The 54,693-nt window shown below is 65.8% G+C and carries 54 protein-coding genes and 1 tRNA gene (2 of these 55 only partly in view); 36 read left to right on the top strand and 19 right to left on the bottom strand.

Annotation, left to right across the window (positions count from 1 at the left end; all coding sequences use genetic code 11):
• The 5 genes from C1O66_RS07005 to C1O66_RS06985 all read right to left on the bottom strand — a co-directional run.
• Positions 1-83: the 5' end (the start) of an ABC transporter permease gene (locus C1O66_RS07005; protein ID WP_102767223.1), read on the bottom strand. Its footprint begins 1,162 nt before the window's first position; only the first 83 of its 1,245 coding nucleotides appear in the window; it begins with the start codon at positions 81-83; its stop codon lies off the left edge, out of view.
• Between the two features lie 11 nt (positions 84-94).
• Entirely contained in the window at positions 95-1,408 is a 1,314-nt protein-coding gene (locus tag C1O66_RS07000) for an ABC transporter permease (RefSeq protein WP_207795914.1), read from the bottom strand.
• Positions 1,405-2,751 (bottom strand): TolC family outer membrane protein, encoded by a 1,347-nt coding sequence (locus C1O66_RS06995; protein WP_102767222.1) that lies wholly within the window; start codon positions 2,749-2,751, stop codon positions 1,405-1,407. Before C1O66_RS06995 ends, C1O66_RS07000 begins: the two co-directional genes overlap by 4 nt.
• Positions 2,748-3,476 carry an ABC transporter ATP-binding protein gene (locus C1O66_RS06990; RefSeq protein WP_102767221.1) on the bottom strand — a complete coding sequence of 243 codons (729 nt, stop codon included), beginning with the start codon at positions 3,474-3,476 and terminating at the stop codon, positions 2,748-2,750. Before C1O66_RS06990 ends, C1O66_RS06995 begins: the two co-directional genes overlap by 4 nt.
• Positions 3,477-3,657: 181 nt before the next feature.
• Positions 3,658-4,938 (bottom strand): efflux RND transporter periplasmic adaptor subunit, encoded by a 1,281-nt coding sequence (locus tag C1O66_RS06985; RefSeq protein WP_102767220.1) that lies wholly within the window; start codon positions 4,936-4,938, stop codon positions 3,658-3,660.
• A 248-nt stretch (positions 4,939-5,186) separates the two neighbouring features.
• Between C1O66_RS06985 and ispD the strand changes: the two genes are divergently transcribed.
• Both ispD and C1O66_RS06975 read left to right on the top strand, forming a co-directional pair.
• Positions 5,187-5,897, top strand: a complete 711-nt coding sequence (gene ispD / locus C1O66_RS06980; protein WP_102767219.1) for a 2-C-methyl-D-erythritol 4-phosphate cytidylyltransferase — start codon at positions 5,187-5,189, stop codon at positions 5,895-5,897.
• A gap of 156 nt (positions 5,898-6,053) precedes the next feature.
• On the top strand, positions 6,054-6,800 hold the full coding sequence (locus C1O66_RS06975) for a helix-turn-helix domain-containing protein (RefSeq protein WP_102767218.1): 747 nt from the start codon (positions 6,054-6,056) through the stop codon (positions 6,798-6,800).
• Positions 6,801-6,839: 39 nt separating this feature from the next.
• On the opposite strand, the gene C1O66_RS06970 is transcribed toward C1O66_RS06975, so the two are convergent.
• A complete protein-coding gene (locus C1O66_RS06970) occupies positions 6,840-9,095 on the bottom strand; it encodes a patatin-like phospholipase family protein (protein WP_102767217.1) in 2,256 nt (751 codons plus the stop codon).
• Between the two features lie 164 nt (positions 9,096-9,259).
• On the opposite strand from C1O66_RS06970, the gene ispF reads away from it, so the two are divergent.
• Positions 9,260-9,787 (top strand): 2-C-methyl-D-erythritol 2,4-cyclodiphosphate synthase, encoded by a 528-nt coding sequence (gene ispF / locus C1O66_RS06965; protein ID WP_102767216.1) that lies wholly within the window; start codon positions 9,260-9,262, stop codon positions 9,785-9,787.
• 7 nt (positions 9,788-9,794) lie between these two features.
• On the opposite strand, the gene C1O66_RS06960 is transcribed toward ispF, so the two are convergent.
• Both C1O66_RS06960 and ompR read right to left on the bottom strand, forming a co-directional pair.
• Complete coding sequence (locus C1O66_RS06960) at positions 9,795-11,117, bottom strand: ATP-binding protein (RefSeq protein WP_102767215.1); 1,323 nt, start codon at positions 11,115-11,117, stop codon at positions 9,795-9,797.
• A gap of 36 nt (positions 11,118-11,153) precedes the next feature.
• Positions 11,154-11,888, bottom strand: a complete 735-nt coding sequence (gene ompR / locus C1O66_RS06955; protein ID WP_102767214.1) for an osmolarity response regulator transcription factor OmpR — start codon at positions 11,886-11,888, stop codon at positions 11,154-11,156.
• A 203-nt stretch (positions 11,889-12,091) separates the two neighbouring features.
• Between ompR and C1O66_RS06950 the strand changes: the two genes are divergently transcribed.
• Positions 12,092-12,829 (top strand): SIMPL domain-containing protein, encoded by a 738-nt coding sequence (locus tag C1O66_RS06950; RefSeq protein ID WP_102767213.1) that lies wholly within the window; start codon positions 12,092-12,094, stop codon positions 12,827-12,829.
• 33 nt (positions 12,830-12,862) lie between these two features.
• Here C1O66_RS06950 and C1O66_RS06945 read toward each other — a convergent pair whose 3' ends face one another.
• On the bottom strand, positions 12,863-13,645 hold the full coding sequence (locus C1O66_RS06945; protein ID WP_102767212.1) for a 3-hydroxybutyrate dehydrogenase: 783 nt from the start codon (positions 13,643-13,645) through the stop codon (positions 12,863-12,865).
• Positions 13,646-13,695: 50 nt separating this feature from the next.
• On the opposite strand from C1O66_RS06945, the gene C1O66_RS06940 reads away from it, so the two are divergent.
• From C1O66_RS06940 to C1O66_RS06910, 7 genes are all read left to right on the top strand, one after another.
• Positions 13,696-14,580, top strand: coding sequence for an alpha/beta fold hydrolase (locus C1O66_RS06940; protein WP_102767211.1), 885 nt, complete (start codon positions 13,696-13,698; stop codon positions 14,578-14,580).
• On the top strand, positions 14,577-16,859 hold the full coding sequence (locus C1O66_RS06935) for a RelA/SpoT family protein (protein ID WP_102767210.1): 2,283 nt from the start codon (positions 14,577-14,579) through the stop codon (positions 16,857-16,859). The genes C1O66_RS06940 and C1O66_RS06935 overlap by 4 nt, the downstream gene beginning before the upstream one ends.
• Before the next feature lie 63 nt (positions 16,860-16,922).
• Positions 16,923-16,999 (top strand) — tRNA-Val (locus tag C1O66_RS06930).
• 230 nt (positions 17,000-17,229) lie between these two features.
• Positions 17,230-18,330, top strand: coding sequence for an adenylate/guanylate cyclase domain-containing protein (locus C1O66_RS06925; RefSeq protein WP_102767209.1), 1,101 nt, complete (start codon positions 17,230-17,232; stop codon positions 18,328-18,330).
• Between the two features lie 51 nt (positions 18,331-18,381).
• Entirely contained in the window at positions 18,382-18,996 is a 615-nt protein-coding gene (gene phaR, locus C1O66_RS06920) for a polyhydroxyalkanoate synthesis repressor PhaR (protein ID WP_102767208.1), read from the top strand.
• A 54-nt stretch (positions 18,997-19,050) separates the two neighbouring features.
• Positions 19,051-20,472 (top strand): 30S ribosomal protein S12 methylthiotransferase RimO, encoded by a 1,422-nt coding sequence (gene rimO / locus C1O66_RS06915; protein WP_102767207.1) that lies wholly within the window; start codon positions 19,051-19,053, stop codon positions 20,470-20,472.
• A 78-nt stretch (positions 20,473-20,550) separates the two neighbouring features.
• Positions 20,551-21,771 (top strand): PLP-dependent transferase, encoded by a 1,221-nt coding sequence (locus tag C1O66_RS06910; RefSeq protein WP_102767206.1) that lies wholly within the window; start codon positions 20,551-20,553, stop codon positions 21,769-21,771.
• Positions 21,772-21,856: 85 nt separating this feature from the next.
• Here the strand turns inward: C1O66_RS06910 and smpB are convergent, their stop codons facing one another.
• The gene (smpB, locus tag C1O66_RS06905; protein WP_102767205.1) at positions 21,857-22,387 is read right to left on the bottom strand and encodes an SsrA-binding protein SmpB; all 531 of its coding nucleotides are present in this window, start codon (positions 22,385-22,387) and stop codon (positions 21,857-21,859) included.
• Between the two features lie 83 nt (positions 22,388-22,470).
• On the opposite strand from smpB, the gene C1O66_RS06900 reads away from it, so the two are divergent.
• Entirely contained in the window at positions 22,471-22,932 is a 462-nt protein-coding gene (locus C1O66_RS06900; protein WP_102767204.1) for a type II toxin-antitoxin system RatA family toxin, read from the top strand.
• On the top strand, positions 22,919-23,278 hold the full coding sequence (locus tag C1O66_RS06895) for an RnfH family protein (protein ID WP_102767203.1): 360 nt from the start codon (positions 22,919-22,921) through the stop codon (positions 23,276-23,278). The genes C1O66_RS06900 and C1O66_RS06895 overlap by 14 nt, the downstream gene beginning before the upstream one ends.
• A gap of 37 nt (positions 23,279-23,315) precedes the next feature.
• On the opposite strand, the gene C1O66_RS06890 is transcribed toward C1O66_RS06895, so the two are convergent.
• Positions 23,316-23,918, bottom strand: coding sequence for a DUF4124 domain-containing protein (locus C1O66_RS06890; protein ID WP_102767202.1), 603 nt, complete (start codon positions 23,916-23,918; stop codon positions 23,316-23,318).
• A gap of 142 nt (positions 23,919-24,060) precedes the next feature.
• Here C1O66_RS06890 and guaB point away from each other — a divergent pair, with 142 nt between their 5' ends.
• The 3 genes from guaB (at position 24,061) to guaA (ending at position 28,611) form a co-directional block, all read left to right on the top strand.
• Complete coding sequence (gene guaB / locus C1O66_RS06885) at positions 24,061-25,530, top strand: IMP dehydrogenase (RefSeq protein WP_102767201.1); 1,470 nt, start codon at positions 24,061-24,063, stop codon at positions 25,528-25,530.
• 158 nt (positions 25,531-25,688) lie between these two features.
• Positions 25,689-26,972, top strand: coding sequence for an MFS transporter (locus tag C1O66_RS06880; RefSeq protein WP_207795913.1), 1,284 nt, complete (start codon positions 25,689-25,691; stop codon positions 26,970-26,972).
• Between the two features lie 34 nt (positions 26,973-27,006).
• Entirely contained in the window at positions 27,007-28,611 is a 1,605-nt protein-coding gene (gene guaA / locus C1O66_RS06875; protein ID WP_102769510.1) for a glutamine-hydrolyzing GMP synthase, read from the top strand.
• Between the two features lie 98 nt (positions 28,612-28,709).
• On the opposite strand, the gene exaC is transcribed toward guaA, so the two are convergent.
• Positions 28,710-30,230: an acetaldehyde dehydrogenase ExaC gene (exaC, locus tag C1O66_RS06870; RefSeq protein WP_102767200.1), complete on the bottom strand. Its 1,521-nt coding sequence runs from the start codon at positions 30,228-30,230 to the stop codon at positions 28,710-28,712.
• Positions 30,231-30,648: 418 nt separating this feature from the next.
• On the opposite strand from exaC, the gene C1O66_RS06865 reads away from it, so the two are divergent.
• From C1O66_RS06865 to C1O66_RS06825, 9 genes are all read left to right on the top strand, one after another.
• The gene (locus C1O66_RS06865; protein ID WP_102767199.1) at positions 30,649-32,712 is read left to right on the top strand and encodes a sigma-54-dependent Fis family transcriptional regulator; all 2,064 of its coding nucleotides are present in this window, start codon (positions 30,649-30,651) and stop codon (positions 32,710-32,712) included.
• A 47-nt stretch (positions 32,713-32,759) separates the two neighbouring features.
• Entirely contained in the window at positions 32,760-33,008 is a 249-nt protein-coding gene (locus C1O66_RS06860; protein WP_102767198.1) for a hypothetical protein, read from the top strand.
• Between the two features lie 79 nt (positions 33,009-33,087).
• A complete protein-coding gene (gene tadA, locus C1O66_RS06855) occupies positions 33,088-33,717 on the top strand; it encodes a tRNA adenosine(34) deaminase TadA (protein ID WP_102767197.1) in 630 nt (209 codons plus the stop codon).
• Entirely contained in the window at positions 33,714-34,673 is a 960-nt protein-coding gene (locus C1O66_RS06850) for an LD-carboxypeptidase (protein ID WP_102767196.1), read from the top strand. The genes tadA and C1O66_RS06850 overlap by 4 nt, the downstream gene beginning before the upstream one ends.
• Before the next feature lie 716 nt (positions 34,674-35,389).
• Positions 35,390-36,040: a hypothetical protein gene (locus tag C1O66_RS24570; protein WP_102767195.1), complete on the top strand. Its 651-nt coding sequence runs from the start codon at positions 35,390-35,392 to the stop codon at positions 36,038-36,040.
• 105 nt (positions 36,041-36,145) lie between these two features.
• Positions 36,146-36,979, top strand: a complete 834-nt coding sequence (locus C1O66_RS06840) for a MotA/TolQ/ExbB proton channel family protein (RefSeq protein ID WP_102767194.1) — start codon at positions 36,146-36,148, stop codon at positions 36,977-36,979.
• A 25-nt stretch (positions 36,980-37,004) separates the two neighbouring features.
• Positions 37,005-37,433 (top strand): ExbD/TolR family protein, encoded by a 429-nt coding sequence (locus C1O66_RS06835; protein WP_102767193.1) that lies wholly within the window; start codon positions 37,005-37,007, stop codon positions 37,431-37,433.
• A gap of 17 nt (positions 37,434-37,450) precedes the next feature.
• Entirely contained in the window at positions 37,451-37,885 is a 435-nt protein-coding gene (locus C1O66_RS06830) for an ExbD/TolR family protein (protein ID WP_207795912.1), read from the top strand.
• A gap of 91 nt (positions 37,886-37,976) precedes the next feature.
• Positions 37,977-39,230: a hypothetical protein gene (locus tag C1O66_RS06825; protein WP_133155121.1), complete on the top strand. Its 1,254-nt coding sequence runs from the start codon at positions 37,977-37,979 to the stop codon at positions 39,228-39,230.
• A 152-nt stretch (positions 39,231-39,382) separates the two neighbouring features.
• Here the strand turns inward: C1O66_RS06825 and C1O66_RS06820 are convergent, their stop codons facing one another.
• The 7 genes from C1O66_RS06820 to C1O66_RS06790 all read right to left on the bottom strand — a co-directional run bounded on the left by C1O66_RS06820 (position 39,383) and on the right by C1O66_RS06790 (position 44,284).
• The gene (locus C1O66_RS06820; RefSeq protein WP_102767190.1) at positions 39,383-40,141 is read right to left on the bottom strand and encodes a 3-hydroxyacyl-CoA dehydrogenase; all 759 of its coding nucleotides are present in this window, start codon (positions 40,139-40,141) and stop codon (positions 39,383-39,385) included.
• A 103-nt stretch (positions 40,142-40,244) separates the two neighbouring features.
• Positions 40,245-40,898: an adenylate kinase gene (gene adk / locus C1O66_RS06815; RefSeq protein ID WP_102767189.1), complete on the bottom strand. Its 654-nt coding sequence runs from the start codon at positions 40,896-40,898 to the stop codon at positions 40,245-40,247.
• A gap of 154 nt (positions 40,899-41,052) precedes the next feature.
• Positions 41,053-41,832, bottom strand: a complete 780-nt coding sequence (gene kdsB, locus C1O66_RS06810; RefSeq protein WP_102767188.1) for a 3-deoxy-manno-octulosonate cytidylyltransferase — start codon at positions 41,830-41,832, stop codon at positions 41,053-41,055.
• Entirely contained in the window at positions 41,829-42,035 is a 207-nt protein-coding gene (locus C1O66_RS06805) for a Trm112 family protein (protein ID WP_102769509.1), read from the bottom strand. Before C1O66_RS06805 ends, kdsB begins: the two co-directional genes overlap by 4 nt.
• A gap of 60 nt (positions 42,036-42,095) precedes the next feature.
• A complete protein-coding gene (gene lpxK, locus C1O66_RS06800) occupies positions 42,096-43,229 on the bottom strand; it encodes a tetraacyldisaccharide 4'-kinase (RefSeq protein ID WP_102767187.1) in 1,134 nt (377 codons plus the stop codon).
• Entirely contained in the window at positions 43,229-43,645 is a 417-nt protein-coding gene (locus tag C1O66_RS06795) for an ExbD/TolR family protein (protein ID WP_102767186.1), read from the bottom strand. The genes lpxK and C1O66_RS06795 overlap by 1 nt, the downstream gene beginning before the upstream one ends.
• Before the next feature lie 21 nt (positions 43,646-43,666).
• A complete protein-coding gene (locus C1O66_RS06790; protein ID WP_102767185.1) occupies positions 43,667-44,284 on the bottom strand; it encodes a MotA/TolQ/ExbB proton channel family protein in 618 nt (205 codons plus the stop codon).
• A 411-nt stretch (positions 44,285-44,695) separates the two neighbouring features.
• On the opposite strand from C1O66_RS06790, the gene xseA reads away from it, so the two are divergent.
• The 11 genes from xseA to C1O66_RS06735 form a co-directional block, all read left to right on the top strand.
• Entirely contained in the window at positions 44,696-46,015 is a 1,320-nt protein-coding gene (gene xseA, locus C1O66_RS06785; protein WP_102767184.1) for an exodeoxyribonuclease VII large subunit, read from the top strand.
• A 119-nt stretch (positions 46,016-46,134) separates the two neighbouring features.
• The gene (locus C1O66_RS06780; RefSeq protein ID WP_102767183.1) at positions 46,135-46,716 is read left to right on the top strand and encodes a superoxide dismutase; all 582 of its coding nucleotides are present in this window, start codon (positions 46,135-46,137) and stop codon (positions 46,714-46,716) included.
• A gap of 280 nt (positions 46,717-46,996) precedes the next feature.
• Positions 46,997-49,258 carry a heavy metal translocating P-type ATPase gene (locus C1O66_RS06775; RefSeq protein WP_243392729.1) on the top strand — a complete coding sequence of 754 codons (2,262 nt, stop codon included), beginning with the start codon at positions 46,997-46,999 and terminating at the stop codon, positions 49,256-49,258.
• Between the two features lie 2 nt (positions 49,259-49,260).
• Complete coding sequence (gene ccoS / locus C1O66_RS06770; RefSeq protein ID WP_102767181.1) at positions 49,261-49,461, top strand: cbb3-type cytochrome oxidase assembly protein CcoS; 201 nt, start codon at positions 49,261-49,263, stop codon at positions 49,459-49,461.
• A 22-nt stretch (positions 49,462-49,483) separates the two neighbouring features.
• Positions 49,484-50,929, top strand: a complete 1,446-nt coding sequence (gene ccoN / locus C1O66_RS06765; RefSeq protein ID WP_102767180.1) for a cytochrome-c oxidase, cbb3-type subunit I — start codon at positions 49,484-49,486, stop codon at positions 50,927-50,929.
• Positions 50,930-50,963: 34 nt separating this feature from the next.
• Complete coding sequence (ccoO, locus tag C1O66_RS06760) at positions 50,964-51,587, top strand: cytochrome-c oxidase, cbb3-type subunit II (RefSeq protein WP_102767179.1); 624 nt, start codon at positions 50,964-50,966, stop codon at positions 51,585-51,587.
• A gap of 20 nt (positions 51,588-51,607) precedes the next feature.
• On the top strand, positions 51,608-51,763 hold the full coding sequence (locus tag C1O66_RS06755) for a cbb3-type cytochrome oxidase subunit 3 (RefSeq protein WP_102767178.1): 156 nt from the start codon (positions 51,608-51,610) through the stop codon (positions 51,761-51,763).
• Entirely contained in the window at positions 51,760-52,677 is a 918-nt protein-coding gene (ccoP, locus tag C1O66_RS06750) for a cytochrome-c oxidase, cbb3-type subunit III (protein ID WP_102767177.1), read from the top strand. The genes C1O66_RS06755 and ccoP overlap by 4 nt, the downstream gene beginning before the upstream one ends.
• Positions 52,678-52,687: 10 nt before the next feature.
• A complete protein-coding gene (ccoG, locus tag C1O66_RS06745) occupies positions 52,688-54,202 on the top strand; it encodes a cytochrome c oxidase accessory protein CcoG (protein ID WP_102767176.1) in 1,515 nt (504 codons plus the stop codon).
• A gap of 36 nt (positions 54,203-54,238) precedes the next feature.
• Positions 54,239-54,493 carry a hypothetical protein gene (locus C1O66_RS06740; protein WP_102767175.1) on the top strand — a complete coding sequence of 85 codons (255 nt, stop codon included), beginning with the start codon at positions 54,239-54,241 and terminating at the stop codon, positions 54,491-54,493.
• A gap of 59 nt (positions 54,494-54,552) precedes the next feature.
• Positions 54,553-54,693 carry the 5' portion of a hypothetical protein gene (locus C1O66_RS06735; RefSeq protein WP_243392728.1) on the top strand. Its footprint extends 105 nt past the window's final position, so 141 of the gene's 246 nt are visible here — the first part of the coding sequence; it begins with the start codon at positions 54,553-54,555; its stop codon lies beyond the right edge, outside the window.

The following is a 54,693-nucleotide window of genomic DNA, read 5'->3' as shown; positions in this document are numbered from 1 at the left end:
CAGGTGAGCGCGACCTCGAGCACGATCAGGCCCGCCGCGGTCTTGTGGCGGCGCAGGGTGGAGAGGATGGGCATAAGTTCCATGGATTGAATCCTCACTGGGTTTTCAGTTGACGGGCCGGGCTGATGCCGGCGGCATGCCAGGCCGGCAGCAGGCCGGCGGCGAGGCTGGCCAGCAGGGCCAGGGCCAGGGTCAGGGCCAGCATGGGCCAGTCCATCTCGGCCAGGCGGGCATAGGGCGCCGGGCTCAGGCGCACCAGCCACAGGCCCAGGGCCGCCAGCGCCAGGCCCAGCAAGCCGCCGATCAGGCCGAGCACGCCGGCCTCGACCAGGAATTGCTGAAAGATGGCGCGACGCGTGGCCCCCAGGGCCCGGCGCACCCCGATCTCGGCCGAGCGGCGCAGGCTCTTGGCCAGCAGCAGACCCACCGTGTTGGTCAGGCAGACCAGCAGGAAGGCAAAAGCCAGCCAGACCTGCAGGCGCACATCGCTGGGCAGCACTTGTTGATGATCCAGCCACGCCATCACCGGGCGCAGGCGCACATTGGCCGGCCGCTCAAAGCGCCCGGCGCGGCCTTGCTCCTCGGAGTACTGCTGCAGGTAATTGCGGTACTCAGCGGCTTGAGCGGCCGAGTCCAGCTCGACCCAGTACTGCAGCCAGGCGCAAGGCACGTTCAAGTCGCGAGGGTGCTTGCCATCCAGGTTGCCCCAGCAGTTCATATTGCCGGAGCTGCCCAAGTTCAGCCGGAACGAGGTGGATATCGGCGCATACACCTCGGCGGGCTGGGTGTAGGCGCCCTGGGTCAGGTCGAAGTAATGGGGCACCGGCCGCCAGGGCTTGAGCACGCCGACGACGCGGAAGCCCTGCTCGCGCAGGCGGATCTCGCGCCCGACGCTGTTGGCACCGCCGAACAGCTTTTCATTCAGGCTGTGCGAGATCACCACCACGCGCGCGTCGGCCTGATCGGCGGCCGCATCCCAGCCGCTGCCGTAGGCAAATGGGGCCTCGAACATGGTGAAGAAGTCGGCGCTCGTCCAGCGCGCCGTGGTGACGAAAGGTTTGAGCGCAGGGTCGTCCGGCAAGACCGTGGCCTGGGCGCCGGTCATCATGACCTGGCGCCGACCCTTCTTGGCTTGCAGCAAGGCCTCGGCATCGAAGCGGGTCAGCTGCCGCACGGGCTCGTCGCCGGGCTTGAAGCTGGGGTTGGCCGCTTCGGCGTCCAACTGCACATTGAACAGGCGCTCGCTCTTGCCCGGGATGGGGTCGCCGCCCAGCACGTGGAAGACCGTCAGCGTGGTCATGCAGGCGCCGATGCCCAGGCCCAGGGCCAGGATCATCAGCAGGCTCAGGCCCTTGGCCGCGCGGAAGCTGCGCAGGGCCAGATCGAAGTAGTAGTTCAGCATGCTCATGGGGAACCCTCGGCTGCGCCCGCGCGGGGCTGCAGCAATTGATTGACTTGGGCCAGGCTGGCCTCGTTCAGCTGGCCGGCCGCCTGTTGCAGCAGCACGGTGGCCAGCACATGGCGGTGGCGCGCTTGTTCATGCGCGCCCTGTGCGGCGGTCTGCGACTGAATCGCCAGCAGCAGGTCGGTCATGCTGCGCGTGCCCAGGGCCTGGCCGGCGCGGGTGGCGGCCAGAGCCTCGTTGGCGGCCTGCACGGCCGCGGCGGTGCTCTCCAGCAGCTGGGCGCTGAGCAGCACGGCCTGGTACTGGGCCTGGGTTTCGCGTTGCAGGGCGCGGCGCGCCTGCTCCAGCTGTTCACGCTGGGCATCGCGCTGGTGCACGGCACGGCGGCTTTGCGCCTGCGTCGCGCCGCCGGCCAGCAAGGGGATGTTCAGGCGCAGGGCCACGGTGTGCTCGTTGCGCCCAGCCAGTGCTGCGGGCACGGCCGCGCCCTGCAGGCGCTGGCTGTCCAGGCCCAGGCTCAGGCTGGGCAGGTGGGCCGCGCGGCTGGCGGCCATGCGGTCTTCGCTGGCCTGCAGGCGCAAGGCTTCGGCGCGCAGGGCCGGGTTCTGGCGCAGGGCTTGCTCGACCCAGGCCTCACGCGAGGCGGGCTGCGGCGGCTGGGCTTGCAGCGCGGGGCTCAGGCCTTGCAGATCGGCGGGCGCCTGGCCGGTGATTTCGGCCAGGGCTGCGCGGGCATCTTCCAGGGCCTCCTGCGCCTGCAAGCTGCTGCCGCGCGAGAGCTGGTGGTAGGTGCGTGCCTGCTCGACATCGACGGCGGCCGACAAGCCGGCTTCGAAGCGCTTTTGCGCCTGCCCCACCTGGGCCGCAAACGCTGCCTCATTGGCCTGCGCATTGCGCAGCGCGGCTTGGGCCGAAAGCACGCCGAAATAGGCGCTGGCCACGCGAGCGCAGAGGGCTTGTTCGGCCGCCTGCAGCTGCGCGTCTTCAGCTGAAAGCAGGCGGCTCTCGGCATCCCATTCGCGCAGACGGCTGAGGTCGAACAGCGCCTGGCTGATGCGGCTGCTCAGCTGCTGCTGGTGGGCGCCGCCGGGCTGGCGGCTGGCGGCCAGCTCCAGGTTCCACTGCGGCAGCAGGGCAGCGCGGGCCTGGGCCGCGCTTTCCTGCTGTACGCCGCGCAAGGCCTGGGCCTGGGCCAGGCGCGGGTCGGCGGTGCGGGCCTGGGCGTAGACCTGGAGCAGATCCTGGCTCGATTGCGCCTGCGCCGCAGCGGCGGCAGCCAGGCTCAGCAGAGCTGCTGCGGCCAGCTGGCGCCAGCTGAAATGGGTCAGATTCATCGTGGTGCTCATGGCATCTGGACGGCCTGGCTCTGACCTTGCAGCAAGGCCGGATCCATGCGCAGCTCGGCCGCCAGGTCGACCACCTGACCGTCGATCACATGGACGTTGCGCTGCGCGCGCGCGGCCAGCTGCATATCGTGCGTGACCATGACGATGGTGGCGCCGTCGCGGTGCAGCTCTTCCAGCAGGTCCATCACGCTGCGCGCCATGCTGCTGTCGAGGTTGCCGGTGGGCTCGTCGGCGAGCAAGAGCTTGGGCTCGCCCGCCAGGGCGCGGGCGATGGCCACGCGCTGTTGCTGGCCGCCGGACAGCTCGGCCGGGTAATGCTTGGCGCGTGCCGACAGGCCCACGCGGGCCAGGGCTTCGGTGGCGCGCTTCTTGCGCTCGGCCGCGCCCATGCCGCGGTAGCGCAGCGGTACCTCGATGTTGTCGAGCACGTTCAGATCGGGGATCAGATTGAAGGCCTGGAAGATGAAGCCGATCTTCTGGTTGCGGATGCGCGAGCGGGCGTCGTCGTCCATGGCGCTGACGTCCACGCCGTCCAGCTCGTAGCGGCCGCCGCTGAAGGCTTCCAGCAGGCCGGCGATGGTCAGAAAGGTGGTCTTGCCCGAGCCCGAGGGCCCGGTCACGGCGACAAACTCGCCGGCCTTGACCTCAAGGTTGAAGTTGCGCAGGGCATAGGTCTCGACCATCTCGGTGCGGTAGACCTTGGCGAGGGATTGCATGTGGAGCATGGGTGGGTACCGGTTGGGTGTGAATGGGTGTGGGGAGAGCGAGTGAACGGGTGAACAGGTGAACAGGTGAACAGGTGAACAGGTGAATGGGTGAATGGGTGAATGTGTGAATGGGTGAGTGGGTGGTGGCAGGGGAGTGATTCACTTGTTCACCCGTTCACCTGTTCACCCAAGAACTCAGCTACTCACTCACCATCCCTCGCTCCTTGCCCTGGAACAGCTCGCCGCCGTTGCTGACGATCTGCTCTCCGGGCTGCAGGCCTTCCAGCACTTCGACGCGGGCGAGGCCCTGGGCGCCCAGGCGGATGGCGCGGCGTTGCACCTGGCCGTCCTTCAGCACGTAGACAAAGCGGCCGCCGCCTTCGTCGACAAAGCTGCCGCGGGCGACGGTGAGCACGCGGTCGCGGTGGTCCAGCTGCACGCGCACCGAGAGGCGCTGGTTCTGGCGCAGCTGCTCGGGCCTTTGGCCCTGGAAGCGCAGCCGTGCGGCCACTTCGTTGTTGACCACCTCGGGCGAGATCGAGCTGACCACGCCCTTCCACTGCTGGCCATTGCCCTGGATGGTGCCGGGCATGCCGGCCTGCAGTTCGCGGGCAAAGCTCTCGGCCACCTGCATCTGCACCTCCAGCGCACTCAGGTCCACGACCGAGAGCAGCCGACCGTCCTTGGCGACGCTGGCCCGCTCGGTGACGAAAAGCTGGCCGACTTGACCGTCCACGGGCGAGCGCACCGCCAGCTCATCGACCTGGCGACTCAGGTCCTGCACATTCAGCTGCTGGCGCTCGAAGGCCTGGCGTTTGGCCTGCAGCTCGAACTTGCTGGCTTCGTCCTTCAGGTCCAGCAGGCCGCGCGCTTGGCGCAGGGCGACTTCGGCGCGGGCCAGGGCGTCTTGCGCCTGGTCGACCTGCGCGCGGGCGGTGGCGCCGGCCTCGAAGGCTTGCGTCTGGCGCTTGAGCTCGTTGCGCGCGCTTTGCTGGGCGATGGTGGCAGTCTCGAGATTGCTTTGGCTTTGAGCGCGCTGCTGGCGGGCGTCGGCCTCGGCCCTCAGCCATTCGCTCTTCAAGGCATCGGCGTTCGAACGCTCCTGGGCCAGGCGGGTGGCCAACTCGGGGCTGTGGATGCGGGCCAGGATCTGGCCGCGTTGAACGGGGTCGCCCGCTTGCACCGTCAGGCTGACCGTACCGGCATTGCCGGCATAGAGCGTGGGGCTGATCGCGGCCACCACCTTGCCCTCGCCGCTGACTTCACGCGTCAGCGGACCGATTTCTGCGGTCGAGAGGCTCAGGCGCGAGAGCTTGACCGAAGAGGCGCCTTGGCCGCCGACTTGATCGCGCAGCTTGGGCACGGTGTAGGACAGGGCCAGCAAGGCGGCCAGGCCGACCGTGGCCAGCAGCCAGCGGGGTGGCAGTCTGCGTCGACGGGGGCTCAAGACCTGGTCCTGGGCAGAGGTGTCTCGAATCATGGTGTCAGGGTCTCCTTGGAGGGGCTTTGCCTGAATCATTGCAAGCCGCATGCCAGCTCTTCGAGATGGCGCCAAGCCCGGTGGTATGGGCCTTGGCGGCCTTCAGGGGGCGGTGCCGCAGTGTCCGCGGACACTGCGGCGGACACCGATGCCGGACAGGAGCGGACAAGATCGAACCGCATCGGACAGGGCTGGAACGGCGGCGGGGCCTCAGAGACGCCTCCATCCACGGTCCTAGAATCCGCGCCATGACACATTTCCCCATCGGGCTGCAGCCGCGCTGCTTCGCCCTGGTGCCGGCCGCTGGCATCGGCGCTCGCTCCGGCGCGACCGGGCCCAAGCAGTACGTGACGCTGGCCGGGCGGCCCATGATGGCCCACACCTTGGACGCTTTGTCGCAGGTGGCGGCGCTGGAGGCGACCCTGGTGGTGCTCTCGCCAGAGGACGATCTGTTCGAGGCGGCCATGCCCGAGTTCCAGGGCGAACGCGCCTGGGTGGCCCGGGTCGGCGGTGCCAGCCGGGCCGAGACCGTCAGCGCCGGCCTGACCGAGCTGATGGCGCGCGGCGCCCAGCCGCACGACTGGGTGCTGGTGCACGACGCGGCGCGCTGCCTGATCCGGCCCGAGTGGGTGCTGCGCCTGATCGAGGCCTGTGCCGAGGATGAGGTGGGCGGCCTGCTGGCCTTGCCCCTGGCCGACACGCTCAAGCAGGCCGAAGCTGGCCGCGTGGCCGCCACCGTGGACCGGCGCCACAAATGGGCCGCCCAGACGCCGCAGATGTTTCGCCTTGGCATGCTCAAGCCGGCGCTGATGATGGCCGGCGATTCGGTCACCGACGAGGCCAGTGCCGTCGAGGCACTCGGTCACGCGCCGCTGCTGGTCGAGTCGCCGATGGAGAATTTCAAGGTCACCTGGCCGGCGGATTTCGCCTTGGCCGAGCGCCTGCTGCGCAGCCGCTGAGCTCGTCCGAGCGGGCTCCGGTGCGAAGCTGCAGTTCATCGCGCCCAGCTGCAGTTCATCCTGAGGATTCGTAAAACTGAACTTTACTTGTTAATTCTTGTAATTCGGTATTACGATGCGCTACCAATTTGAGCCTAGCGAGAGGAGAGAGTCACCATGAGCAGCCCCGAAGTCCTGATCCAGGTCCTGCGCAGCGAGATGCGCGCCGCCGGCATCACCTACAAGCAGCTGGGCCAGCGCCTGGAGATGAGCGAGTCCAGCATGAAGCGCATGTTCTCGCAAGGCGATATGAGCTTGTCTCGCCTGGCCCAGATCTGCAAGGCCGTCGGTGTGGCCATGGAGGATGTCCTGCGTCAGGCGGCGGACGCCACGCCGCATGCCGACACGCTGACGCTGGCGCAGGAACGCTCCCTGGTCAGCGACCCCAAGCTGCTGCTGGTGGCGATCTGCTGCCTGGGTCACTGGACCCTGGAGCAGATCATCGAGACCTATGACATCAGCGAGACCGAGTGCATCCGCTACCTGGTCAAGCTCGACCGCCTGGAGCTGATCGAGCTCAAGCCGCTGAACCGCTACCGCATGCGCGTGTCCATCGCCTTCCACTGGCTGCCCGATGGCCCGGTGCAGAACTTCTTCCGTAAATACGTCGTCAACGACTATTTCGCGGGCCGTTTTGATGGTGACGGCGAGGCCTTGCTCTGCGTGCATGGCCGTCTGTCCAACCCGAGCGCGCAGGAGCTGGTGCAGAAAATCCGCCAGCTGGCCGCTGAACTGGCGCGTTTGCACCAGGACGACCAGCGCCTGCAGCCCAGCGAGCGAGATGGCTTCACCCTGCTGCTGGGCCTGCGTTCCTGGGAGTTCGAGCAGTTCACGGCCATGCGCCGCGTCAAGAAGGCGAGCTGAGCCATCCGCGAGGCGGGGCGGGGCGCTCCGGCGCCACGCCTACCAGGTCGGGCCGAGGAAGAGGTAGGCGGTGCCCTGGCCCTTGTAGGTGCCGCCCAGCGCCAGGTAGAAGGGACCGAAGCGTGTGTCAAAAGCCAGGAAGGTGCTGCCGGCCAGTTTCAGCTGACTGCGGTCGAACAGCTCTCGGTCGCGGATGATGCCGCCCAATTCCAGCGACATGCCGGCGCGGATGGCGCCGCCCAAACCGATGGGCATCTCGCCGATGCGGCGTGCCATCACCAGGCGGCCGAAGCCCAGCGTGCGGCCTTCCAGTGAGTTTTCATTGGTGCCGGAAAGGCGCAAGAAACCGCCCAGGCTGCCCCCCGCGCTGCCCAGGGCTGCGTGCTGCCATTCGGTGTAGACATGGCCGGCCCAGCGGCCGGCACGGAAGGCGGCCAGGCCCATGGCGCCGGCGTTCAAGGCGTCCGTGCCGTGCGTGGTGGACGCGTATTGCAAGCGCAGCGAAACCATGTGCCCGCGGCTGGGGAAGGCCAGGGAATCCAGGGTGTCGGTGCGCAACTCGGCAAAAGCGCCCCTGACCCGGTACTTCAGATTGGGGTTCTCTGCGGGCTCAGGAATCACGGCGCGCACCGAACCCGAGGCCCGGACCGCACCCAGGCGCACATCACCCCAGTTGGACAAGCGGCGACCGATCGCCAGCTCGGTGCCGGCCTGGCCCACGCTCAGCCGCATGCTGCGCCGACCGAAGGCATCATGCAAATCGGTGTTCGTGCTCTCGGTGTTGCTGACCAGGTTGAGGTACCAGGGCGAACCGGCTCCCAGGGGTTGGATCAGATCAAAGCTCAGCCCGCGGTTCTCACCCAGGCTGGCCGAGCTGCGCAGCTCGGCCCCCCAGCGGTTCAGCCAGGTGCTGACATGCATGGCGCTGATCGTGAAGCCGTTGGTGTCGCCGAAATTGCTTTTCAGGCTGAGGCCGAAGCGCAGGCGGTTGTGCGCCCACTCGGCCTCCTGCACATGCAGGGTCAGGTGACGCTGTCCTTCGACATCGCTGACTTGCGCGTCGATGCGCTCGAAGTCGCCGAGGCCGTACAAGGCCGCCGTGGCGCGCTTGATGTCCTCAGGGCTGGCGGGCTTGCCCACATGCAGCCCCAGTTCTTCGCGCAAGGCCTTGGGGTTGCTGCGTTGGGTGCCTTCGATCTTCAGGCTGGCCAGGGGCAGGGCCTGCTGGCTCAGCGGGGCGGGCTCGCGCAGCCGACCTTGCTCGAAGCGGGCGAAGTGCTCGTCGTCCACCGCCAGTGGAGTCAATCGTTCGAGCGCGGCCTGGGCAGCGCGTTCGCCCGATCTCATGGCCTCTTCGAAACGGCTGAAGTCCATGAAGCTGATATTGCCCAGATCGGGGTCGATCAAGACATCGACGCTGCGCAACTCGCGCAGCGACTGGGCCACATTCTGATTGGTCAGGATCTGCAGCATCTGGTTGGCCACGCCGACCGCGCTGGTGATCTCGCGCTCTTCCAGCAGTGGTGAGCCCACATTGACCGCAATGATGATGTCCGCCCCCATCTTGCGCGCCACATCGACGCCGAGATTGCGCACCAGGCCGCCGTCCACCACCGCGCGGCCGTTCACACGCACCGGTGAGAACACGCCCGGCACGGCCATGGAGGCGCGCATGGCCAGGAACAGCGGCGTGTCCACCATCTCGACCAGATCGCCATTGAGCAAATCGGTGGCCAGGGCGCGGAAGGGCAGGCGCAGCTGGCTGATCGGCGTCTCGGCCTGTTCGCCGCGCACCAGGCTTTCCAGCGCAGCCTCCAACGCGCTATTGCCCGCGGCCGAGGGTGGCAAGGTGGTGCGCCCGCCGCGTGGATCCACACCCAGTTCCAGGCGCGAGGGGATGGTCTGATCTTCCTCCCGGCGCCGGAAGCTGAGGTTCTGGCGCGGCGGGCGGTCGGCCAGCACGCTGGGCCAGTCGGTGTGTTGCACAAAGGCTTCCATCTCCTCGATGCTGCGGCCCGAGGCATAGGCGCCGCCCACCACCGCGCCCATGCTGGTGCCAACGACCAGATCCACCGGGATCTTGCGTTCGCGCAGCACCTTGAGCACACCGATATGGGCCAGGCCGCGCACCCCGCCACCCGACAGCACCAGACCAATCTTGGCGCGCTGCCCATCGGCGCGAATGGGCGCGATCGGAGGGTCGCCTGGCAGCACGGTCTGCGCCGGGCTGCCGGTACAGCCTAGAGCGAGACCCAATGCCAGGGTCAGACAGAACAAGCGAGGCAGCAAAGGCATGGGTGTTCGAGAGGGATGAATCAGTCAGGTGGCGCCGGGGCGAACGATAGCGCGTTCAGACGCGGCGCCAGCCGAATCCGCGGCGGGCCGAGGGCAGCATGGCGGAAGTGATGCGCTAAGCTCCCCCGCATTGGAACTCTTTGCCGGCCTTGCGCCCACTCGTCATGTCCCTGAATGCTGCCGCCACATCGTCCTCCGCCTCTTTGCTGCCGCCGCTGCGCATCGGTGAAGGCTGGGACACCCATGCCCTGGTCGAAGGCCGGCCCCTGGTGCTGGGCGGCGTGACCATCCCACACAGCCATGGCCTGCTGGGCCACTCGGATGCCGATGCCCTGGCCCATGCCATCACCGACGCCTTGCTGGGCGCGGCCGCCCTGGGCGATATCGGCAAGCTCTTCCCCGACACCGCGGCCGAGTTCAAGGGCGCCGACTCCATGGTGCTGCTGGCCGAGGCCTACCGCCAGGTGCGCGCTGCCGGCTGGCAGATCGTCAACCTGGACAGCACCATCGTCGCGCAAGCGCCCAAGATGTCGCCGCACATCCTGGCCATGCGCAGCCGCCTGGCCGAGGTGCTGGGCGTCGAGCTGGCGCGCGTCAATGTGAAGGCCAAGACGGCCGAGAAAATGGGCCCGGTGGGTGAGGGCAAGGCGATCGAGACGCGGGCGGTCTGCCTGCTGGCGGCCTTGGCTTGACGGGGTTTTAGTTCGCGCGCTGCAGGCGAATCAGGGTCTGCAGCCCGCCGTCCACGGCATTGCCGATGCGCAGCTGCCCGCCCAGGCGCAGCACTGATTTTTCGACGATGGCCAGGCCCAGGCCGGCGCCGTTGGCCGCCGTGCGCGCCGCGTCGCCGCGGAAGAAAGGCGTGGTCAGCCGGGCCAGCATGTCGGCCGGTACACCGGGGCCGTGGTCACGCACCTGCAGGGTGACCCAGGGGCCGTTCTGTGTGCAGGTCACTTCCACCAGGGCTGGCACATCGGGCGCGTGGCCGTAGCGGCGTGCGTTCTCGAACAGATTGAGCAGCACGCGCGCCAGCTCGGTTTCGTCGGCCCAGACCTTGGTGCCCGAGGGCAGGGCTACGGCGATGCGGATCTGGTCGGGCCAGCGGAAGGCCTGGGCCTCGCGCTCCACCACCGCGGCCAGCTCCAGGGGCTCGCGCCGCAGCTCGTTGGGGCGGGCGTAGTCCATGAACTTGTGAATGATGGCGTCGAGCTGGTCGATGTCCTGGGCCATGAATTGGCGTGCCTGCTCATCGGGCACGCTCATCTCGGCCTCCAGGCGCAGGCGGGCCAGGGGCGTGCGCAGGTCGTGCGAGATGCCGGCCAGCATCACCGCCCGGTCTTCCTCGACCTTGGCCAGCTCGCGCGCCATGCGGTTGAAGCCGGTGTTGACATCGCGGATCTCGCTGGTGCGGGTGGTTTCGTCCAGGCGCGAGTCGTACTCGCCCTCGCGGATGCGGTGGGCCGCCTCGCTGAGCGCGCGCAGGGGCTGATTGATCAAGCGGGTGATGGCCGCCGAGCCGAGCACGCTGGCTATCAAGGCAATCACCAGCCACCAGCCCTTGCCCGAGAGGCTCACCGAGACCGGCGCCGCGCTGGTCTTGAGCCAGTAGGCATCGGGGCCGATGCTGAAGCGCACCCACAGGCCTTCATCGTCGTTGACGCTGCGCGCCACCACCGTATCCTGGCCCAGGTTCTGGCGCAGTTCGGTCACCAGTCGGCGGGCGAACGTGTTGATGTCGTAGGGCTGCCAGTGGTCGCTGTCCTCGGCCACGCGCACCTGCACGGTGTTGCTGCGGGCCAGGGACTTGAGCGTGGTGACGCGGTTGATGGCATCGCTGCCTTCGAGCGCCACACGGCTGAGGTTGACCAGGCCGGCCAGCTGCTGCGCGGCCTGCAGCGCACGAGGCTCGGCCTCCAGCACCTTGAAGGTCTGTTGCCAGGCCAGCACGCCGCCGGCCAGCAGCAGGGCCAGCAGGGCAAAGGTGCGCCAGAAGAGGTTCAGAGCGAACTCTGGTTTGGGCATGTGGTCCGGTCGCTGGGCGGTCAATGCGTCAGGCCATCAGTTCGCTTCATCGGGCACGAAGACATAACCCACACCCCAGACAGTCTGGATGTAGCGCGGCTGGGTCGGGTCGGTTTCCAGCAGCTTGCGCAGGCGCGAGATCTGCACATCGAGGCTGCGGTCGAAGGGCTCGAAATCGCGGCCGCGGGCCAGCTGGGCCAGCTTGTCGCGCGAGAGCGGCTGGCGCGGGTGGCGCACCAGGGCCTTGAGCATGGAGAATTCGCCCGTGGTCAGGGGCAGCACCTCGCCGTCGCGGGCCAGGCGGCGCTGGGCCAGGTCGAACTCGAAGGGGCCGAAGGTCACCGTCATCGGCTCCTTCGAGGGCGCGCCGGGGGCTTCCAGCGCCGGGCGGCGGCGCAGCACGGCATTGATGCGGGCCAGCAGCTCGCGCGGGTTGAAGGGCTTGGCCAGGTAGTCATCGGCGCCGACTTCGAGGCCGACGATGCGGTCCACCTCTTCGACCTTGGCGGTCAGCATGATGATGGGGGTGTTGTCGCTGGCGGCACGCAGGCGACGGCAGATGGTCAGGCCATCTTCGCCGGGCAACATCAGGTCCAGCACCATCAGGTCCACGGTTTCGCGGGTCAGGTGCTTGTTGAGCGAGCGGCTGTCTTCGGCCAGCAGGACTTCAAAGCCTTCTTGCGTCAGGTAGCGACGCAGCAGGTCGCGGATGCGGGCGTCGTCGTCGACGACCAAGATGCGGTTGGGCCGGGAGGTGCTGGTGCTGGTCATGGCCAAGTCCTGGGAGCTCTGAATTTGTAACAGAGCCATTGTCAGCCGGTTTTTTGCCTTTGCCGCCGCGCTGCGGCCAGCGTTACAGCTGGTTAACAATTTTTTAGACATCCAACTTGCAAGCTCCAGCGTTGTGACCAGCTAAGTGGCAGCCGCTAAGCTGTTCCGGCTTTCCTAAGCCTTTTCCAAGGAGAACCTGTCTCATGAAGAACTCAAAGACCCGCAAGATCGTCGCCGCCGCCCTGGGTGGCTTGCTGTTGCAAGCCGGGGCCCAGGCCGCCCCGGGCGACCAGCTGCCGCGCGACCGCCTCAACCTCTCGGCCACGGCCAGCGTCGAGGTGACCCGCGATGTGCTGGGCGTGGTCTTCAGCACCAGCAAGGAGGGCAGCGATGCCGCCGCCGTGCAGCAGGCGCTCAAGCAGGCCCTGGACAGCGCCCTGGCCGAGGCGCGCAAGATCGCCAAGCCGGGCCTGGTCGAGGTGCAGACCGGCAACTTCTCGCTCTACCCGCGCTACACCCCCAAGGGCGGCATCAATGGCTGGCAGGGCAGTGCCGAGCTGGTGGTGGAAGGCCGCGACAGTGCGGCCATCGCCCAGCTGACCGGCCGCATCAGCAGCATGAGCATTGCGCGGGTGGGCTACAGCCTGTCCAAGGCGCAGCGCGAGAAGGTCGAGTCGGACGTGGTGGCCCAGGCCATTGCGCTGTACAAGACCCGCGCCGCCGATTACGCCAAGCAGTTTGGCTACCCCGGCTTCCAGCTCGGCGAGGTCAATGTCAACACCGATGCCAACGGCGCCCAACCCATGGCCGCGCCGCAGATGCGCTTCAAGGCCATGGCCGCTTCGGCCGAGATGGCCCTGCCGACCGAGGCCGGCCAGGCCACGGTCAGCGCCACGGTCAATGGCTCGGTGCTGCTGGTGCGCGAGGCGGTGAACCGCTGAGCGCCGGGCTGGGCGGGCGCCGGGGCCTGAGGCTTACTGCGCCGTCCAGCCGCCGTCCAGACTCCAGGCCTGGCCTTGCACATTGCTGGCCGCGTTCGAGCACAAGAAAGCGGCCAGCTCGCCCAGCTGCTCGGGCGTGGTGAACTGCAGCGAGGGCTGCTTTTCTGCCAGCAGGCGGCGCTTGGCTTCTTCGCCGTCCACACCGTCCGCCAGCGCGCGGGCGTCCACCTGCTTTTGCACCAGCGGGGTCAGCACCCAGCCGGGGCAGATGGCATTGGCCGTCACGCCGCTGGTGGCGATCTCCAGGGCCACCGATTTGGTGAAGCCCACCAGGCCATGCTTGGCCGCGACGTAGGCTGATTTCTGCGCCGAGGCCACCAGGCCGTGCACCGAGGCCACATTGATGATGCGGCCCCAGCCTTTGCGCTTCATGCCTGGCAGGGCCAGGCGGGTGGTGTGGAAGGCCGAGCTGAGGTTGATGGCGATGATGGCGTCCCAGCGCTCGACCGGGAAGCTCTCGACCGGCGCCACATGCTGGATGCCCGCGTTGTTGACCAAAATGTCGCAGCCGCCGAACTCTTGATCGGCATAGGCCATCATGGCCTCGATCTCGGCCGGCTTGCTCATGTCGGCGCCGTGGTAGCCGACGCGGATGCCGTTGGCCTGGTCGGCGGCCAGCACCTCGGTGCGCGGGCCTTCATGGTCGCCAAATCCGTTCAGCACGATGTTCGCGCCCTGGCGCGCCAGAACCAGCGCCATGCCCAAACCAATACCGCTGGTGGAGCCAGTAATCACGGCGCATTTGCCTTGAAGCATCGGGAATCCTTTCGAGGGTTGCTAGGATGGACTTTATAAGGATCTCAATCATGGCCGAACCACAACTGAATTTCGTGAAATGCCTGGGGCAGGGCGGTCTGCACCGCATGGCCTATTGGGAGTGGCCCTGCCGTGCTGCCCTGCCGGCGGGCGAGAAGGCGCCGGTGCTGGTCTGTGTGCACGGCCTGTCGCGCCAGGGGCGGGATTTCGATGCCTTGGCCGAGGTCCTGAGCGCGCGCTACCGTGTCATCTGCCCCGATGTGGTGGGCCGCGGTCGTTCGGACTGGCTGGCCCAGGCGGCCGGCTACCAGGTGCAGGCCTATGTTGCCGATATGGTGACCTTGCTGGCCCGGCTCGATGTCGAGCAGGTCGATTGGGTGGGCACCTCCATGGGCGGCCTGATCGGCATGGGCCTGGCTGCCTTGCCCGGCAGCCCGGTGCGCCACCTGGTGCTCAACGATGTGGGGCCGAGCATCCAGTTCGATGCCTTGCAGCGCATTGGCAGCTACCTCGGCCAGCCCCGGCGTTTCTCCAGCGTGGAAGAGGGCACGGCCTACCTCTGGAGTATTTCGGAGAGCTTCGGCCCGCACACGCCCGAGCAATGGGCGCGCTTGTCCGCGCCCATGTTCAAGCCCGAGGGCGAAGGCTTCAAGCTGCACTACGACCCGCAGATCGCCCAGTCCTTCCATGCCGTGACGCCCGAGCTGGCCCAGGCAGGCTCGGCGGCGCTCTGGTATGCCTACGACGCCCTGCGCTGCCCGACGCTGCTGCTGCGCGGCGCGACGTCGGATTTGCTGAGCGCCGAGACGGCGCAGGCCATGACCCAGCGCGGCCCGCGCGCTCAGCTGCATGAGTTCGCCGGCGTGGGCCATGCACCGACCCTGGTGCAGCCCGATCAAATCGCGCGGGTGCGGGACTTTCTCGAGGCGGCATGAAAACTGGTTTGACGACCCAGGCGCCGGCCCTGGCTCAGGCGGCGCCCATCGTGGCTTTGCTGGACACGCCCGAGGGTGGCTTGCCCTCCGAGGCCTTGCCCTTTGCCCGCGCACGCGCTTTTGCCGAGCCCTTGCTGGCCGGCCAGCCGCTGGACACCGGTGAGGATGCCCTGGCCCATGCCGATGGCGTGGCCGCCATCCTGGCCGGCATCGGCGCGGCGCCGACCATGCAGGCGGCCTCCTACCTGGTCTATGCCGGTGAGTACCTGCACAAGCCCGAAGAGATTGTCGCCAAGGCTTTCGGCGAGTCCTATGCCAGCCTGGTGCTGCACACCCGGCGCCTGGTGCAGATCCAGCGCGCGGCGCGTGAGGCGCGGGTGGAGGACGAGCGCCGCGGCGAACAGACCGAGCGGGTGCGCAAGATGCTGCTGGCCTTCTCGCGCGATCTGCGCGTGGTGCTGCTGCGCCTGGCCTCGCGTCTGCAAACCCTGCGCTACTTTGCTGCCTCCAAGCGGCCTTGCCCGGCCAGCCTGGCGCAGGAGACCCAGCAGGTGTTCGCGCCCCTGGCCAATCGCCTGGGCATCTGGCAGATCAAATGGGAGCTGGAGGACTTGTCTTTCCGCTTCTCCCAGCCCGAGGCTTACCGCGAAATTGCGCGGGCTCTGGATGAAACCCGGGTGCTGCGCGAGCAAGGCATCGAGGCCACCCGTGCCGCCCTGCAGGCCGATCTGCAAGCCCATGGCCTGCAGGCGCAGGTGCAGGGCCGGCCCAAGCACCTCTACAGCATCTACAAGAAGATGCAGGGCAAGAGCCTGCAGCTGGAGCGCGTGTTCGATCTGCGCGCCCTGCGCGTGGTGGTGCCGACCGTGGCCGATTGCTATGCCGTGCTGAGCCGTTTGCACGAGCAGTTCACGCCGGTGGCCGGTGAGTTTGACGATTACATCGCCCGGCCCAAGCCCAATGGCTATCAGTCGCTGCACACCGTGGTGCAGGGTGCCGACGGCCGGGCCATGGAGGTGCAGATCCGCACGCAGGCCATGCACGAGCATGCCGAGCATGGCGTGGCCGCGCATTGGGCCTACAAGGAGGCGGGGGCGCGCGGCTATGCCGGCGTCAGCGCGGCGGGCGAGTTCGAGGACCAGGTGGCGCAGGCCCGCAAGGCGGTGCTGCGCCAGCTGCTGGCTTGGGAGCGCGATTTCGTCGAAGGCCATAAGGACGAGGCCCCGGCCGAGGCCGGCGGCGGACAGGCCTTGTTCGACGATCGCATCTATGTGTTCACGCCGCAGGCCACCATCATCGAGCTGAGCGCGGGCGCGACACCGGTGGATTTTGCCTACGCCGTGCACACCGATCTGGGCCACCGCTGCCGCGGCGCCAAGGTCGACGGTGCCATGGTGCAGCTGAACACGCCGCTGCAAAGCGGGCAGACCGTGGAGATCACCGCGGCCAAGGAGGGCGGTCCCTCGCTGGACTGGCTCAATCCCGAGCTGGGCTATCTGCAAAGCCAGCGTTCGCGCGCCAAGGTGCGCGCCTGGTTCAACGCATTGGCCCAGGCGCAGACGGCGGCGCGTGGCCGCGAGGCGGTGGAAAAGCTGCTGCAGCGCGAGGGCAAGACGGCGGTCAAGCTGGAGGACCTGGCCGCGCGCCTGGGCTTCAAGAGTGCCGAGGCCTTGTTCGAGGTAGTGGGCAAGGATGAGTATTCGCTGCGCAATATCGAGCAGCTCCTGCGCCCGCCCGCCCCCGAGCCCGACAACGACGAGCTGCTGGCCCAGCGCCGCACCAAGCCCACCCGCAGCGGCCCGCGCGGCGGCGTGCTGGTCGTGGGCGTCGATTCCTTGCTGACCAATCTGGCGCGCTGCTGCCGGCCGGCGCCGCCGGACGCCATCGGGGGTTATGTCACCCGCGGCAAGGGCGTGGCCATCCACCGCCTGGACTGCAGCAACTTCCGCCAGATGGCCCAGCAGGCCGGCGAGCGGGTGATCGAGGTCGAGTGGGGTGGGGCGGCTGCGGCCGGAAGCGGCGCCAAGGGCCCGGCCCTGTACCCGGTTGATGTGGTGGTCGAGTCCAACGACCGCCAGGGCTTGCTGCGCGATGTGCTGGAAGTCTTCGCCAAGGAGAAGATGAATGTCATCGCCGTCAACACGCAGTCGGTCAGATCGGCGCGCAGCGACACGGCCTGGATGAACTTCACCGTCGAGGTGGCCGACTCCGGCCGCCTGTCCCAGGTGCTGCGCAGCGTGGCCCAGGTCAGCGGCGTGAGGGGCGCGCGAAGAAAATAATGAAGAAATATTCGCAAAGACTAGACAGACCCTAAAAATCTGTTCTATACTGCGAAGCTCTTGAGGCGCGTAGCTCAGCTGGTTAGAGCACCACCTTGACATGGTGGGGGTCGTTGGTTCGAGTCCAATCGCGCCTACCAAAATACGTAAGTAAGACGGTAGGCGTTACTCAAGTAACGTTGAAGCAGAAACCCGGTAGATCACAGATCTCCCGGGTTTTTTGCTTTTCGGGTCGGTTTGTGTTGCCCGGCTTGGAGGGCGGTGCTGGCGGCGCGGATGTAACGAAGCGTGCAGTGCCGCAGCCATGTTCTGCTCCTGTGCTCCAATGCGGCCATCGTCATGGATGTCCCCGCGTTTTTGAGCCCGACCGATGAGTGCTTCTGACAGTGCTTTTGTCACTCCCTCCTGCTTTGCCCAGCTCGATCAGCTGAGCTTGAAGGACATCATCCGTCTGCAGGCGCAGCTGGAGCAGGAGTTGAAGCGGCGCTTCGAGCGCTGCCTGGTGCTGCTGTTTTCGGACATGGTGGGCTCCACCTCGTATTTCCAGCGTTTCGGCGATGCCGCCGGGCGGCAGCTGCAACAGTTGCATCTGGACCTTCTGGAGGCGGCAGTCCTGGCCCACGATGGGCGCATCGTCGACACCGCCGGGGACGGCGCCTTTGTGGTTTTTGAGGACTGCGGCCGCGCGCTGCGGGCCATCCAGCAAGTGCAGGTGCAGCTCAGCGAACAAAACCTCAGCCGCGCGCGCTCGCATCAGTTGCAGCTGCGCATGGGTCTGCACTGGGGGCGGGTGCTCAGCGATGGGCAGTCGGTGTCTGGTGATGCCGTCAATTTCTGCGCGCGCGTGGTGGCCTCGGCCGAGCCCGGTGAGGTGCGCCTGAGCCGCGAGGCCTTTCAAGAGTTGCCGGCCGCCTGGCGCGTGCAATGCCGGCCGCTGGCGCCGGTGCTGCTCAAGGATGTGGCGGCGGCGGTCGAGCTGATGGCCTTTGATTGGCGCGATCGCAGCCAGTTCCCGACCCATGTCCTGATCGGAGATGCCAAGGAAGCACAGGCCTTGCCCTTGCTGGACATCATCAGCTTCGGCCGCCTGCGCGAACATGAGGGTGTGCCGGCCAATGATGTGGTGCTCTCGCATGCCGATCCCATGCAGGCGCTGCAGATCAGCCGCTGGCATTTCGAACTGCGCCGCGGCGCCCAGGGCATGGTCTTGCGGGCCTTGTCCGACAGTGCCACCTTGGTCGATGGCCAGCCGGCACCCAAGGGCCGCGACGTGCCGGTCCGTGTCGGTTGCCGCATCGATGTGGCCAATGCCTTGAGCCTGCGTCTGCTGGCGCCGCTGCCTTGTCACGCGGCCGATGCCGACCAAACCCTGGTCAGCATGAGCCGCATGCGCCTGGATTTGTCGGCGGTGGCGGCGGCCGGGCCGCTTACGGGGGAAATCCCCGCCGGAGCACGTCGCGCGGGCTCCTAGAATATTGCTGCACCTGCACAACACCCTGTGCCGGTCGGACAAGGAGCATTCATGGTGACGGCCCGCAGAGGCAGCAAGACAGCAGCAGCCGGCTCGGCTCCCGAGGCCGGCGGCGAGCGCGAAGCGCAAGCGCCCGCCGTGCGCGTGCTCAAGAAATACCCCAACCGCCGTCTCTACGACACCCAGACCAGCAGCTACATCACTCTGGCCGATGTGAAGAAGATGGTGCTGGACGGCCAGGCCTTCGAGGTGCGCGACGCCAAGACCGCCGAAGACCTGACCCGCAGCATCCTGCTGCAGATCATTCTGGAAGAAGAAACCGGCGGCGTGCCCATGTTCAGCACGAATGCGCTGGAGCAGATCATCCGCTTTTACGGCCATGCCATGCAGGGCGTGATGGGCGACTATCTCGAAAAGAACGTCCAGACCTTCACGGCTTTGCAGAGCAAGTTCGCCGAGCAAAGCCAGGGCCTGGCTTTCAGCCCCGAGCTCTGGACCCAGTTCCTCGGCGCCCAGGCGCCGGTGATGCAGAACCTGATGGGCGGCTATGTCGAACAGAGCAAGAACCTGATCGAACAGATGCAGGAGCAGCTCAAGCAGGCCGGAGCGATGTTCCCGGTGATGCCAGGCATGCCCGGAATGCCGGGATTTGGCGGCAAGAAGTAGGGCGCTTGGCGCCCCGGAGGCGCCTGCAAGGCCGGGCTCAGGCAAAATCCGGGGATGAGCGAAACCATCACCCCCAGCCCAGCAGCCGTCGCCGCGGGCGCTGCCCCCAAGATCGGCTTTGTGTCCTTGGGTTGCCCCAAGGCCTTGACCGATTCGGAACTGATCCTCACCCAGCTGCGGGCCGAGGGCTATGAAACCTCCAAGACCTTTGCCGGCGCCGACCTGGTGATCGTCAACACCTGCGGCTTCATCGACGATGCCGTCAAGGAAAGCCTGGACACCATCGGTGAAGCCCTGGCCGAAAACGGCAAGGTCATCGTCACCGGCTGCCTGGGCGCCAAGGCCGGCGCCAGCAGCAGCGATGCCGGCAGCCTGGTGCGCGAAATGCATCCCAGCGTGCTGGCCGTGACCGGCCCGCATGCCACGCAAGAGGTGATGGATGCGGTGCACACCCATGTGCCCAAGCCGCACGATCCCTTCATCGATCTGGTGCCTGAGTCGCGCGGCATTGCCGGCATCAAGCTGACGCCCAAGCATTACGCCTATCTGAAGATCAGCGAGGGCTGCAACCACCGCTGCACCTTCTGCATCATTCCGAGCATGCGCGGCGATCTGGTCTCGCGCCCGGTCGGCGATGTGCTGAACGAGGCGCGGGCGCTGTTCGAGTCGGGCGTCAAGGAGTTGTTGGTGGTCAGCCAGGACACCAGCGCCTACGGCGTGGACGTCAAGTACCGCACTGGTTTCTGGGACGGCAAGCCGGTCAAGACCCGCATGCTGGACCTGGTCGCGCAAATGGGCGAGCTGGCCAAGCAGTACGGCGCCTGGGTGCGCCTGCACTATGTCTATCCCTATCCGCATGTGGACGAGGTGCTGCCGCTGATGGCCGAAAGCTTGATCCTGCCTTACCTCGATGTGCCGCTGCAGCATGCTCACCCCGATGTGCTCAAGCGCATGAAGCGCCCGGCCAGCGGCGAAAAGAATATGGAGCGCATCCTGCGGTGGCGCGAAACCTGCCCGGACATCGTCATCCGCTCGACCTTCATCGCCGGCTTCCCTGGTGAGACCGAAGAGGAATTCCAGTACCTGCTGGATTTCATGAGCGAGGCCCGCATCGACCGCGCCGGCTGCTTTGCCTACTCGCCGGTGACCGGCGCCACGGCCAATGAGCTGCCCGGTGCGTTGCCGCTTGAGGTGCGTGAAGAGCGTCGTGCACGCTTCATGCAGATCGCCGAAGCGGTGTCCATCGACAAGCTGCGGGCCCGTGTCGGCGCCACCATGCAGGTGCTGGTCGATTCCGCGCCGGCTCTCGGCCGCAAGGGCGGTGTCGGCCGCACATACGCCGATGCGCCCGAGATCGACGGCACCGTGCGCCTGTTGCCGCCGGAGAAGGCCAGCAAGACGCTCAAGGTGGGCGAGTTCACCCGCGCGCGCATCGTCGCGGTGGAGGGCCATGACCTGATCGGCATGCCGATCTGAGCCCGGTTCGATCTGAGTCAGAATCAAAGCGGGCTTCGGCTCGCTTTGTTTTCTTCAGCGCCTCTTCAGGACCCCCTCGTGAGCAAACACGCCCCCGCCCCAGACCTCGCATTGGCCACCCAGCAGATCCACCATCCCTACCAGGCGCCCGAGGGCTGGGCTGCGCATCCGGTGGGTGTGTTCAAGGCATCCACGGTGCTGTTCAAGAACACCGCCGATCTGCACCAATACCGCCCGCGTGACGGCAAGAGCTACCGCTACGGCCTGCACGGCACGCCGACCAGCTACACGCTGGGGGCGCGTATCGCCGGCCTCGAGGGCGCCGAGCACTGCCTGCTGGTGCCCAGCGGTTTGGCGGCCGTCACCCTGGTGTCGCTGAGCTTTTTGCGGCCGGGCGACGAGGTGCTGGTGCCGGACAATGTCTATGGACAAAACCGTTACTTGAGCGAATCGCTGCTGCCACAGTTCGGCATCCAGCATCACTTTTACGACCCGCTCGATGTGGCGGGTTTCAGCGCCCTGATCAGCGAGAGGACCAAGCTGGTCTGGCTGGAAGCGGCGGGCTCCATCACCCTGGAGTTTCCCGATCTGATCGGCCTGCTGCGGGTCTGCCGTGAGCGGGGTATCACCACGGTGCTGGACAACACCTGGGGCGCGGGTGTCGCCTTCAAGGCCTTTGATTTGCTGCCGGACAGCGAGCCGGGCTTGGGTGTGGACATCTCCATGCACGCGCTGACCAAATACCCCTCGGGTGGCGCCGATGTGCTGATGGGTTCGGTCTGTACCCGCGACCTGGCCTTGCATGAGCGCATGAACTACATGCACGAGCACCTGGGCTACGGTCTGGGGCAGAACGATGTGGAGCTGGTGCTGCGCAGTCTGCCGACGCTGGAACTGCGCTACCGCGCCCAGGATGCGACCACGCGTGCGCTGGCCGCATGGATGCAGGCCCAGCCAGCGGTGGCTCAGGTGCTGCACCCGGCCTTGCCGGGCTCGCCGGGGCATGCGCATTGGCGCGAGGTCAGCAGTGGCGGGGCGGCTTGTTTGTTCTCGGTGGTGTTCCAGCCTCGGTACAGCGCGGCCCAGGTCGATGCCTTTGTCGATGCGCTGCAGTTCTTCGGCATCGGCTACTCGTGGGCCGGCCCCATGAGTCTGGCCGTGCCCTACAACATGAGCCGCAGCCGTTCGCTGGGCTTGCCCTACCGCGAAGGGCATCTGGTGCGATTTGCCATCGGCCTGGAGGCTGAGGCCGACTTGCGCGCCGATCTGGCGCAGGCGCTGGAGGTCTTGAAAGACTGAGGGAGGCGGCTTCAGCTGCGCGACTTGGTCGCGTGGCGCATCAGCTGTCCCTTTTAGCGAAAAGGGCAGCGAGTCGCTACGCGCCTCAGCCCCGCGACTTTGTCGCGTGTCTCATGAGCTGCCCTTTTTCTCGTTCCCAATCGCGCTTTTTCTCGGTGTCGCGCTTGTCGTGCTCGGCCTTGCCCTTGGCCAGGCCGATCTCGGCTTTGACGAAACTGCCTTTGTAGTGCAGGTTCAGTGGCACCAGGGTGAAGCCGCGCTGTTCCACCTTGCCGATCAGGCGTCGGATGTCGCCCTTGCTCATCAAGAGCTTGCGGGTCCGGTCGGCCAGGGGGCTGACATGGGTGGAGGCGGTGCGCAGCGGGTTGATGCGGCAGCCAATCAGGAACAGCTCGCCGTTCTTGATCAGCACATAGCCATCGGTCAGCTGCACCTGTCCGGCGCGTATGGCCTTGACCTCCCAGCCTTCCAGCACGATGCCGCATTCATGCCGCTCGTCGATGAAGTAGTCAAAACGGGCTCGGCGGTTTTCGGCGATCGGGGCGCTGGACACGGCCGGCTTGGCCTTTGGGGGCGGGCGTGAACCGTGGTGGTGGGCAGAGGCAGCAGTGGACATGAAACTCGCTGGTGGGTGGGCGGCCGGGTCGGCTTGGGCGGGCCTGGGCGCGCCAATACAATTCCCCCATTGTATGAAGCGCTATGAAACACGTTAGGAAGTCTGTTCTGCTCTGGTACTCGCCGCGCGAGATGTATGACTTGGTGGTCGGTGTCGAGCGCTATCCCGAGTTCCTGCCCTGGTGCGAGCGCGCCGAGGTGCTGGAGCAGCAGGGCGATGCCATGACGGCCCGCCTGTCGCTGTCCTACGCCGGCGTGCGCCACGCCTTCACCACCCGCAACACCCACGAGACGGATCGCAGCGTCGGCATGACCCTGGTCGACGGCCCCTTCTCCTCGCTCGATGGGGTCTGGCATTTCCACCCCCTGCAAAAACCAGGCAGCGACAGCCCGGAGGCGGTGGCCTGCAAGATCGAGTTCGAGTTGCGCTACGCCTTCTCCAGCGCGGCGCTGGAGGCGGTGGTCAGCCCGGTGTTCGACCGCATTGCCAACACCTTTGTCGATCGCTTTGTGCAGCGCGCTGAAAGTGTCTATGGCCCTCGCTGAGCCGGTCGAAGGGCAACAGGCCTTGATCGCCGTGGAGCTGGTCTGGAGCCCGCAAGCGGGTGTCGTTCACCGCCTTGATCTGCGGCTGCCACTGGGTTGCACCCTGGGCCAAGCCTTGCAAGCCTGTGCTGAGTTTCAGCCCATGCAGGCGCGGCTGGCGGAGTTCAAGCTGGGTATCTGGGGGCGGCAGCAGCCGGCAGACACAGTCTTGCGTGATCGGGATCGCATCGAGGTCTACCGGCCCCTGACCGTGGACCCGAAGGAGGCGCGTCGGCAGCGCTACAAGGACCGAGGCGAGCGCATCGTCTCGCGCCATCGGCCGCTGGCGGGCAAGACCCGCCGTTGATCTCGCGAAAGGGGGGGCTGATTGCTCGTTGGGAGCCTCAGTTGCCGCCACAGTCGCTGGCCACGATGGCTCGGGTGCGCTGGATTTCTTCGGACCGTTGGCGGTCGTCAAGGATCACGTTTTCGCCTTGCGCGTTGCGTCGGCTGATGCGCATGCCTTCCTGCAGCATGCGCAGATTCTCCTGGGCCCGGCTGCAGTTCTCGCGCTTTTGCTCGGCGTAGCGGCGCTCTTGCTGCTTGTGTTTTTCGATGGCTTCGCGTTCCTGCTGCTTCTCGAGCTTTTCTTGCTCGCGCTGGCGCGCCTGTCGATCCAGTTCGGCCTTGCTGGGGGCGTTGGCCGAGGCTGCAGCGGCGGCGCTGGCGGCGGCTTCCGCCTTGCTGGCATAGGGCAGGACAAACACCGGCGGCGGTTTGTAGCCGGCCGGGCGCTGCAGGATGTCTTTGTCGGGTGTGCCGCTCGGCGGTGGCAGATCGCTGATTTGCATGCGGCCACTGGCATCGCGCCATTTCCATTGCGCGTGGGCGGGCAGGGCGCAGCACAGCAGGCACAGCGTGGAGAGGGCCAGAACCCACGCTGGACGCCGGGTTTGTGAGGCGCGTGGGGACAGGTGGGCGTGGTGGGCGAACCGGGGCGTTTGCATGGGCAAAGTGTAGCCCTGGGTCTGGTGAAACCGGGTTCGCAAAATTGCGTCAATTTGCGCAAATTCGGGTTGTCACAGCCCGGCGCGGGCAAGGCGGTGCCAGTCTTCCGTATAATGCCGCTTTGCGTCTGGAGCTTCCCTCATGCGCCTTTTAGGAAAAGCGCTCACCTTCGATGATGTTTTGTTGGTGCCAGCGTTCTCCCATGTGTTGCCTCGCGACACCTCTCTCGCCACCCGGCTGTCCCGCAATATCCATCTGAACCTGCCCCTGGTCTCTGCGGCCATGGACACGGTGACAGAAGCGCGTCTGGCCATCGCCATCGCGCAAGAGGGCGGCATCGGCATCGTTCACAAAAACCTCAGCGCCAAGCAGCAGGCCATCGAAGTGGCGCGCGTGAAGCGCTACGAATCGGGCATCGTGCTGGAGCCCTTCACCATCACCCCCTCGACCACGGTGCGCGAAGTGGTGGAGCTGCAGCGCCAACACGGCGTCTCGGGCTTCCCGGTGCTGGAGGGCAAGCGCGTCGTCGGCATTGTCACCGGCCGTGACGTGCGCTTCGAGACCCGCATGGATCTGGCGGTGCGCGAGATGATGACCCCGGCCGAGCGCCTGGTCACCGTCAAGGAAGGCGCGTCGCTGGAAGAGGCCAAGGGCTTGATGCACAAGCACAAGCTGGAGCGCGTGGTCGTCGTCAACGACGCCTTCGAGCTGCGCGGCCTGATGACCGTCAAGGACATCACCAAGCAGACCAGTTTCCCCAATGCCGCCCGCGATGCCCAAGGCAAGCTGCGCGTCGGTGCTGCCGTCGGTTTCGGCGACGACACCGAAGAGCGCGTGGCCATGCTGGTCAAGGCCGGTGTGGACGCCCTGATCGTCGACACCGCCCACGGCCACAGCGCTGGCGTGCTGGAGCGTGTGCGCTGGGTCAAGCAGAACTTCCCCGGCGTGGACGTGATCGGCGGCAATATCGCCACCGGCGCAGCAGCGCTGGCCCTGGTGGAAGCCGGTGCCGACGGCGTCAAGGTTGGTATCGGCCCTGGCTCCATCTGCACCACCCGCATCGTGGCTGGCGTGGGCGTGCCCCAGATCACCGCCATCGACAACGTCGCCACCGCCCTGCGTGGCACCGGCGTGCCGGTGATCGCCGACGGCGGCGTGCGCTTCTCGGGCGACCTGGCCAAGGCCATCGCCGCGGGCGCCGACTGCGTGATGATGGGCGGCGCCTTTGCCGGCACCGAGGAAGCCCCGGGCGACCTGATCCTGTACCAGGGCCGCTCCTACAAGAGCTACCGCGGCATGGGCTCCATGGGTGCGATGGCCAAGGGTTCGGCCGATCGCTACTTCCAGGACACCTCGGCCAACAACCCCAACACCTCCAAGCTGGTGCCGGAAGGCATCGAAGGTCAGGTGCCGTACAAGGGTTCGGTGGTGCAGGTCATCTTCCAGATGGCCGGCGGCCTGAAGGCTTCGATGCACTACTGCGGTTGTGCCACGATTGCCGACATGCAGAACAAGGCGGAATTCGTGGAGATCACCTCGGCCGGCATGCGCGAAAGCCATGTCCACGATGTGCAGATCACCAAGGAAGCACCGAACTACCGTTCCGAGTGAGGCGGGTCGAAGTCCCGCCGCCGGCGCCAAGGCCTCAGGGCAAGGCCCGGCGCCGGTGAACTTCAAGAAAGGGGCCGCGGCCCCTTTCTTCGTATGCGGCTTCAAGCCGCGAGAGCTAGCCAACTAGCAAGCAAGGACATCGATTGAGCGAGCGAGTGATGACAGAAGGCAGCGGTCAAGCAGCAGGCGGCAAGGGCCGCTCGGCCGGCATGGGCTTCATCCTGATTGCCGTGCTGATCGACATGATCTCCATCGGCCTGATCATCCCCGTGCTGCCGCCGCTGGTGGGCACCTTCACCCACAACCCGTCCGAGCACACCCTGGCGCAGCTGGCTGTGGCCTTTGCTTTCGGTATTGCCAATTTCTTTGGTTCGCCCATTCTGGGTGGTCTGTCGGACCGCTACGGCCGCCGCCGCGTCATGCTGATCGGCTTCTCGGGCCTGGCGCTGAGCTTCTTCGTCACCGCCATGGCCGATGCGCTGTGGATGTTGATCGTGGTGCGTCTGTTCTCGGGCGCCATGCAGGCCAATGCCGCCGTGGCCAATGCCTATGTGGCCGACATCACGCCGCCGGCCGAGCGCGCCAAGCGCTTCGGCATGCTGGGCGCGGCCTTCGGTATGGGCTTCATCCTGGGCCCGGTGCTGGGTGGCCTGCTCGGTGACATCAATCTGCACCTGCCTTTCTATGTGGCCGGGAGCATGGCGGTGCTGAACTGGATGTATGGCTTCTTCGTGCTGCCCGAGTCGCTGCAGCCCGAGAACCGCCGCACCTTTGACTGGCGCCGTGCCAACCCCTTTAAGTCCTTGAGCCGTGTGCGCGATCTGCAAGGCGTGGGCCCCCTGGTCTATGTGCTGGCGCTTAGCGGCCTGGCGCAGATGATTCTCCAAAGCAGCTGGGTCATGTACACCACCTACAAATTCGGCTGGGGACCCAAGGACAACGGCCTGTCCCTGTTTGCCGTCGGTGTGATGGCGGTGCTGGTGCAGGGGGTGCTGCTCAAACACATCCTCAAACGGGTGTCGGCCGCGCGCCTGGTGCTGCTGGGCCTGGCTTCGGCCGTGTTGACCAACACCATCTGGGGCCTGTCCAGCGCCGGCTGGATGATGTATGCGGCCATTGGCGTGGGTGTGCTCAGTTATGCCGCCGGTCCGGCTTTGCAAAGCCAGATTTCCAATGCCGCCGATGCCCGCAACCAGGGTGAGACCATGGGTGCCATCTCCTCGCTGAACAGCCTGATGGCTGTGATCGCGCCGGTGCTGGGCCTGGGCCTGATCTACCTGGTCAGCGAGCTGCCCAAGGGCGATTGGCGCATTGGCGCCCCGTTCTACTTCTGCGCCGCGCTGCAGGCGCTGTCCCTGTTCTTCGCCTGGCGGCACTTTGCCCAGCTGCCTCAGCAAGCGCCTGGCGCCGACGCCGCACCGGCCGCCCCCGCCGGCCCCTGAATTCAGAATCCAGACAGAGAGTGAAAGCCCGACCATGCATGACAAAGTCCTGATCCTCGATTTCGGCTCCCAGGTGACCCAGCTGATCGCGCGCCGCGTGCGCGAGGCGGCGGTGTTCTGCGAAATCCACCCCAACGATGTTTCGGACGAGTTCATCCGCAGCTTCGCGCCCAAGGCCATCATCTTGTCGGGCAGCCATGCCTCGACTTATGAGGACCACGAGCTGCGCGCACCGCAGGCCGTCTGGGACCTGGGCGTGCCGGTGCTGGGCATCTGTTATGGCATGCAGACCATGGCGGTGCAGCTGGGCGGCAAGGTCGAGTGGAGCGACCATCGCGAGTTCGGATACGCCGAAGTGCGCGCCCATGGCCACACCAAGCTGCTGGACGGCATCCAGGACCATGCCACGCTGGAAGGTCATGGCATGCTCAAGGTCTGGATGAGCCATGGCGACAAGGTCACCGCCATGCCGCCGGGCTTCAAGCTGATGGCCTCCACGCCCAGCTGCCCCATCGCCGGCATGGCCAACGAGGAGAAGGGCTATTACGCCGTGCAGTTCCACCCCGAGGTGACGCACACCGTCAAGGGCCAGGAAATACTGACCCGCTTCGTGCGCGACATCGCCGGTTGCAAGGGCGACTGGATCATGGGTGACTACATCGAAGAAGCCGTGGCCAAGATCCGCGAGCAGGTCGGCGATGAAGAAGTCATCCTCGGCTTGTCCGGTGGCGTCGATTCCTCGGTCGCCGCCGCCCTGATCCACCGCGCCATCGGTGACCAGCTGACCTGCGTCTTCGTGGACCACGGCCTGCTGCGCCTGAGCGAAGGCGATATGGTCATGGACATGTTCGCCGGCAAGCTGCACGCCAAGGTCATCCGCGTGGACGCCAGCGAGCTCTTCCTGGGCCAGCTGGCCGGTGTGACCGACCCCGAGAAAAAGCGCAAGATCATCGGCGGCCTGTTCGTCGATGTCTTCAAGGCCGAGGCCGCCAAGCTCAAGGCGGCCGATGCCGGCGCCAAAGGCGCCAAGTGGCTGGCCCAAGGCACCATCTACCCCGATGTGGTGGAAAGCGGTGGCACCAAGACCAAGAAGGCCACCACCATCAAGAGCCACCACAACGTCGGTGGCCTGCCCGAGCAACTGGGCCTGAAGCTGCTGGAGCCCCTGCGCGAGCTCTTCAAGGACGAGGTGCGCGCCCTGGGCGTGGCCCTGGGCCTGCCGCCCGAGATGGTCTACCGCCACCCCTTCCCGGGCCCCGGCCTGGGCGTGCGCATCCTGGGCGAGGTGAAGAAGGAGTACGCCGACCTGCTGCGCCGTGCCGACGCCATCTTCATCGAAGAGCTGCGCAATACCAAGGATGAAGCCACGGGCAAGAGCTGGTACGAGCTGACCAGCCAGGCCTTCACGGTGTTCTTGCCGGTCAAGAGCGTGGGCGTGATGGGCGACGGCCGCACCTATGACTACGTCGTGGCCCTGCGCGCCGTGCAGACCAGCGACTTCATGACCGCCGACTGGGCCGAGCTGCCTTACAGCCTGCTCAAGCGCACCTCGGGCCGCATCATCAACGAAGTGCGCGGCATCAACCGCGTCACCTACGATGTGTCCAGCAAGCCGCCGGCAACGATCGAGTGGGAATGATCTCTCAGGTCTTGAACCCCAGGTTCAAGCCATGAGTGAAAGCAAAAGGCGGCCCGCAAGGCCGCCTTTTTTTGTTTCAAGCCAGCGGCGCTGGAGGCTCAGAAGAAGCCAAGAGCATTGGGCGAGTAGCTGACCAGCAGGTTCTTGGTCTGTTGGTAATGGTCCAGCATGGCCTTGTGGGTTTCGCGGCCGATGCCGGATTCCTTGTAGCCGCCGAAGGCCGCGTGCGCCGGATAGGCGTGATAGCAATTGGTCCAGACCCGGCCGGCCTGGATGGCGCGGCCCATGCGGTAGGCGCGGCTGCCGTCGCGTGTCCAGACGCCGGCGCCCAGGCCGTAAGGCGTGTCATTGGCGATCTGCAGGGCCTCGGCCTCGTCCTTGAAGGTGGCCACGGCCAGCACGGGGCCGAAGATTTCCTCGCGGAACACGCGCATATTGTTCGTGCCCTTGAACAGCGTGGGCTCGATGTAATAGCCGCCTGCCAACTCGCCCGACATCTGCTTGCGGCCGCCGCCGATCAGCAGCTGCGCACCTTCCTGCTTGCCCACTTCCAGGTAGGACATGATCTTGTCCATCTGCAGGGCCGAGGCCTGGGCGCCCATCATGGTGTCGGTGTCCAGCGGGCTGCCTTGCTTGATGGCGGCCACGCGCTTGAGTGCGCGTTCGATGAAGCGGTCGTAGATCGACTCCTGGATCAGCGCCCGGCTCGGGCAGGTGCAGACCTCGCCCTGGTTGAAGGCGAACAGCACCAGGCCTTCGATCGCTTTGTCGAGGAAGGCGTCGTCCTGCGCCATCACATCGTCGAAGAAGACATTGGGGCTCTTGCCACCCAGCTCCAGCGTGGCCGGGATCAGGTTGCTGGCCGCCGCCTGCGCAATCACGCGGCCGGTGGCGGTGGAGCCGGTGAAGGCAATCTTGGCAATGCGCTTGCTGGTGGCCAGCGGCATGCCGGCCTCGCGGCCATAGCCGTTGACGATGTTGAGCACGCCGGGCGGCAGCAGGTCGGCGATCAGCTCGGTCAGCACCAGGATGCTGATCGGTGTCGATTCCGCCGGCTTGAGCACCACGCAGTTGCCCGCGCCCAGGGCCGGCGCCAGCTTCCAGGCCGCCATCAGGATGGGAAAGTTCCAGGGGATGATTTGCCCGACCACGCCCAGCGGTTCGTGGAAATGGTAGGCCACGGTGTGGTCGTCGATCTGGCTCAGCGCGCCTTCCTGCGCGCGCAGGCATCCGGCGAAGTAACGGAAATGGTCGGCGGCAAGCGGGATGTCGGCATTGAGCGTTTCGCGGATGGGCTTGCCGTTGTCCACGGTCTCGGCATAGGCCAGCAATTCGAGATTGGCCTCGATGCGATCGGCGATCTTGAGCAGGATGTTGGCGCGGGTGGCGGCATTGGTGGCGGCCCACTGGGCCGTGGCGGCATGGGCGGCGTCCAGGGCCAGCTCGATGTCCTCGGCGGTGGAGCGGGCGGCGCGGGTGTAGACCTGGCCACTGATGGGGGTGACGACGTCGAAGTACTCGCCCTTGACCGGCGGCACGAAGCGGCCCCCGATGAAGTTGTCGTACTGCGCTTTGTAGGCGAGTGTGGCGCCGGGGGTGTTGGGGCTGGCGTAAAGCATGTCGGTCTCCGTGTGTTGTGTTGGGGTCTCAAGGTCTGGGCCCGCTCCCTCTCCATCCCAGGTGCTGAGTTGCGGGGTTGGAGGCAAGCAGGCCAGCCGCAGGGTTTGTTGCACGGAGCGTGCCAAGGCTTTGGTTTGCTCGGAACTTGAGCGCAAGGGGCAGCTGCTGCGCGGGGCGAGACGGCTGGCCGCCTGGCTTGGCCGCGCACCGTGTCGCCCCACTGTCACGAAAGAGGACAGGTGGCCGCCTGGCATGGCACAGCAGTCCAGCTGCTTGTGCTGGAAGCGGGCAAAACCAGCTCAAGGGCTTGGCAAGCGCCATGAGCCTGTTAAGGTCGCGCTGCGGCTCGGGTGCCAACACCTGCGCCGCGTCCGATTCAGAGCCCGTTCACAAGGGCCGATCACGGAGACACACGCGATGACTGCTGCAAATGCCTTGATGAGCTTGCGCACGCCGCCCAGCCGCCTGCGACAGGCGCGCCGGCAGCTGCTGGAAACCGGCGAGCTGGGCGCCGGCTTGCTCGATGCCCGACTCCATGCCAGCTGGCAGCGCAGCCGGGCCTATGGTCTGGCGCCCGAGGGGCGGCCGCAGGGGGTGCCGCATGCGTCGGCCGCCCAGCTGGCGCGGGCCCTGGAGCAGCGCCGCGCCTTGCTGGCCCAGGCCCGGCCGGTGATGGAGTTTGTGGCCGAGCAGGTGAGGGCCAGCGACAGCCTGGTCATCCTGGCCGACCCGCAAGGCATGCTGCTGCACGCGTTGGGCGACGATGGCTTTGCCGACAAGGCCGCACGGGTGGCCTTGCGGCCCGGCGCCGTCTGGCTGGAACAGTGGCGAGGCACCAATGCGATCGGCACGGCGCTGGCCGATGGCCGGCCGGTCGTCATCAACGGCGCCGAGCATTATCTGGAGCGCAATGGGTTCCTGACTTGCGCCGCTGCGCCCATCGTCGACCCCAGCGGCGCCCTGCTTGGGGTGCTGGACATCTCGGGCGACCGCCGTGGCTACCACCCCCACACCCTGGGCCTGGCCCGCTCGGCCGCGCGCATGATCGAGCACCAGCTTTTTGTGGCGCGTCACGGCGGCGGCCTGGTGCTGCGCCTGCACAGCCGGCCCGAGGGGCTGGACACGGTCACCGAGGGCTTGCTGGCCCTGGCCGATGACGGCCTCATCCTCGGCGCCAACGGCCTGGGCCTCGAGTGGCTGGGCCTGGCGCCCAGTGCCCTCGGTCGCTGCACGGTGGAGGCGGCGCTGGGGCTGCGCATGCAGGAGCTGCTGGCCGATGTGCATGGAGCGCATGGCTCGCAGCCTCGGCGCCTGCAGCGGGTGGACGGCAGCTTGATCTACGGGCGGCTCGATGGCGCCCGGCCCCAGCAGCCCCGCCCACGCGTGGCGCCGCCGGCTGCTACGGCCTTACTCACGACGGCGCCGCCAGCGTCTGCGCCAGCCCCGGATGCACTGAGCGCGCTCGACACCGGTGACGCGGCCGTGCACAAGCTGATCGAGCGGGCGCGTCGCGTGCTGGCCAAGCCGATTGCCTTGCTCTTGCAGGGCGAGTCGGGTGTCGGCAAGGAGTTGCTGGCGCGGGCCTGCCACCAGAGCGGGCCGCGGCGCGCCGGGCCGTTTGTGGCCATCAACTGCGCGGCGCTGCCCGAACATCTGATCGAGGCGGAGCTGTTCGGCCACCGGCCGGGTGCCTTCACCGGGGCGCTCAAGGATGGGGCGCCAGGGCTGCTGCGCCAGGCGCATGGGGGCACGCTCTTCCTCGATGAGATCGGTGACATGCCGCTGGCGCTGCAGGCGCGGCTGCTGCGGGTCTTGCAGGAGCGCCAGGTCTCGCCGCTGGGCGGTGGGCAGCCGGTGGCGGTGGACTTTGCGCTGATCTGCGCCAGCCACCGGCGCCTGCGCGAGGAGGTGGACGCGCAGCGCTTCCGCGAGGATTTGTACTACCGCATCAACGGGCTCAGCCTGCAACTGCCGCCGCTGCGGGAGCGCAGCGATTTCGCGGCCCTGGTGCAGCGCCTGCTGACCGAGGCGGAGCCGAGCTGCAGTGTGAGCGTAGAGCCCGATGTGTTGGCGCTGCTCGCCCGCCATCGCTGGCCTGGCAATCTGCGCCAGCTGGCCAATGTGCTGCGCACCTGCTGCGCGCTGCTCGATGCCGACGAGGCACAGATTGGCTGGAGCCACCTGCCCGACGACATGGCCGAAGAGTTGCAAGCCCTGGCGCGGGCTGAGCACGTCCAGCCGGAGCAGGAGCAGGAGAAGAAGGAGGAGGCGCCGCTAGAGCTGGACCTGCGCCAGGCCTCCAGCCGCTGTGTTCAACAGGCCCTGGCCTTGGCCCAGGGCAACCGCAGCGAAGCGGCGCGCCGGCTGGGTGTCAGCCGCAACACCCTGTACCGCAAGATGCGCGAGGCGGGGCTGGATGATCGGCTGGACGCGCGGCTGGATGGGCGTCTGAATGCGCGGCTGCATGGGCAGCTCGATTAGGCTGGTGGCTTCTGGAGCTTTTGTTTTCCGCAGGAGGCGGTTTCTCGATGCGCGCAGCGTTCAGCATTCTGGGTTTGGTGATCACCTTGGCGGTGGTCTTGTTCATGGTCAAGCAGCAGGCGCATTCTTTGCAGCCTCCGGCGGCGTCGGGCAGCCCAGCAGCATCCGCCGCCGGGCTCGCTTCATCGGCCCCTGGCGCTGTGCAGGCCGGCACCGTGCGCCCGGAGGCGGTGCGCCAGGAGCTGCAACAGTTGGTGGACCAGGCCGCAGCGCGCGCCTCCGAGGCTCAACCCTGAGTGGCACCGGCGCTGGCAAGGCGAGCAAGGGATTTCCCGGAGCGGGGCAGGGCGCTTGTTACACTGCGCCGGGCCGACCATGTCTGAAATCCTCCTCTCCTCTTCCTCGCCCGCCGCTGCGGTTTCCGCCGCCGATGAATACGCCATGCGCATCGCGCTGGATCAGGCCCATAACGCCTGGCTTGCAGGGGAGGTGCCGGTCGGCGCGGTGCTGATGCGCGCCGGCCAGGTGATCGCCACCGGCTACAACCGGCCCATCACCACCCACGACCCCACGGCCCACGCCGAGATCGTGGCCTTGCGCCACGCCGCCACCTTGCTGGGCAACTACCGCCTGCCCGAATGCGAGCTGTTTGTGACACTGGAGCCTTGCGCCATGTGTGCCATGGCCATGATGCATGCCCGGCTCAAGCGGGTGGTGTTCGCCGCCCACGATCCCAAGACCGGCGTGGCCGGTTCGGTGCTGGACTTGTTTGCCCAGCCCCAGCTGAACCACCACACCTGCATCCAGGGCGGGGTGCTGGCCGAGGCCTCGTCCAAGCTGCTGCGCGAGTTTTTCGCGCAGCGCCGTGACGCCGCCCGGCAGCGCCGCGCCGCCGCGCGTGCTGTGGCCGGCGACAGCGATTTGCCCGATGCCATCCCGACCGGCGACGTGACCCATCTCGATCTTTCTTCGTCTTCTGAACCCTCACCGGAATCCCAGCCATGAGCGCAAGCCCGAGTCTGACCCTCTACACCCCCGCCGGCGTGCTGGCCCATGCCGCACCACTCAAGCGCGCGGCCAAGCGCCTGGAGAAGCTGGGCTTTGCGGTCAGCGTTGACGAAGACGCCCTGGCCCGCCATCAGCGATTTGGCGGCGATGACGCCACCCGCCTGGCGGCCCTGCATCGTGTGGCCAGCGCGGCGCCCAGCGTGGCCTTGGCCACCCGCGGCGGCTACGGACTGACCCGTTTGCTCGACCGGATCGATTGGAAGCTGCTGGCGCGCAGCGTGGAGCAGGGCACGCGCTGGGTGGGTTACAGCGACATCACCGCGCTGCAGATGGGTTTGCTGGCCCATGCCAAGGCACAGAGCTGGGCCGGCCCCTTGGCCTGCGGTGATTTCGGCCGCAGCAAGGACGAGGGCGGCGTGGACGATGTGACCCAGGACTGCTTCGTCGAGGCCATGGACGGCCTGCTCGAAGCCGTGGGCTTCCGCACCGAGAAGGGCTTTGACGGCCTGGGCCTCAAGGGCCAGCTCTGGGGTGGCAATCTCTGTGTGCTGAGCTCGCTGCTGGGCACGCCGCATTTCCCGCGCATCAAGGGCGGCGTGCTCTTCTTGGAAGATGTGGGCGAGCATCCCTATCGCGTCGAGCGCATGCTGCTGCAGCTGCAGCAGGCGGGTGTGCTGGACGCGCAGAAGGCCGTGCTGCTGGGTGAATTCAGCGCCTGGAAGAAGTCGCCGCTGGACCGCGGCTACACGCTCAAGCATGCGATTGAAGCGGTGCGTTCGCGCACCAAGACGCCGATCCTCACGGGTCTGCCTTTCGGTCATGTCGACACCAAGGTCTGCCTGCCGGTTGGCGCCAAGGTGGAACTGGTGGTGGAAGGCCGCGATGTGATGATGGGTTGGCAAGGGGATCCCAAACACCGTCATGCGGATGAGGATCATGCGCATTCGCATTGAGTCACCAAGCGGCAGCCATCTAGCGTCGGAAGAGCCGTCCGTGCCGGCTGGCGCGAGACATGAAGTGGCACCCCTGAAACGGAGCCATTTCGAGTGAGAGTGATGGCCTCGGTGCGTGTCCTTGTGCTCTCGCCGTTAGGTCTCTGTGTTCCGTGTCTCTGTGCCCGGGCCAGATGAGGGCCGTGGTGCGAATCGACAGACGGTGTCGCGAGCGCAAACCGCTATTCCTGCGGGATGTGTACTTGTTTCACAACTTTGCCTTTCCTCACGATCGAATCAGCGTAAACCCTGATTCGATGGGTGATGGGATTTGACTCGATACCACTAAAATACCAGTAAGGCCTGCGGCTCGTCGAAGATCAAAGCCTGGCGCGGGCTTCGGGTGTCATGCTCTTGTCAGCTCCTGGGGTAATCCCCACGGCTTCGGGGCTTTGGAACTCGTTTATGATCGCAGGCGCTTGTGTAGATGTCCGACTCCGCCTGACGCGGCTTCGGGTAGATGCCGAGCTCAAGCCCGCGGTCGCAAGCTGACGGGCATTTTTGTTGTAGGTGGTGCCGCAAGTGCCGATAGAGAGAATCGATCTGCCTTTGTCGGGTGGTGACGGTTCAGAAATTGGCAGACTGCGGGACCCGAACGTTCGAGACGGGCGCTGCGCAGGGGTGATGAACCCACGTGTCTTGATGAAAGAAATTCGCAGTCTTAAGAAGGAGCGCGCATGAACTTTGCGCAGGATAAGCAAGGCTCGTCACGCTTCACGGGTATTGGCATCGTGGTCTTGATCCACGTGTTGATCGCGTGGGCGTTGGCAAGTGGACTGGCCCGGAAAGCCATTGAGGCGGTCAAGGGTCCCATCGAGACCAAGGTGATTGAAGAGAAGGTCAAGCCGCCGCCGGAGCCTGAAAAGGTTGTTCCGCCGCCGCCGGACCTGAAGGCGCCTCCGCCGCCCTTCATCCCGCCGCCGGAATTCCAGGTGACCGCGCCCGCTCCGCCGGCACCGGCCATTGCGTCGACTCAGGTGGCGCCTCCGGCAGCTCAGCCGGTTCGCCCGGCGCCGCCGCCGGCTCCGGCTGCTGCCCCGGCCCCGGCCCCGGTTCGCACGGGCCCCAAGACCGCTGGCATGGTTTGCACCAAGATGGGCAAGCCGGAAGTGCCGTCGGTGAACTGGAGCGGTGAGGCTTTGTACAAGGTCACCGCTACGGTCAAGTCGGGTCGTGTGGCCAGCATCGAAGTGCAAAGCCTGCGCCCGGGCGTGGATCGCAAGGCTCAGCGCGCCATCATTGCGGCCATCGAGGAAACGCTGCGCGACACTTACGAGTGCCCCGGCGACCACGTGTTCGAGCAGGAATTCCAGTTCCGCATCGAATAAAGCCGCGACAGGCTAGAGTTCTGCAAGACCCAACACTGGGGCAGGGTAGTGCCCGGCTCCATTTCTCTCAAACCGATTTCGATTTCATTCGCAGGAGTTGACTCCATGATTTCTCGTATTTCCGGCCTGTTCGCCGCCATCGCCTTTGCTGCGGCAATGGCTGTTTCGCCTGTGCAAGCTCAAGAAGCGGCTGCTTCCGCTGCTGCTCCCACTGAGGCTGTCGCTCCTGCTGCTGAAGCTGCCCCCGTGGCGCAAGCCGCTGCCAAGCCTGCAGACAACCCCTACGGCCTGCAAGCCATGCTGGCTCACGGCGACATGGTGTCCAAGGGCGTTCTGGCCCTGCTGCTGATCATGTCCATGGGCAGCTGGTACATCCTGATCACCAAGCTGTGGGACACCCAAAAGCTGGCCAACGAAGCCAAGGACGTGCGCGCCACCTTCTTCAAGAAGGCCAGCCTGGCCGAAGGCGTCAAGAGCCTGAAGGAAGCCAGCGCTTTCCGCTACATCGCCGCCAACGCGATCGAGGCTTCGGAGCACCATGAAGGCGCCCTGACCGAGAACATCGACCACAACACCTGGGTCTCGACCAACATCGAGCGCTCGGTGGCTGAAGTGCAAAGCCGCGTGCAAACCGGTCTGGGCTTCCTGGCGACCGTGGGTTCGACCTCTCCCTTCATCGGTCTGTTCGGTACCGTGTGGGGTATTCTGCAAGCCCTGACCGCCATCGGCGTTGCTGGCCAAGCATCCATCGACAAGGTGGCCGGTCCTGTGGGTGAAGCGCTGATCATGACTGCCATCGGTCTGGGCGTCGCTGTGCCGGCCGTGCTGGGTTACAACTGGCTGGTGAACCGCAACAAGTCGGTGATGGGCCAAGTTCGTGCTTTCGCAGGTGACCTGCACGGCGTCCTGATGGGCAACCGTCAAGTTGCCAAGCGCTAATCAGCGCTGACCCGGAGAACCCATCATGGGAATGAACGTCGGATCTTCTTCCGGCGATGATGAAGTGGTCTCAACCATCAACACCACGCCCCTCGTGGACGTGATGTTGGTGCTGTTGATCATCTTCCTCATCACCATCCCGGCGGTGGTCAGCACGGTCAAGGTTGAGCTTCCTAAGGAAACCAACGTCGTCCGCGTGACCAAGCCGGAGAACATTGATATCTCGGTCACCAAGAACGGCGAGATCTACTGGAACACGACTCTGGTGCCTGATGTCGATGCCTTGGTGCAGCGTCTGGGCAAGGTGGCGGTTCTGAATCCGCAGCCTGAGGTGCATGTCCGTGGCGATGACAAGTCGCGCTACGAGTCCGTGGGCCGTGTGGTTTATGCCTGCCAGCGTGCCGGCATCATGAAAGTCAGCTTCGTCACCGAGCCGCCTGCGCGCGGTGGTTGAAGCGAGGAGCGAATAGCATGGGAATGAATGTAGGTAGCTCCTCCGGTGGCGACGAGCCCGAAGTCATGATGGACGTCAACACCACGCCCTTGATCGACGTGATGTTGGTGTTGATCGTGATGCTGATCATCACGATCCCGATCCAATTGCATTCGGTGAATCTGGATATGCCTCCGCCTGCTCCGCCGATCGAGAATCCGAAAGAGCCGGTGATTCACACGGTGTTGATTGACTTTGATGGCAAGGTGTATTGGGATGAAAACGAAATGCCCAATCACCAGGCCGTAGAAGCGAAGCTGGCTGAAGTTGCTGCTGAGGCAGACCAAGCCGAAGTGCACATCAAGCCCAACAAGCTGGCCGAGTACGGCGCTGTCGCAGCCGTCATGGCTTCCGCTCAGCGACTGGGTGTCAAGAAGATGGGCATGGTCGGCAACGAACAGTACGTCAAGTGAGACGGCGCAAGCCGTGAACTGAGACGACAAAAGAACAGCGCGCCGTCCGTCAAGGGCGGCGCGTTTTTTTTCGCAAAGAGGGTAGAAGACGATGAAGATCAGGACATTGGCCTCGGTCGCTATTGGCGCCATGGCGTTTGTGTTGGGCAACGCCCCCCAAGGCGAACTGGGCTTGGTGCAAGCCCATGCTCAGGCTGAGGGTGTGCGTCCTCAGGTGGGCAAGGCGCTGAAAGATGCCGTCGCCTTGATCAAGTCCGGCAAGTACAAGGACGCCCTGGCCAAGGTGCACGAGGCTGAAGCTGTCAGTGGCCGCAACGCCACCGAGAACTACAACATCGAAGCGATGCGCATGGCTGCTGCTTCGGGCGCTGGCGACACCGATTCCATGGTCAAGGCTTTTGAAGCCTTGAAGGCCAGCGGCAAGCTGTCGGGCGCCGAGCAGCTGCGCTACATCGAATCGATCGCGGGCACCTATCTGCGCAACAAGGACAACGCCCGCGCTCTGACCTGGGCGCAGCGCTACTTCAAGGAAGGCGGCAACAGCCCCACCATGAAGCAGGTCCTGACCTCGGCGCAGTTCAATTCCGGCGACATGGGTTCCATCATCAAGGACACCGAGGCCGAGATTGCTGCCGATGAGAAGGCGGGTCGTACGCCTTCGCAGGACAAGCTGAACCTCTTGCTGAGTGCTGCCATCCGTCAGAAGGATGGCAACGCCGAGCAATTGGCCATCGCCAAACTGCTGAACTACTACCCGCGCAAGGAACTGTGGACGCAGGTGTTGGGCGCGCTTCAGAGCAAGAAGGGTTTCTCGGATCGCTTCACCCTGGATGTTTACCGCCTCAAGCTGGCCACCGGCAACCTGAAGGATGCCAACGACTACATGGAAATGGCTCAGTTGGCGGCTCAGGCTGGCTATCCCGAGGAAGGTAAGGCGGTCGTGGACAAGGGCTTTGCGGCCAATGTCCTGGGCCAGGGCAAAGAAGGTGAGCGGCACAAGCGCCTGAACGACCTGATGGTCAAGCGCATCGGCGAAGCCAAGGCTGCTCTGCCCGAGGTCGAAAAGACCGCTCAGGCTGCCAAGGACGGCAACGCCCTGGTATCCCTGGGTCTGGCCACGGCTTTCCGCGGCGATGCGGCCAAGGGCGTCAAGTACATCGAGCAGGGCATCGAGAAGGGCAATCTGGCTCGTCCGGATGATGCCAAGCTCTACCTGGGCCTGGCCCAGTCCATGGCCGGTGATGCATCCAAGGCGCAGGCCACCTGGCGTTCGGTCAAGGGTACGGACGGCTCAGCCGATCTGGCTCGTCTGTGGGGCATCCACAGCCGCAGCGCCAAGCGCTGATTGAGCATGTGTTGACTCGCTTTCGCTCAGGTCAGACTTCGGTTGCTTGAGCGAGAGCAGAGACCAGAAAAAGGGCCCTGGCTTTGCGCCAGGGCCCTTTTTTGTTTGAGGCGCGCCGGACGGTTGCAGCGCGATGCCGTCGAATGAACGAATTACTTCGGTGCCAGACGGATGGCACCGTCCAGGCGAATCACTTCGCCGTTCAGCATCTCATTGGTGATGATCTGGTGCACCAGCTTGGCGTAGTCGGCGGGCGTGCCCAGGCGCGAAGGGAAGGGCACGCCGGCGGCCAGTGCGTCCTGGACCTCTTGCGGCATGCCGAAGAGCATGGGCGTGCCAAAGATGCCGGGAGCAATGGTCATGTTGCGGATGCCGTTGCGGGCCAGGTCGCGGGCGATGGGCAGGGTCATGCCGACCACGCCGCCCTTGGATGCCGCGTAGGCGGCTTGGCCGATCTGGCCGTCGTAGGCCGCGACCGAGGCGGTCGAGATCAGCACGCCGCGTTCGCCTGTGGGTTCAGGGTCGTTCTTGCTCATGGCCTCGGCGGCCAGGCGGATCATGTTGAAGCTGCCGATCAGATTGACCGTGATGGTCTTGCTGAACAAGGCCAGGGCGTGGGCGCCGTCCTTGCCGACGGTCTTGGCGGCCGGGGCGATTCCGGCGCAGTTGATCAGGCCGAAGAGCTTGCCCAGGCTCAGGGCCTTGGCGACCACGGCCTGGCCGTCGGCTTCCAGGCTGACGTCGGCCTTGACGAAGGCGCCGCCCAGTTCGGCCGCGACGGCCTCGCCGCGCTCGACCTGCAGGTCAGCGATCACGACCTTGGCGCCGTGCGCCGTCAGCATGCGTGCCGTGCCTTCACCGAGGCCCGAAGCGCCGCCGGTGACGATGAATACCTTGCCTGCGATGTCCATGTTCAATCCTTTGAAAGAAGGGTTGGTTGACGTTGACGTAAACGTCAATTATTGGTCAAAAGAAAGCCGCATTGAAGCGGCTTTGCTCGAGAAGGAAATATGCTCAGCTCAGGGCGGCGAGGGCACGCTGGGTGATGTCGTCGACCGAGCCGATGCCTTCGATGCAGCGGTACTGCGGCGCGCCTGCCTCGCCGCTGGCGGCCCATTGCGAGTAGTAGGCGACCAGGGGGCGGGTTTGCGACTGGTAGACCTCCAGGCGCTTCTTGACGGTTTCTTCCTTGTCGTCGTCGCGCTGGATCAGGTCTTCACCGGTGGCATCGTCCTTGCCTTCCACCTTGGGCGGGTTGAACTTGACGTGGTAGGTGCGGCCTGATGCCACATGCACACGGCGGCCGCTCATGCGTTCGATGATGGCGCTGTCGGGCACGTCGATTTCCAGCACATAGTCCAACTTCACGCCGGCGGCCTTCATGGCGTCGGCTTGCGGGATGGTGCGGGGGAAACCGTCGAACAGGAAACCTTGGGCGCAATCGGGCTGGGTGATGCGTTCCTTGACCAAGCCGATGATGATGTCATCGCTGACCAGGCCGCCGGCATCCATGACCTTCTTGGCGGCCAGGCCCATCTCGGTGCCGGCCTTGACGGCGGCGCGCAGCATGTCGCCGGTGGAAATTTGCGGGATACCAAATTTTTGGCAGATGAAGGCAGCTTGGGTGCCTTTGCCGGCGCCGGGGGCGCCCAGAAGAATCAGTCGCATGGGTCTCCTTGATGCAGCATGGAAGGCACGCAAGGCCCTCTTCAACAGCGGGCGAGGATAGCATGCGCTGACCTACGCCAGACTGACGCAAACCCCGCTTGTTGTCTTCACGTAACCCCGGGCTTCGCAGGAGCCGTGCCTCCGTGCCCGCGCTTCACTTGGCGGCCTGGGCGCGAAACACGGCGCGCACGCGCTCCAGGTCTTCGGGTGTGTCGACGCCGGGGCCGGGGCGCTCGGCGCTCAGGTGCACCGCGATGCGCTCGCCGTGCCAGAGCACGCGCAGCTGTTCCAGCGATTCGATCTGTTCCAGCGGGCTGACCTCCAGCTGCGGGAAGCGGCGCAGAAAACCGGCCAGATAGCCGTAGAGCCCGACATGGCGCAAGGCCGAGCCGGGCCGCGCGCGCGTTGCACCTGTGGCCTGACCATCGCGCCAGAAGGGGATGTGGGCGCGCGAGAAGTAAAGCGCCAGGCCGTTCTTGTCGGTCACCACCTTGACCACATTCGGGTTGGCGAACTCGGCCTGGCCTTCGGGCGTGTCGTCCAGCCCATGGGCCACCGTGCTCATCACGCATTCGGGTCGCTGGCGCAGCAACTCGGCGCAGGCGTCGATCATGGCCGGCTCGATCAGGGGCTCGTCGCCCTGCACATTGACGACCAAGTCCTGCCCGTCCAGGCCCAGCAGCTCGCAGGCTTCGGCCAGGCGGTCGCTGCCCGAGACATGGTCCGCACGGGTCAGCACCGCCTCAATGCCATGGGCGGCACAGGCTTGCAGCACCTCGGGCGCGTCACTGGCCACCACCACACGGCTGGCGCGCGACTGGGCGGCTCGCTGGGCCACGCGCACGATCATGGGCAGGCCCTCGATATCGGCCAGCGGCTTGTTGGGCAGGCGGGTGGAGGCCAGGCGAGCCGGCACGATGACGGTGAAGCTCATAGGGCGACAGGCTTGTGGCTCTCGGCGTCCGGGTCGTAGGCGCGCGCCTCGTTTTCCAGCATCACGGGGATGCCATCGCGCACCGGGAAGGCCAGGCGGTCGGCATGGCAAATCAGCTCGCGGCCGCCATCGGGGCTGCGCAGATGTTCCAGCGGACCTTTGCACAAGGGGCAGACCAACATTTCCAACAGGCGGTTATCCATCGTCATCCCCATCTTCAACTGCAGTGCTTCGTTCATCAATGATTCGTTCCGCCGCGCCAACTAGGCTGCGGCGGTGGCCAGGCCCAAGGTGCTCAATCGCTGGTGCAAGGCTTGCGCAAAGGCGGCTTCGGGGCGGAAGTCTAGCGCCACCACCCAGATGCGCGGGCCGCTTGCGGTGCTCGCCTCGCTGGGGCGCAGTTTGACTGCGTCCTTTTCAGTCACCAACAGATCACCCAGCTCGGTGCCCCAGGGGCGCTCGGCGAAATCGTAGTGGTCGGGCAGGGCGTGGCGCGCTTGCAGCGTCAAGCCGCAGGCCTCGAGCATGTCAAAAAAGCGCGTTGGCTGAGCCATGCCGGCCGCAGCGGCCAGGGGGCGCCCGCGCAAGGCTTGGAGGTGTTCGAGCTGCGCTGGCTTGCCGGCCCACCAGTCCTGCAGGGACACCGCGCCCGCGAGCATGCGCTGAGCCAGAAAACCGGGCAGGGCGGTGCTCGGTCGATCGGCGTTGTACAGCACCAGGTGGTCCGGCGGCAGCTGCGCCTGAAAGGGCTGGCGCAGCGGCCCGGCCGGCAAGACATGGCCGTTGCCAATGCCGCGGCTGTCGAAGACCAGGACCGAGAGTGCGCGCGGCAGGCGGCCATGCTGCAGGCCGTCATCGCTGATCAGCAACTGCAGTTCTGGATGGGCCTGCAGCAGCGAGCGTGCGGCGGCCACCCGGTCGCGGCCCACGGCCACGGGCACGCCGCTGCGCAAATGGATCAACAAAGGCTCATCGCCGACCTGGCGGGCGGCACTGTCATGTTGCACCAGAGCCACCGCATCATCCTCGCGCCCATAGCCGCGAGAGACCACGCCGGCCCGGATGCCCCAGCTCTGCAAGAGCTGCAGCAGGGCCAGGGTGGTGGGCGTTTTGCCGGCGCCGCCGACAATCCAATTGCCCACCACGATCACCGGCACGGGCAGGGTTTCGGGTTTCTGGAGACCCAGCCGGTAGAGCAGGCTGCGGCCAGCCCAGAGCAGGCGGTAGAGGCCCGAGAGGGGCAGCAGGCTGGCGGAGAGGGCGCCACCCGTGAGCCACTGCGCTTGCAGGGTCTGCGCCAAGGACGGAGACAAAGGCTGGGGCAGGGGCCGGGGCAGGGGCGCCGGCGGGCGCGGCACGCCGGCGGGCGGCGCGGACGGTTCTTGCTCAGCGGCCATCACTGGCCGCTGGTTTGCGCGGCGAAGGTCAGGCGGGACAAGCCAGCGCGGCGCGCCGCGTCCATCACATTCACCACCGACTGGTGGGCGGCCGAGGCATCGGCGGACACGATCACCATGGTCTCCGGCCGGCCCTGGCTGGCCTGGGTCAGCGAGGCGGTCAGCAGCTCCACCGTGCGGCCTTCCACCGCCTGGCCGTTGATCACGTAGCGGCCATCGGCCGAGACGGCGATGATGATTTCCTGCGGCCGCTCCTTGAGCTGCTCGGAATTGGCCACCGGCAGCGCGATCTGCAGCTCGGTGAACTTCGAGTAGGTGGTGGACAGCATCAGGAAGATGAGGACCACCAGCAGCACGTCGATGAAGGGGATCAGATTGATCTCCGGCTCTTCGCTGCGGCGCTGTCTGAATTTCATCGTGGCAACTCCGGCGCGGACTCAGGCCGTATAGCGCTGCAGCTGGCTCAGCAGGCGCTCGCTGCTTTGCTCCAGCTCCAGCACATACTCTTCCACGCGGCCACGGAAGTAGCGGTAGAACATCAGCGAGGGAATCGCCACCATCAGGCCGAAGGCGGTGTTGTAGAGGGCGATGGAGATGCCGTGCGCCATCTGCGCCGGGTTGCCGCCGCCAGGCGTCTGGCTGCCGAAGATCTCGATCATGCCGACCACCGTGCCCAGCAGGCCCAGCAGGGGGGCGGCCGTGGCGATGGTGCCCAGGGTGTTCAGGTAGCGCTCCAGCTGGTGGATGGCGCGGCGACCGGCCAGCTCGAAGACCTGGCGCAGCTTGGCCTCTGGCAGCTGCGGCTCCAGCGTCACGGCGCGCAGGCCCGAGGCCAACAGCTCGCCCAGCAGGGAATGCTCGGCCAGGCGGTTGACCATATCGGGTGTGGGCAGGGACTGGCTGCTGATGCCCAGCACTTCATCGAGCAGGCGGGGCGGCACGATGCGGCTGCGGCGCAGGCTGGAGAAGCGCTCGATGATCAGGGCCAGGGCAATAACGGAACAGATCAGCAGGGGCCAAATCGGCCATCCGGCGGCTTGTATGATCGAAAACAAAGACAACCCCTGTCGTTGAATGCTGCGATTGCTGAAAAACCTGCCGCGGAGCGGGGCCCGGGTGGAGCCCCTCGCGATTGCGGGCGATTATGGCCCGAAGCGCGGGGCTTTCAAGCGAGCCTGGGGTTGACCATCAGTTGCCGTGCGCGCTGCGTGGCGGGCGGTGAAAATCAGCGCCGAACACTCATCCACTTTCGCTGTGGATAACTTTGTGGGCAAGCTGAGTTTTCATGCCGCCAGGGCCCGAAAATCCAGGCTCCGGGCTAAGTTGCCTCATTCTTAAGCAGAAAAAACACTTGAAAAACAAGCGCTTGTGTGCGTATGACGGCGGCGTGACGGGCTCGACTTCCGGCCGGTCCATGATCGCGCTCTCTGTGGAGTTCTCGGCTGCTCAGAGCGAAAGGGGGCCGCATGTTTGACCGCTCCAACGGCCCGCCGCAGCGCATGGTCTGGGGTGTGCAGGCCTTGCTGACGGCCGTCAGCGACAGCCTGGCCGCGCGCTTTTCGGTCTGCGTGGTCGGCGGCGAAATCTCCGGCTTCATGCGCGCGGGCAGCGGCCACTGCTATTTCAGCCTCAAGGACTCCAACGGTGCGGGTGCGGTGCTGCGCTGTGCCATGTTCCGCCGCGCCGCGGGCCTGCTCGACTTTTCGCCGGGGGAGGGCATGTTGGTCGAGCTGCGCGGCAAGGTCACGCTCTACGAGCCGCGTGGTGAGCTGCAGTTCATCGTCGAGAGCATGCGCCGCGCCGGCGCGGGCGCGCTGTACGAGCAGTTCCTGCGGCTGAAAGCGCGGCTGGAGGCGCAGGGCTATTTCGATGCCGACCGCAAACGGCCACTGCCCGTGTTCCCGCGCCGCCTGGGCGTGGTCACTTCGCGCGCCGGGGCGGCCTTGCACGATGTGCTGACCGCGCTGGCGCGCCGCGCGCCCCATGTCGAGGTGGTGATCTATCCCTGCCTGGTGCAGGGTGAGCAGGCGCCGCCGCAGATCGTGCGGGTCCTGGAGCTGGCCAATGAGCGGCACGAGGTGGATGCCCTGCTGCTGGTGCGGGGCGGCGGCTCGCTGGAGGATTTGTGGGCCTTCAACGACGAGCGCGTGGTGCAGGCCCTGGCGCTCAGTGCCTTGCCGGTGATTAGCGGTGTCGGCCATGAAACCGATGTCACCCTGGCCGATCTGGCCGCGGACTTGCGTGCACCCACGCCGACCGCCGCGGCCGAGCTGGCCGCGCCCTCGCGCGAGGCGCATCTGGAGCGCCTGGCTGCGATCTCCGATGCCCTGAGCCGCCGCCTGGAGCAGCGCCTGGACGGCCTGGCCCAGCGCCTGGACCGCGCGGCCCTGCGCCTGGCCCGGCCGACCGAGGTGCTGACCCGCCAGCGCCGCCGCCTGGCCTTGCTGGCCCAGCGCTGGGGTCAGGTCTTGCCTCGGGTGCAGGCGGCCGAGGCGCAGCGCCTGGAAAACCTGAGCCAGCGCCACCGCCGTGCGGCGCCGCAGCTGCTGCGGGCGCAGGTGCTGCGGCTCGATGCCTTGCAGGCGCGGCTGTCGGCCCTGGACCCGCAGCAGGTGCTGGCCCGCGGCTTCGCCTGGTTGGACGATGGCGAAGGCCGGGCTCTGATCTCAGTGCGGCAGCTGCAGCCGGGCCAACAGGTCCATGCCGTGCTGGCCGACGGTGAGGCGCAGATGCAGGTGCTGGCGCCCCGGCCCAAATCCACCAAGTCTGCCAAGCCCGCCGACTGAAGGGTTATCACCGCCGCCCCGTCAAAGCCAGCCAAGCTGCCTACAATCGCCCGCAACGCTTTGGCCCTGGCTGCCCGAGCCCAGCTTTCTTTCTCTCAATACAGCCCTGAGGAGTTGATATGGAACATCTGTTGCCCGCACTGCCCTATGCCAAGGACGCCCTGGCCCCTCACTACAGCGCCGAGACGCTGGAGTTCCACCACGGCAAGCACCACAACGCCTACGTGGTCAACCTGAACAATCTGCAAAAGGGCACCGAGTTCGAAGCCCTGAGCCTGGAAGAGATCGTCAAGAAGTCCAGTGGCCCGATCTACAACAACGCCGCCCAAATCTGGAACCACACCTTCTTCTGGAACTGCATGAAGCCCAACGGCGGCGGCGCACCGACCGGCGCTCTGGCCGAGGCCATCAACGCCAAGTGGGGCAGCCTGGATGGCTTCAAGGAAGCCTTCACCAAGAGCGCCGTGGGCAACTTCGGTTCCGGCTGGACCTGGTTGGTGAAGAAGGCCGACGGTAGCCTGGACATCGTCAACACCGGCGCCGCCGGCACGCCGCTGACCACCACCGACACCGCGCTGCTGACCATCGACGTGTGGGAGCATGCCTACTACATCGACTACCGCAATCTGCGTCCCAAGTTCGTGGAGACTTTCCTGAACCATCTGGTCAACTGGGACTTTGCTGCGGCGAATTTCGCCTGAAATCGCGAGTCGCCTTGATTTAGAAAGGGGCCGGCGTTAGCCGGCCTCTTTTTTTCTGGGGTCGACTGCTGCGTGGAATGAAGCAGCTTTGCGACACGGCCTTGATAAATGTCATGACGAGGCGAGGGGTTCGGGCCTAGATTACGACTACGGCTGCCGAACCATGATCCCCACTACCGCTCCAGTTATTTCTCCTTCAGAGCTTGCCGGCGAAGCCAGGGCGGGTCAGCCTGTCGCAGGCGCCGCGCCTGCGGCGATTGCGCCCCTGGATGACCCCGATTTGTTGGCGCCCTTCACGCGTTGGCCGGGTGGTGAGTCGGTGGCGGAATCTCAGTTCCAGCTCTCCGGCCTGCATTGCGCGGCCTGTGCTGGCATCATCGAACGGGCCTTGTTGGAGCTGCCGGGGGTGAAGGGCGCCGTGGTCAATGCGGCCAGCGCGCGCCTGAGCCTGCGCTGGCTGCCCACGCAGACTCGACTGGCTGCAGTGCTGGCGCGTATCGAGCGAGCTGGTTACGGCGCTGCTCCCGATGTGGCTGCGCCAGCCCGCCAGTTGCGTGAGCGCGAACAACGCCAGGCTGTCTGGCGCCTGTTTGTCGCCGCCTTCCTGATGATGCAGGTGATGATGATGGCGGCGCCGGCCTATTTTGCCGAGCCCGGTGACCTGAGCCCCGATCTGGAGCGCCTGTTGCAATGGGCCAGCTGGGTGATGAGCCTGCCGGTTCTTTTGTTCTCGGCCGGCCCGTTTTTCCGCGCGGCCTGGCAGCAGCTGCGTGCGCGCCGCCTGGGCATGGATGTGCCGGTGGCTCTGGGGCTGGCGGTCACCTTTGTCGCCAGCAGCGGGGCTTTGTTTGAGCCGGGTGGCCTGTTCGGCCGCGAGGTGTATTTCGACTCGCTGACCATGTTCGTCACCTTCCTGCTGGCCGGGCGCTGGCTGGAGCTGCGGGCGCGCCATCGGGCGGCGGGTACGCTGGAGGCGGCCAACTCGGCGCTGCCGGATGCGGTGGAGCGCATCGAAGCCGATGGTTCGGTCAGCCGCGTGGCGCCCATCCGCCTGCGCGTGGGGGACCTGGTGCGCATCGCGGCGGGTCAGGCTTTTCCGGCCGATGGTCGTGTGGAGCGCGGCAGCAGTTCGGCCAACGAGGCTCTGCTCAGCGGTGAGTCGCAGCCGGTGGCCAAGACCGTGGGTGACGAGGTGGTGGCGGCCAGCATCAATGTGCAGGCACCGCTGTGGGTGCGCGTCAGCCGCGTTGGCGCCGACACCCGCCACGAGGCCATCCAGCGCCTGATGCGCGAGGCCATGAGCCAGCGCCCGGCCATGGTCGAGCTGGCGGACCGGGTGGCGGGCTATTTTCTGTGGGCCGTGTTGCTGCTGGCTGGCCTGGCCGCTGCAGCGTGGAGCCAGATCGAGCCCGGTCGAGCGGTCTGGGTGGCGGTGTCGGTGCTGATCGTCACTTGTCCCTGCGCTTTGTCGCTTGCAGCGCCGGCCGCGCGTTTGGCCGCGACCGGTGCCCTGGCTCGCCGTGGCTTGTTGCTGGTGCATATGGATCTGCTGGAGACCATGTGCAAGGTCGACACCGTGGTGCTCGACAAAACCGGCACCCTGACCGAGGACCGCATGAGCTTGCTGGCCCACGCAGCGGCTGATCCCGCGCAAGCGGCCGAGCTGCTGGCGGCGGCGCGCAGCCTGGCGCAGCAGTCGCAGCATCCGTTTTCGCGCGCCCTGGTGCAGAGCGCAGGATTGCAGAGCGCGCCGACTCAAAACAGCGAGACAGCCGCTGGCAAGCTGTGGTCCGAGGTGCAGGAGCATCCCGGGCAAGGCCTGCAGGCCCGCGATGCGCAGGGCCGGGTCTGGCGCCTTGGCGCGCCGGCCTGGGTGGCCACGGCGGGCCTGCCGGAAACCCTGCCTGCCGATTTGCGCCGCGACGCGCAGCTGGCTTTTGCCTGCCAAGGCCAGGATCAGGGCCAGCAGGCAGAGGGGCAGGTCTTGCTGATGCAGTTTGGCGAGTGCTTGCGCGCCGATGCGCTCGAGGCTTTGCAGCGCCTGCATGCTCTCGGACTGGATACGGTCTTGTTGTCCGGTGATGCGCCGGCGCGGGCCGAGGCCTTGTCCCGGCAGGCGGGCGTGCAGCGCGCCATCGGCGGCGCCAGTCCGGAGCGCAAGCTGGCCGAGGTGCAGCGCCTGCAAGAGGCGGGGCACTGTGTCTTGATGGTGGGCGACGGCATCAACGATGCGCCGGTGCTGGCGCGGGCCGATGCCAGCGTGGTGATGGGGCAGGGCGCCATGCTGGCGCGGGCCAGTGCCGATGCGCTCTTGCTGTCCGGCCGTTTGACCGATCTGGCGCAGCTGCGTGAATTGGCCTTGCGCACGCGCCGCATCATCCGCCAGAACCTGGCTTGGGCGGCCGGCTACAACGCGGCCTGCATTCCCCTGGCGCTGGCCGGCTATTTGCCGCCTTGGGCTGCCGGCCTGGGCATGGCCTGCAGCTCGGTCTGGGTGGTCTTGAACGCGCAGCGTCTGGCGCGCAATCTGAACGGACGCTGAGCATGGAAGTTCTGTATCTCTTGATCCCGGTGTCGGTGCTCTTGGTGCTGGTGATCGTGGGTGTGTTTGGGTGGGCAATTAACAACGGCCAACTCGAAGATTTGGAGCGCGAAGGCGTTCGTATTCTTGAAGAAGCTGCGGGGGTTGATGAAGGTCAATCCTCCGCTCCGGGCGCTGGCAAAGAATCGCCCTCGTCAAACTAAAAGCTGCAAGGAGCCAAAACAAATGGCAAAGACTGCTGCGCCGGACATTGCATCCGGAGGCGTATACGAGGATGGTGTGGTACGTGCATTCGCACTGGCCGCTGTTCTCTGGGGTGTTGTGGGCATGTTGGTGGGGGTGATCATTGCTGCCCAGCTGACCTGGCCGGAACTCAATCTGGGCATTCCATGGCTGAGCTATGGCCGCTTGCGACCGCTGCATACCAATGCGGTGATCTTCGCGTTCGGTGGTTGCACCCTGTTCGCCACGGCTTATCACGTGGTGCAGCGCACCGGCCAGACGCGGCTGTTCGCGCCCGGCCTGGCCTGGTTCACGTTCTGGGGCTGGCAGCTGGTCATCCTCTCGGCCGCGCTGACCCTGCCGCTGGGCATCACCAGCGGCAAGGAATACGCTGAACTGGAATGGCCGATCGACATCCTGATCACCCTGGTCTGGGTCTCTTACGCCGTGGTGTTCTTCGGCACCGTCGGCACCCGCAAGGTCAAGCACATCTATGTGGCCAACTGGTTCTTCGGCGCCTTCATCATCGCCGTCGCCCTGCTGCATTTGGTCAACAGTGCCGCCATCCCGGTGAGCTTGTTCAAGAGCTACTCGGCCTACGCTGGTGTGCAGGATGCCATGGTGCAATGGTGGTACGGCCACAATGCCGTGGGCTTCTTCCTGACAGCAGGTTTCCTGGGCATGATGTATTACTACATCCCCAAGCAAGCCGGCCGCCCGGTCTACAGCTACCGCCTGTCCATCGTCCACTTCTGGGCGCTGATCTTCACCTATATGTGGGCGGGCCCGCACCATCTGCACTACACCGCGCTGCCGGACTGGGCGCAATCGGTGGGCATGGTGTTCTCTCTGGTGTTGCTGGCGCCCAGCTGGGGCGGCATGATCAACGGCATCATGACCCTGAGCGGTGCATGGCACAAGCTGCGTGACGACCCGATCCTGAAGTTCCTGATCGTGTCCCTGTCCTTCTACGGCATGTCGACCTTCGAAGGTCCGATGATGTCCATCAAGACCGTCAATGCGCTGAGCCACTACACCGACTGGACCGTGGGCCACGTGCATTCGGGTGCCCTGGGCTGGGTGGGTCTGATCTCCATGGGTTCGCTCTACCACCTGATTCCCCGCATGTTCGGTCGCACCGAGATGTACTCGAAGAAGGCCATTGAGCTGCACTTCTGGGTCGCGACCCTGGGCATCGTGCTCTACATCGCCGCGATGTGGATTGCCGGTGTGATGCAGGGCCTGATGTGGCGTGCGGTCAACCCGGACGGCAGCCTGGTCTACACCTTCGTGGAGAGCGTCAAGGCCACCTATCCCTTCTACGTGATCCGTCTGCTGGGTGGCGTGCTCTACCTGGGCGGCATGTTGGTGATGGCCTGGAACGTGGTGAAGACGGTGCAAGTGGGCCGTGCCGTCAAGGCACCGATCCCCACTCTGGTGGCCGCCTGAAGCGCTGAACGCGAGATCCAAGGAGAAATACAAAATGGCATCCACAGAACACAAGTCCAGTGGCCATCAGCGCATCGAGACCAGCAATTTCTTGATGATTGTGCTGACCCTGGTGACGGTGCTGGCAGGTGGCGCGGTTGAAATCGTGCCGCTGTTCTTCCAGCGCTCCACCACCGAGGCTGCGCCTGGCCTCAAGCCCTACACGCCGCTGCAGCTGGCCGGTCGGGACGTCTACATCCGCGAAGGTTGCTACAACTGCCACTCGCAGATGGTTCGCCCTTTCCGGTCAGAGACCCTGCGTTACGGTCATTACTCGACCGCCGGTGAGTTTGTCTACGACCACCCCTTCCAATGGGGCAGCAAGCGCACCGGTCCCGACCTGCACCGTGTTGGCGGCAAGTACAGCGATGAATGGCACCGCATTCACCTGATCAATCCGCGGGATCTGGTGCCGGAGTCGAACATGCCAGCCTATCCCTGGTTGGCCGGCGCTCAGCTGAACCCGGCTGAGCTGGCACCCAAGATGAAGGCCCTGCGCACCGTGGGCGTGCCCTACACCGATGCCGAGATCGCCGGCGCGGCCGACGAAGTCAAGGGCAAGACCGAAATGGAAGCTGTGATTGCTTATCTGCAGGTGCTTGGCACCTCGCTGAAGTAGTAAGCAAGAAGGAGTCCGCAATGGATATCAATAGCTTGAGAACGGCGGTGACCCTGCTGTCACTGCTGGTGTTCCTGGTGATCGTGGTCTGGACCTACTCCAGCCGCAACAAGGCGCACTTTGACGAATTGGCCGGCATGGCCTTGCAAGACGAAGCCGATGGGAGGCCTCAATGAGTGATTTTTTCTCTGACGGTTGGTCCATGTTCGTGGCCGGCGTGACGGTGGCTGGCCTGGTGTTCTGCATCGTCTTGCTGCTGGTCGCCGCTCGCCACCGCGTCATGGCCAGTGACAACAGCACGGGTCATGTGTGGGACGAAGACCTGCGCGAGATGAACAACCCCTTGCCTCGTTGGTGGGCGATTCTGTTCGTGCTGACGGTGGTGTTCGCCGGCATCTATCTGGCGGCCTACCCCGGCCTCGGCGCGAACAAGGGCTCGTTGGGCTGGAGCAGCGCGGGTCAGTACGAGAAAGAGCAGGCCGATGCCCACAAGGCCATGAGCGCGCTGTACGCCAAGTTCAACGGCAAGCCGGTGGAGCAGCTGGCCCAGAACCCGGAAGCCATGGCCATCGGTGAGCGCCTGTTCGCCAACAACTGCGCCGGTTGCCACGGCTCGGACGCCAAGGGCAGCAAGGGCTTCCCCAACCTGACCGACAGCGACTGGCTCTACGGCGGTTCGCACGAGACCATCGTGCAAACCATCAGCAACGGCCGCAACGGCGTCATGCCGCCCATGGCTGCCGCCGTTGGCGCGGCCGAGGACGTGCGCAATCTGGCCAATTATGTGCTGAGCCTCTCGGGCAGCGCCCACAACTCGATCGCCGCGCAAAAGGGCAAGGAGAAGTTCGGTGCCTGCGCTGCCTGCCACGGCGCCGATGGCAAAGGCAACCAAGCCCTGGGTGCGCCCAACCTGACCGACAAGATCTGGCTGCATGGCTGGGGTGAAGATGCGGTCATGGCCATGATCAACAATGGCAAAAACAATCTGATGCCAGCCCAGTCGACCCGTCTGAGTGCCGAACAGATCCAGGTGCTTGGTGCCTATGTCTGGAGCCTGTCCAACAACAAAACTGTGGCCACGGCCCCTTGAGTGATCGACCATGACTGAAGCCCGGGCAGTACCGCCGGCGCCCCGCGTCGGACCGGCCATCGCTCCTGCGCCAGCCGCCAAGCCGGCGGATGGCGAGGATGCGGTGGTAGAAATCGTCTCGCTCTACGCAGCGCAGAAGAAGATCTACCCCCGTGCCGTGTCCGGCCTCTTCGCCTCCTGGCGTTGGGCGCTGGTCTGGTTCACGCAGATCCTGTTTTACGGTCTGCCCTGGCTGCTTTGGAACGACCGGCAGGCGGTGCTCTTCGAGCTCGCCAGCCGGCGTTTTTACATTTTTGGCCTGGTCCTGTACCCGCAGGATTTCATTTACCTGACCGGGCTGCTGCTGATCTCGGCCTATGCCCTGTTCCTGTTCACTGCCGTGGCCGGGCGGCTGTGGTGCGGCTATGCCTGCCCGCAGACGGTCTACACCGAAATTTTCTTGTGGATCGAGCGGCAGTTCGAGGGTGACCGCCAGGCGCGCATGAAGCTGGATGCCTCGCCTTGGGGTTTCAACAAGCTGTGGCGCAAGGGCGGCAAGCAACTGGTGTGGATCGCCGTCGCGCTCTGGACTGGCTTCACTTTTGTCGGCTATTTCACCCCGATCAAGTCCTTGTGGGCTGAGGCGTTCACTCTCAGCTTTGGCCCTTGGGAATGGTTCTGGGTGCTGTTCTACGCCTTTGCGACCTACGGCTTCGCGGGCTTCATGCGTGAGCAGGTCTGCAAATACATGTGTCCCTACGCGCGCTTCCAGAGCGCCATGTTCGACAAGGACACATTGATCATCAGCTACGACGCCGAGCGCGGCGAACCGCGCGGCTCCCGCAGCAAGAAGGCCTGCGTGGACGAAGTCAAGGCCGCGGGACTGGGGTCGTGCATCGACTGCACCCTGTGTGTCCAGGTTTGCCCCACAGGCATCGACATCCGCAAGGGCTTGCAGTACGAGTGCATCGGTTGTGCCGCCTGCATCGACGTCTGTGATGGCGTCATGGACAAGATGAACTACCCGCGTGGCCTGATCCGCTACGACACGCAAAACGGCTTGCAGCAACACCTGAGCCCGGCGCAAAAGCTGCGCCGCTTGTTCCGCCCGCGTGTGGTGATCTACACCGTGGTCTTGTTCGTGTTGTGCACTGCCTTGCTGGCCAGCCTCTTGTTCCTGCGCAGCCCCGTCAAGCTCGATGTGGTGCGTGACCGTGGTGTGCTGGCCCGCGTGGTGGAAGATGGCTATGTCGAGAACCTCTACCGATTGCAGGTCATGAACGCCACCGAACAGAATCACCGTTATCAGGTGACGGTCATCGGCATGGAGGGCATCAAACTGGAGCAGGTGGCTGAGCTCAGTGTTGCACCGGCCGAGGCGCGCTGGCTGACGCTGTCGGTGCGGGTGCCGCCCGAGACAGCGGCCCGCGCGGCGCAGGATCGCAAGGGCTCGCACGCGATCGAGTTCCAGCTGCGCAGCCTCGACGGCGCCAGCAGCGGTGCGACCGTCGTGCATGAAAAATCAACCTTCATCGTGCCGCGCTGAACCAAGCTTGGCCCACACACACAGGAGACGAGACGCATGAGCCAGAATTTCAAGCCCGAAAATGGCACGGCGGCCCCCAAGGCCGCTGGCTGGTGGCGCACGCCGATGATGTGGCTGGTGGTTGGCGGCCCGGCGCTGGTGATTGTGGCCAGCTTCATCACTCTGAGCTTGGCCATCAACAATCCCGACCCCGTGCTGGAGGACAAGGTGGTGGCCAACAAGGCCAGCGGTAGCAAGGCCCTGGTTCCTGCGCGTGAAGCGCGCAACCATGCAGCCACTGGCGGGCAGTGATCATGGACGCGGCTGATCCGTCCGCATCGGCAGTTCCCAAGCAAAGCAGCCGCTGGGCCATGGCAGTGGCTTGGCCATCCTTTTTCATGGCCGGGGTGATGGAGGCTCTGGTGTTTGCGGTCGTCGACCCCAGTGATCTGAGCTGGTTTGGCGCCGAGCGCCTGGATTGGTCGCGTCAGGCGGTCTATACCGTCAGCTTC

This window comes from Paucibacter aquatile (assembly GCF_002885975.1).
Taxonomy (GTDB): domain Bacteria; phylum Pseudomonadota; class Gammaproteobacteria; order Burkholderiales; family Burkholderiaceae_C; genus Paucibacter_A; species Paucibacter_A aquatilis.
The sequence above is the reverse complement of the archived record's forward strand: the minus strand, read 5'-3'. Positions and strand labels throughout refer to the sequence as shown.

Bases quoted from the DNA above. Each gene is read 5' to 3' on its own strand.
- C1O66_RS07000 (WP_207795914.1), bottom strand. From the start codon at position 1,408: ATGAGCATGCTGAACTACTACTTCGATCTGGCCCTGCGCAGCTTCCGC.
- C1O66_RS06995 (WP_102767222.1), bottom strand. From the start codon at position 2,751: ATGAGCACCACGATGAATCTGACCCATTTCAGCTGGCGCCAGCTGGCC.
- C1O66_RS06990 (WP_102767221.1), bottom strand. From the start codon at position 3,476: ATGCTCCACATGCAATCCCTCGCCAAGGTCTACCGCACCGAGATGGTC.
- C1O66_RS06985 (WP_102767220.1), bottom strand. From the start codon at position 4,938: ATGATTCGAGACACCTCTGCCCAGGACCAGGTCTTGAGCCCCCGTCGA.
- ispD (WP_102767219.1), top strand. From the start codon at position 5,187: ATGACACATTTCCCCATCGGGCTGCAGCCGCGCTGCTTCGCCCTGGTG.
- C1O66_RS06975 (WP_102767218.1), top strand. From the start codon at position 6,054: ATGAGCAGCCCCGAAGTCCTGATCCAGGTCCTGCGCAGCGAGATGCGC.
- C1O66_RS06970 (WP_102767217.1), bottom strand. From the start codon at position 9,095: ATGCCTTTGCTGCCTCGCTTGTTCTGTCTGACCCTGGCATTGGGTCTC.
- ispF (WP_102767216.1), top strand. From the start codon at position 9,260: ATGTCCCTGAATGCTGCCGCCACATCGTCCTCCGCCTCTTTGCTGCCG.
- C1O66_RS06960 (WP_102767215.1), bottom strand. From the start codon at position 11,117: ATGCCCAAACCAGAGTTCGCTCTGAACCTCTTCTGGCGCACCTTTGCC.
- ompR (WP_102767214.1), bottom strand. From the start codon at position 11,888: ATGACCAGCACCAGCACCTCCCGGCCCAACCGCATCTTGGTCGTCGAC.
- C1O66_RS06950 (WP_102767213.1), top strand. From the start codon at position 12,092: ATGAAGAACTCAAAGACCCGCAAGATCGTCGCCGCCGCCCTGGGTGGC.
- C1O66_RS06945 (WP_102767212.1), bottom strand. From the start codon at position 13,645: ATGCTTCAAGGCAAATGCGCCGTGATTACTGGCTCCACCAGCGGTATT.
- C1O66_RS06940 (WP_102767211.1), top strand. From the start codon at position 13,696: ATGGCCGAACCACAACTGAATTTCGTGAAATGCCTGGGGCAGGGCGGT.
- C1O66_RS06935 (WP_102767210.1), top strand. From the start codon at position 14,577: ATGAAAACTGGTTTGACGACCCAGGCGCCGGCCCTGGCTCAGGCGGCG.
- C1O66_RS06925 (WP_102767209.1), top strand. From the start codon at position 17,230: ATGAGTGCTTCTGACAGTGCTTTTGTCACTCCCTCCTGCTTTGCCCAG.
- phaR (WP_102767208.1), top strand. From the start codon at position 18,382: ATGGTGACGGCCCGCAGAGGCAGCAAGACAGCAGCAGCCGGCTCGGCT.
- rimO (WP_102767207.1), top strand. From the start codon at position 19,051: ATGAGCGAAACCATCACCCCCAGCCCAGCAGCCGTCGCCGCGGGCGCT.
- smpB (WP_102767205.1), bottom strand. From the start codon at position 22,387: ATGTCCACTGCTGCCTCTGCCCACCACCACGGTTCACGCCCGCCCCCA.
- C1O66_RS06900 (WP_102767204.1), top strand. From the start codon at position 22,471: ATGAAACACGTTAGGAAGTCTGTTCTGCTCTGGTACTCGCCGCGCGAG.
- C1O66_RS06895 (WP_102767203.1), top strand. From the start codon at position 22,919: ATGGCCCTCGCTGAGCCGGTCGAAGGGCAACAGGCCTTGATCGCCGTG.
- C1O66_RS06890 (WP_102767202.1), bottom strand. From the start codon at position 23,918: ATGCAAACGCCCCGGTTCGCCCACCACGCCCACCTGTCCCCACGCGCC.
- guaB (WP_102767201.1), top strand. From the start codon at position 24,061: ATGCGCCTTTTAGGAAAAGCGCTCACCTTCGATGATGTTTTGTTGGTG.
- C1O66_RS06880 (WP_207795913.1), top strand. From the start codon at position 25,689: ATGACAGAAGGCAGCGGTCAAGCAGCAGGCGGCAAGGGCCGCTCGGCC.
- guaA (WP_102769510.1), top strand. From the start codon at position 27,007: ATGCATGACAAAGTCCTGATCCTCGATTTCGGCTCCCAGGTGACCCAG.
- exaC (WP_102767200.1), bottom strand. From the start codon at position 30,230: ATGCTTTACGCCAGCCCCAACACCCCCGGCGCCACACTCGCCTACAAA.
- C1O66_RS06865 (WP_102767199.1), top strand. From the start codon at position 30,649: ATGACTGCTGCAAATGCCTTGATGAGCTTGCGCACGCCGCCCAGCCGC.
- C1O66_RS06860 (WP_102767198.1), top strand. From the start codon at position 32,760: ATGCGCGCAGCGTTCAGCATTCTGGGTTTGGTGATCACCTTGGCGGTG.
- tadA (WP_102767197.1), top strand. From the start codon at position 33,088: ATGTCTGAAATCCTCCTCTCCTCTTCCTCGCCCGCCGCTGCGGTTTCC.
- C1O66_RS06850 (WP_102767196.1), top strand. From the start codon at position 33,714: ATGAGCGCAAGCCCGAGTCTGACCCTCTACACCCCCGCCGGCGTGCTG.
- C1O66_RS24570 (WP_102767195.1), top strand. From the start codon at position 35,390: ATGAACTTTGCGCAGGATAAGCAAGGCTCGTCACGCTTCACGGGTATT.
- C1O66_RS06840 (WP_102767194.1), top strand. From the start codon at position 36,146: ATGATTTCTCGTATTTCCGGCCTGTTCGCCGCCATCGCCTTTGCTGCG.
- C1O66_RS06835 (WP_102767193.1), top strand. From the start codon at position 37,005: ATGGGAATGAACGTCGGATCTTCTTCCGGCGATGATGAAGTGGTCTCA.
- C1O66_RS06830 (WP_207795912.1), top strand. From the start codon at position 37,451: ATGGGAATGAATGTAGGTAGCTCCTCCGGTGGCGACGAGCCCGAAGTC.
- C1O66_RS06825 (WP_133155121.1), top strand. From the start codon at position 37,977: ATGAAGATCAGGACATTGGCCTCGGTCGCTATTGGCGCCATGGCGTTT.
- C1O66_RS06820 (WP_102767190.1), bottom strand. From the start codon at position 40,141: ATGGACATCGCAGGCAAGGTATTCATCGTCACCGGCGGCGCTTCGGGC.
- adk (WP_102767189.1), bottom strand. From the start codon at position 40,898: ATGCGACTGATTCTTCTGGGCGCCCCCGGCGCCGGCAAAGGCACCCAA.
- kdsB (WP_102767188.1), bottom strand. From the start codon at position 41,832: ATGAGCTTCACCGTCATCGTGCCGGCTCGCCTGGCCTCCACCCGCCTG.
- C1O66_RS06805 (WP_102769509.1), bottom strand. From the start codon at position 42,035: ATGGATAACCGCCTGTTGGAAATGTTGGTCTGCCCCTTGTGCAAAGGT.
- lpxK (WP_102767187.1), bottom strand. From the start codon at position 43,229: ATGGCCGCTGAGCAAGAACCGTCCGCGCCGCCCGCCGGCGTGCCGCGC.
- C1O66_RS06795 (WP_102767186.1), bottom strand. From the start codon at position 43,645: ATGAAATTCAGACAGCGCCGCAGCGAAGAGCCGGAGATCAATCTGATC.
- xseA (WP_102767184.1), top strand. From the start codon at position 44,696: ATGTTTGACCGCTCCAACGGCCCGCCGCAGCGCATGGTCTGGGGTGTG.
- C1O66_RS06780 (WP_102767183.1), top strand. From the start codon at position 46,135: ATGGAACATCTGTTGCCCGCACTGCCCTATGCCAAGGACGCCCTGGCC.
- ccoS (WP_102767181.1), top strand. From the start codon at position 49,261: ATGGAAGTTCTGTATCTCTTGATCCCGGTGTCGGTGCTCTTGGTGCTG.
- ccoN (WP_102767180.1), top strand. From the start codon at position 49,484: ATGGCAAAGACTGCTGCGCCGGACATTGCATCCGGAGGCGTATACGAG.
- ccoO (WP_102767179.1), top strand. From the start codon at position 50,964: ATGGCATCCACAGAACACAAGTCCAGTGGCCATCAGCGCATCGAGACC.
- C1O66_RS06755 (WP_102767178.1), top strand. From the start codon at position 51,608: ATGGATATCAATAGCTTGAGAACGGCGGTGACCCTGCTGTCACTGCTG.
- ccoP (WP_102767177.1), top strand. From the start codon at position 51,760: ATGAGTGATTTTTTCTCTGACGGTTGGTCCATGTTCGTGGCCGGCGTG.
- ccoG (WP_102767176.1), top strand. From the start codon at position 52,688: ATGACTGAAGCCCGGGCAGTACCGCCGGCGCCCCGCGTCGGACCGGCC.
- C1O66_RS06740 (WP_102767175.1), top strand. From the start codon at position 54,239: ATGAGCCAGAATTTCAAGCCCGAAAATGGCACGGCGGCCCCCAAGGCC.